This is a genomic window from Olsenella sp. KH3B4 (assembly GCA_900111695.1).
In the GTDB taxonomy this organism is placed as follows: Bacteria; Actinomycetota; Coriobacteriia; order Coriobacteriales; family Atopobiaceae; genus Tractidigestivibacter.
The window spans coordinates 1-56,022 of sequence record FOHD01000010.1 but is presented as its reverse complement, the minus strand read 5'-3'; the positions used below and the strand labels follow the sequence as shown (position 1 = coordinate 56,022).

General features: G+C 63.3%; 57 protein-coding genes and 2 tRNA genes (1 of these 59 only partly in view). 12 read left to right on the top strand and 47 right to left on the bottom strand.

Annotated elements, in window-relative coordinates:
- The 11 genes from gmk to BMX94_RS09200 form a co-directional block, all read right to left on the bottom strand.
- Positions 1-183, bottom strand: the 5' end (the start) of a protein-coding gene (gmk, locus tag BMX94_RS09250) for a guanylate kinase (protein WP_091005823.1). The gene continues 411 nt to the left of window position 1, outside the view; 183 of the gene's 594 nt are visible here — the first part of the coding sequence; it begins with the start codon at positions 181-183; the stop codon falls past the left edge of the window.
- Positions 183-491 carry an integration host factor, actinobacterial type gene (mihF, locus tag BMX94_RS09245; RefSeq protein WP_059054191.1) on the bottom strand — a complete coding sequence of 103 codons (309 nt, stop codon included), beginning with the start codon at positions 489-491 and terminating at the stop codon, positions 183-185. The genes gmk and mihF overlap by 1 nt, the downstream gene beginning before the upstream one ends.
- 221 nt (positions 492-712) lie before the next feature.
- Positions 713-1,435 (bottom strand): orotidine-5'-phosphate decarboxylase, encoded by a 723-nt coding sequence (gene pyrF / locus BMX94_RS09240; protein ID WP_091005822.1) that lies wholly within the window; start codon positions 1,433-1,435, stop codon positions 713-715.
- On the bottom strand, positions 1,429-2,355 hold the full coding sequence (locus BMX94_RS09235; protein ID WP_091005820.1) for a dihydroorotate dehydrogenase: 927 nt from the start codon (positions 2,353-2,355) through the stop codon (positions 1,429-1,431). The genes pyrF and BMX94_RS09235 overlap by 7 nt, the downstream gene beginning before the upstream one ends.
- Complete coding sequence (locus BMX94_RS09230; RefSeq protein WP_286160075.1) at positions 2,349-3,167, bottom strand: dihydroorotate dehydrogenase electron transfer subunit; 819 nt, start codon at positions 3,165-3,167, stop codon at positions 2,349-2,351. Before BMX94_RS09230 ends, BMX94_RS09235 begins: the two co-directional genes overlap by 7 nt.
- Complete coding sequence (locus BMX94_RS09225) at positions 3,168-4,460, bottom strand: dihydroorotase (protein WP_091005818.1); 1,293 nt, start codon at positions 4,458-4,460, stop codon at positions 3,168-3,170.
- Entirely contained in the window at positions 4,444-5,379 is a 936-nt protein-coding gene (locus BMX94_RS09220) for an aspartate carbamoyltransferase catalytic subunit (RefSeq protein ID WP_091005816.1), read from the bottom strand. Before BMX94_RS09220 ends, BMX94_RS09225 begins: the two co-directional genes overlap by 17 nt.
- On the bottom strand, positions 5,379-5,936 hold the full coding sequence (gene pyrR / locus BMX94_RS09215) for a bifunctional pyr operon transcriptional regulator/uracil phosphoribosyltransferase PyrR (RefSeq protein WP_091005814.1): 558 nt from the start codon (positions 5,934-5,936) through the stop codon (positions 5,379-5,381). The genes BMX94_RS09220 and pyrR overlap by 1 nt, the downstream gene beginning before the upstream one ends.
- Positions 5,937-6,178: 242 nt before the next feature.
- Positions 6,179-7,285 (bottom strand): ABC transporter ATP-binding protein, encoded by a 1,107-nt coding sequence (locus BMX94_RS10785; protein ID WP_286160074.1) that lies wholly within the window; start codon positions 7,283-7,285, stop codon positions 6,179-6,181.
- 65 nt (positions 7,286-7,350) lie between these two features.
- Positions 7,351-8,235, bottom strand: coding sequence for an ABC transporter permease (locus tag BMX94_RS09205; protein WP_286160073.1), 885 nt, complete (start codon positions 8,233-8,235; stop codon positions 7,351-7,353).
- A gap of 220 nt (positions 8,236-8,455) precedes the next feature.
- Positions 8,456-8,530, bottom strand: a tRNA-Asn gene (locus tag BMX94_RS09200).
- 265 nt (positions 8,531-8,795) lie between these two features.
- Here BMX94_RS09200 and folP point away from each other — a divergent pair.
- From folP to BMX94_RS09175, 5 genes are all read left to right on the top strand, one after another.
- Complete coding sequence (gene folP / locus BMX94_RS09195) at positions 8,796-9,983, top strand: dihydropteroate synthase (RefSeq protein ID WP_091005867.1); 1,188 nt, start codon at positions 8,796-8,798, stop codon at positions 9,981-9,983.
- A gap of 136 nt (positions 9,984-10,119) precedes the next feature.
- Positions 10,120-10,824, top strand: coding sequence for a hypothetical protein (locus BMX94_RS09190; RefSeq protein WP_286160072.1), 705 nt, complete (start codon positions 10,120-10,122; stop codon positions 10,822-10,824).
- Positions 10,825-10,833: 9 nt separating this feature from the next.
- On the top strand, positions 10,834-11,403 hold the full coding sequence (locus tag BMX94_RS09185; RefSeq protein ID WP_091005812.1) for a TetR/AcrR family transcriptional regulator: 570 nt from the start codon (positions 10,834-10,836) through the stop codon (positions 11,401-11,403).
- A 759-nt stretch (positions 11,404-12,162) separates the two neighbouring features.
- Positions 12,163-12,954: a DUF1295 domain-containing protein gene (locus tag BMX94_RS09180; protein WP_091005810.1), complete on the top strand. Its 792-nt coding sequence runs from the start codon at positions 12,163-12,165 to the stop codon at positions 12,952-12,954.
- The gene (locus BMX94_RS09175; RefSeq protein WP_091005808.1) at positions 12,939-13,454 is read left to right on the top strand and encodes a hypothetical protein; all 516 of its coding nucleotides are present in this window, start codon (positions 12,939-12,941) and stop codon (positions 13,452-13,454) included. Before BMX94_RS09180 ends, BMX94_RS09175 begins: the two co-directional genes overlap by 16 nt.
- 413 nt (positions 13,455-13,867) lie before the next feature.
- Here BMX94_RS09175 and BMX94_RS09170 read toward each other — a convergent pair whose 3' ends face one another.
- The 5 genes from BMX94_RS09170 to BMX94_RS09150 all read right to left on the bottom strand — a co-directional run bounded on the left by BMX94_RS09170 (position 13,868) and on the right by BMX94_RS09150 (position 17,924).
- Positions 13,868-14,680: a nitroreductase family protein gene (locus BMX94_RS09170; protein ID WP_091005807.1), complete on the bottom strand. Its 813-nt coding sequence runs from the start codon at positions 14,678-14,680 to the stop codon at positions 13,868-13,870.
- Between the two features lie 55 nt (positions 14,681-14,735).
- A complete protein-coding gene (locus tag BMX94_RS09165; protein ID WP_091005805.1) occupies positions 14,736-15,746 on the bottom strand; it encodes an NADP-dependent oxidoreductase in 1,011 nt (336 codons plus the stop codon).
- Complete coding sequence (locus BMX94_RS09160) at positions 15,743-16,204, bottom strand: RrF2 family transcriptional regulator (protein WP_091005804.1); 462 nt, start codon at positions 16,202-16,204, stop codon at positions 15,743-15,745. Before BMX94_RS09160 ends, BMX94_RS09165 begins: the two co-directional genes overlap by 4 nt.
- Before the next feature lie 145 nt (positions 16,205-16,349).
- On the bottom strand, positions 16,350-16,997 hold the full coding sequence (locus BMX94_RS09155; RefSeq protein ID WP_091005802.1) for a flavodoxin family protein: 648 nt from the start codon (positions 16,995-16,997) through the stop codon (positions 16,350-16,352).
- A 120-nt stretch (positions 16,998-17,117) separates the two neighbouring features.
- Positions 17,118-17,924, bottom strand: a complete 807-nt coding sequence (locus BMX94_RS09150; RefSeq protein ID WP_177171405.1) for an SDR family NAD(P)-dependent oxidoreductase — start codon at positions 17,922-17,924, stop codon at positions 17,118-17,120.
- 137 nt (positions 17,925-18,061) lie between these two features.
- On the opposite strand from BMX94_RS09150, the gene BMX94_RS09145 reads away from it, so the two are divergent.
- Complete coding sequence (locus tag BMX94_RS09145; protein WP_091005798.1) at positions 18,062-18,649, top strand: TetR/AcrR family transcriptional regulator C-terminal domain-containing protein; 588 nt, start codon at positions 18,062-18,064, stop codon at positions 18,647-18,649.
- A gap of 91 nt (positions 18,650-18,740) precedes the next feature.
- Here BMX94_RS09145 and BMX94_RS10650 read toward each other — a convergent pair whose 3' ends face one another.
- The 8 genes from BMX94_RS10650 to BMX94_RS09105 all read right to left on the bottom strand — a co-directional run bounded on the left by BMX94_RS10650 (position 18,741) and on the right by BMX94_RS09105 (position 22,981).
- On the bottom strand, positions 18,741-18,902 hold the full coding sequence (locus BMX94_RS10650; RefSeq protein WP_177171404.1) for a hypothetical protein: 162 nt from the start codon (positions 18,900-18,902) through the stop codon (positions 18,741-18,743).
- 25 nt (positions 18,903-18,927) lie between these two features.
- On the bottom strand, positions 18,928-19,179 hold the full coding sequence (locus BMX94_RS09140; RefSeq protein WP_091005796.1) for a hypothetical protein: 252 nt from the start codon (positions 19,177-19,179) through the stop codon (positions 18,928-18,930).
- 421 nt (positions 19,180-19,600) lie between these two features.
- Positions 19,601-19,963, bottom strand: a complete 363-nt coding sequence (locus BMX94_RS10645) for a cyclophilin-like fold protein (protein ID WP_091005795.1) — start codon at positions 19,961-19,963, stop codon at positions 19,601-19,603.
- Between the two features lie 211 nt (positions 19,964-20,174).
- Entirely contained in the window at positions 20,175-20,693 is a 519-nt protein-coding gene (locus BMX94_RS09125) for a flavodoxin family protein (protein ID WP_072355668.1), read from the bottom strand.
- Between the two features lies 1 nt (position 20,694).
- Positions 20,695-21,054, bottom strand: a complete 360-nt coding sequence (locus BMX94_RS09120; protein WP_091005793.1) for a cyclophilin-like fold protein — start codon at positions 21,052-21,054, stop codon at positions 20,695-20,697.
- Between the two features lie 115 nt (positions 21,055-21,169).
- Entirely contained in the window at positions 21,170-22,192 is a 1,023-nt protein-coding gene (locus BMX94_RS09115; RefSeq protein WP_177171403.1) for an aldo/keto reductase, read from the bottom strand.
- A 27-nt stretch (positions 22,193-22,219) separates the two neighbouring features.
- Positions 22,220-22,354, bottom strand: a complete 135-nt coding sequence (locus tag BMX94_RS10780) for a flavodoxin (RefSeq protein WP_083432434.1) — start codon at positions 22,352-22,354, stop codon at positions 22,220-22,222.
- 78 nt (positions 22,355-22,432) lie between these two features.
- Positions 22,433-22,981, bottom strand: a complete 549-nt coding sequence (locus BMX94_RS09105) for a flavin reductase family protein (RefSeq protein WP_091005791.1) — start codon at positions 22,979-22,981, stop codon at positions 22,433-22,435.
- 229 nt (positions 22,982-23,210) lie between these two features.
- Here BMX94_RS09105 and BMX94_RS09100 point away from each other — a divergent pair, with 229 nt between their 5' ends.
- The 3 genes from BMX94_RS09100 to BMX94_RS09085 all read left to right on the top strand — a co-directional run bounded on the left by BMX94_RS09100 (position 23,211) and on the right by BMX94_RS09085 (position 25,320).
- A complete protein-coding gene (locus BMX94_RS09100; RefSeq protein WP_091005789.1) occupies positions 23,211-23,669 on the top strand; it encodes a MerR family transcriptional regulator in 459 nt (152 codons plus the stop codon).
- Positions 23,670-23,891: 222 nt separating this feature from the next.
- Positions 23,892-24,185, top strand: coding sequence for a helix-turn-helix transcriptional regulator (locus BMX94_RS09095; RefSeq protein ID WP_286160071.1), 294 nt, complete (start codon positions 23,892-23,894; stop codon positions 24,183-24,185).
- 859 nt (positions 24,186-25,044) lie between these two features.
- Positions 25,045-25,320 carry a hypothetical protein gene (locus tag BMX94_RS09085; protein WP_091005784.1) on the top strand — a complete coding sequence of 92 codons (276 nt, stop codon included), beginning with the start codon at positions 25,045-25,047 and terminating at the stop codon, positions 25,318-25,320.
- 369 nt (positions 25,321-25,689) lie between these two features.
- Here BMX94_RS09085 and BMX94_RS09075 read toward each other — a convergent pair whose 3' ends face one another.
- Complete coding sequence (locus tag BMX94_RS09075) at positions 25,690-26,211, bottom strand: TetR/AcrR family transcriptional regulator (RefSeq protein ID WP_177171402.1); 522 nt, start codon at positions 26,209-26,211, stop codon at positions 25,690-25,692.
- Between the two features lie 108 nt (positions 26,212-26,319).
- Between BMX94_RS09075 and BMX94_RS09070 the strand changes: the two genes are divergently transcribed.
- A complete protein-coding gene (locus BMX94_RS09070) occupies positions 26,320-27,204 on the top strand; it encodes an SDR family oxidoreductase (protein WP_177171401.1) in 885 nt (294 codons plus the stop codon).
- A 135-nt stretch (positions 27,205-27,339) separates the two neighbouring features.
- On the opposite strand, the gene BMX94_RS09065 is transcribed toward BMX94_RS09070, so the two are convergent.
- From BMX94_RS09065 to BMX94_RS09035, 7 genes are all read right to left on the bottom strand, one after another.
- The gene (locus BMX94_RS09065) at positions 27,340-29,118 is read right to left on the bottom strand and encodes a GmrSD restriction endonuclease domain-containing protein (RefSeq protein ID WP_091005779.1); all 1,779 of its coding nucleotides are present in this window, start codon (positions 29,116-29,118) and stop codon (positions 27,340-27,342) included.
- Between the two features lie 2 nt (positions 29,119-29,120).
- Positions 29,121-32,312: a restriction endonuclease gene (locus BMX94_RS09060; protein ID WP_091005777.1), complete on the bottom strand. Its 3,192-nt coding sequence runs from the start codon at positions 32,310-32,312 to the stop codon at positions 29,121-29,123.
- A complete protein-coding gene (locus BMX94_RS09055) occupies positions 32,309-33,838 on the bottom strand; it encodes an RNA-binding domain-containing protein (protein WP_091005775.1) in 1,530 nt (509 codons plus the stop codon). Before BMX94_RS09055 ends, BMX94_RS09060 begins: the two co-directional genes overlap by 4 nt.
- 73 nt (positions 33,839-33,911) lie before the next feature.
- Positions 33,912-35,957 carry a site-specific DNA-methyltransferase gene (locus tag BMX94_RS09050; RefSeq protein WP_091005774.1) on the bottom strand — a complete coding sequence of 682 codons (2,046 nt, stop codon included), beginning with the start codon at positions 35,955-35,957 and terminating at the stop codon, positions 33,912-33,914.
- A complete protein-coding gene (locus BMX94_RS09045) occupies positions 35,958-36,578 on the bottom strand; it encodes a DUF4391 domain-containing protein (protein ID WP_091005772.1) in 621 nt (206 codons plus the stop codon). It lies immediately after the preceding gene.
- On the bottom strand, positions 36,572-39,811 hold the full coding sequence (locus BMX94_RS09040) for a helicase-related protein (RefSeq protein ID WP_091005770.1): 3,240 nt from the start codon (positions 39,809-39,811) through the stop codon (positions 36,572-36,574). Before BMX94_RS09040 ends, BMX94_RS09045 begins: the two co-directional genes overlap by 7 nt.
- Complete coding sequence (locus BMX94_RS09035) at positions 39,808-40,017, bottom strand: hypothetical protein (RefSeq protein WP_072355652.1); 210 nt, start codon at positions 40,015-40,017, stop codon at positions 39,808-39,810. Before BMX94_RS09035 ends, BMX94_RS09040 begins: the two co-directional genes overlap by 4 nt.
- Positions 40,018-40,446: 429 nt before the next feature.
- Between BMX94_RS09035 and BMX94_RS09030 the strand changes: the two genes are divergently transcribed.
- Positions 40,447-40,523 (top strand) — tRNA-Pro (locus tag BMX94_RS09030).
- An 885-nt stretch (positions 40,524-41,408) separates the two neighbouring features.
- On the opposite strand, the gene BMX94_RS09020 is transcribed toward BMX94_RS09030, so the two are convergent.
- The 3 genes from BMX94_RS09020 to BMX94_RS09010 form a co-directional block, all read right to left on the bottom strand.
- Entirely contained in the window at positions 41,409-42,620 is a 1,212-nt protein-coding gene (locus tag BMX94_RS09020) for an MFS transporter (RefSeq protein WP_177171400.1), read from the bottom strand.
- A 344-nt stretch (positions 42,621-42,964) separates the two neighbouring features.
- A complete protein-coding gene (locus BMX94_RS09015) occupies positions 42,965-43,273 on the bottom strand; it encodes an AzlD domain-containing protein (RefSeq protein WP_286160070.1) in 309 nt (102 codons plus the stop codon).
- Positions 43,263-44,132: an AzlC family ABC transporter permease gene (locus BMX94_RS09010; RefSeq protein ID WP_091005859.1), complete on the bottom strand. Its 870-nt coding sequence runs from the start codon at positions 44,130-44,132 to the stop codon at positions 43,263-43,265. The genes BMX94_RS09015 and BMX94_RS09010 overlap by 11 nt, the downstream gene beginning before the upstream one ends.
- A 159-nt stretch (positions 44,133-44,291) precedes the next feature.
- Here BMX94_RS09010 and BMX94_RS09005 point away from each other — a divergent pair, with 159 nt between their 5' ends.
- Entirely contained in the window at positions 44,292-45,188 is an 897-nt protein-coding gene (locus BMX94_RS09005) for a LysR family transcriptional regulator (RefSeq protein ID WP_091005767.1), read from the top strand.
- Between the two features lie 90 nt (positions 45,189-45,278).
- Here the strand turns inward: BMX94_RS09005 and BMX94_RS09000 are convergent, their stop codons facing one another.
- The 12 genes from BMX94_RS09000 to BMX94_RS08945 form a co-directional block, all read right to left on the bottom strand.
- A complete protein-coding gene (locus BMX94_RS09000; protein WP_091005765.1) occupies positions 45,279-46,151 on the bottom strand; it encodes a DegV family protein in 873 nt (290 codons plus the stop codon).
- On the bottom strand, positions 46,148-47,884 hold the full coding sequence (accD, locus tag BMX94_RS08995) for an acetyl-CoA carboxylase, carboxyltransferase subunit beta (RefSeq protein WP_091005763.1): 1,737 nt from the start codon (positions 47,882-47,884) through the stop codon (positions 46,148-46,150). Before accD ends, BMX94_RS09000 begins: the two co-directional genes overlap by 4 nt.
- Positions 47,877-49,214, bottom strand: a complete 1,338-nt coding sequence (locus BMX94_RS08990; RefSeq protein WP_091005761.1) for an acetyl-CoA carboxylase biotin carboxylase subunit — start codon at positions 49,212-49,214, stop codon at positions 47,877-47,879. Before BMX94_RS08990 ends, accD begins: the two co-directional genes overlap by 8 nt.
- A 6-nt stretch (positions 49,215-49,220) precedes the next feature.
- On the bottom strand, positions 49,221-49,646 hold the full coding sequence (gene fabZ / locus BMX94_RS08985) for a 3-hydroxyacyl-ACP dehydratase FabZ (protein WP_091005759.1): 426 nt from the start codon (positions 49,644-49,646) through the stop codon (positions 49,221-49,223).
- Positions 49,647-49,656: 10 nt separating this feature from the next.
- Entirely contained in the window at positions 49,657-50,214 is a 558-nt protein-coding gene (locus BMX94_RS08980; protein WP_091005757.1) for an acetyl-CoA carboxylase biotin carboxyl carrier protein, read from the bottom strand.
- 2 nt (positions 50,215-50,216) lie between these two features.
- Positions 50,217-51,464, bottom strand: a complete 1,248-nt coding sequence (gene fabF, locus BMX94_RS08975; protein WP_091005756.1) for a beta-ketoacyl-ACP synthase II — start codon at positions 51,462-51,464, stop codon at positions 50,217-50,219.
- 61 nt (positions 51,465-51,525) lie between these two features.
- Complete coding sequence (gene fabG / locus BMX94_RS08970) at positions 51,526-52,296, bottom strand: 3-oxoacyl-[acyl-carrier-protein] reductase (protein ID WP_091005754.1); 771 nt, start codon at positions 52,294-52,296, stop codon at positions 51,526-51,528.
- Positions 52,297-52,298: 2 nt separating this feature from the next.
- The gene (locus BMX94_RS08965) at positions 52,299-53,258 is read right to left on the bottom strand and encodes an ACP S-malonyltransferase (protein ID WP_091005752.1); all 960 of its coding nucleotides are present in this window, start codon (positions 53,256-53,258) and stop codon (positions 52,299-52,301) included.
- Positions 53,246-54,190: a nitronate monooxygenase gene (locus BMX94_RS08960; RefSeq protein ID WP_091005750.1), complete on the bottom strand. Its 945-nt coding sequence runs from the start codon at positions 54,188-54,190 to the stop codon at positions 53,246-53,248. Before BMX94_RS08960 ends, BMX94_RS08965 begins: the two co-directional genes overlap by 13 nt.
- 102 nt (positions 54,191-54,292) lie before the next feature.
- Positions 54,293-54,526: an acyl carrier protein gene (locus BMX94_RS08955; RefSeq protein WP_091005748.1), complete on the bottom strand. Its 234-nt coding sequence runs from the start codon at positions 54,524-54,526 to the stop codon at positions 54,293-54,295.
- A 121-nt stretch (positions 54,527-54,647) separates the two neighbouring features.
- Complete coding sequence (locus tag BMX94_RS08950) at positions 54,648-55,625, bottom strand: beta-ketoacyl-ACP synthase III (protein ID WP_091005746.1); 978 nt, start codon at positions 55,623-55,625, stop codon at positions 54,648-54,650.
- Positions 55,625-56,022, bottom strand: a 398-nt coding sequence (locus BMX94_RS08945) for a MarR family winged helix-turn-helix transcriptional regulator (RefSeq protein ID WP_091005744.1), incomplete at its 5' end; no start/stop codon positions are given. The genes BMX94_RS08945 and BMX94_RS08950, both read right to left, overlap by 1 nt.

Genomic DNA, 56,022 nt, shown 5'->3' with positions numbered 1-56,022 from the left:
GAACTCGGCGTCATCCATAAAGTAGTACGAGACGCCATCGGTCTCCCCGGGCCTGGGAGACCTTGTCGTAGCGGAAACCGTCAGGCCAAGCGAGGGACGGTCGCCGCGAACTTTCGCGACCAGCGTACCCTTGCCCACGCCTGACGGTCCAGAGACGACGAAGAGCCTAGCGGAGCGTCCCACTACTTGGAGAGCGCCTCGATGAGCTGCTCGCGCTGACGGGCACCAAGGCCCTTGACGCGACGGGTCGCGGAGATGCCAAGCTCGTCCATGATCTTGGCGGCCTTGGCCTTGCCGTAACCGGGGAGGGACTCGATGAGCGCGGAGACCTTCATGCGGTTGGCAATGGGGTCGTCGGAGTCAAGGACCTCCTCGAGGGTGACCTTGCCGCTCTTGATCTTCTCGCGAAGCTCGGCGCGCTCATGGCGAGCCTGGGCGGCCTTCTCGAGGGCTTCCTTGCGCTGCTCATCGGTAAGCTGGGGTAGAGCCATTGTTCCTCCAAACATCGAGACAAACTGTTGTGAGGGGCTGGGAGGGAACCTACGGGCCGCCCCAGCGACACAACTAGCTAGTTTGCCAATTCCTCGTACAGTTTACAAGCCCTTTGTGACTACTAGCAGCAGGAATGCAGCCTACACACAATCTGGGCGCCACAAAGAGCCGCTGAGACGACACAAACGGTGCTTTTTGCATCCAGCGGCTCGGATGCAGCCTACTGACGTAGCTCGTCGACAATGGCCTGCATGGCGGCGGCAGGATCGTCCGCCTGCGTGATGGGACGACCAACCACGAGCTTTGATGCCCCGGCAGCGATGGCAGCCGCTGGTGTGGCAACGCGGCGCTGGTCACCCACGGCAGCACCGGCGGGACGCACGCCCGGCGTCACGATGAGGGCGTCGGGACCGAGAAGCGCGCGCATCTCGGCTGCCTCCTGCGGAGAGCACACGATGCCGTCGGAGCCGGCGCCCACGGCAAGGCTCGCCAGGCGCGCGACCTCCTCCTTGAGCGGCTTCTCGATGCCAATCTCCTCGAGCGAGGACTGGTCCATGCTCGTGAGGACAGAGATCGAGACGAGCTGGGTGCGCTTGCCCCCACGCTCCTTGGCGGCAGCCTCGGCACCCTCGCGTGCGGCGGCGACCATGGCGGAGGAGCCGAGCGCATGGATGGAGAGGATGTCCGCCCCCGAGAGCGAGGCAGACTCGACGGCACCCCTCACCTGGAACGGGATGTCAAAGACCTTGAGGTCGAGAAAGACCGAGAGTCCGCGGTCCTGCATGGCGCGCACGATGGAGGGTCCCTCGCGGAAGAAGAGCGTCATGCCGACCTTGACCCACGAGGCGACGCCCGAGAGGGTGTCGGCAAGCTCGATGGCGCGGTCGCGGTCGCAGTCCAGCGCGACGATGACGGCGTCGCGCGCCTCGTTCTCGCTTAGCATTCGAAGGCTCCTATCAGCTCGTTGATGTCGGACACGCCCTGCTCGCCTGCCCATGCCTCGAGCTCGTCGAGGACACGGGACGCGGCGGTGGGATCGTAGAGGTTCGCGGTGCCAACCGAGACCGTTGTGGCACCCGCGAGAATCATCTCGGCGGCGTCCTCTCCCGAGGCCACGCCACCAATGCCGTTGATGGGGATGCCCACCGCCTGCGCGGCCTCCCACACCATGCGCACGGCGATGGGATGGATTGCCGGGCCGGAGAGGCCGCCGGTGGGACGAGAGAGCCTCGAGCGGCGAGTGTGGACGTCAATGGACATGGCGTTTACGGTGTTGACCAGCGAGAGTGCGTCGGCGCCAGAGGTCTCGCAGGCGCGGGCAACCTCGCCCACACGAGCCGGCGCAAGCTTCACGAGGAGGGGCTTTCTCGTGAGCGCTCTCACGGCAGAGACGACCTCTGCCGCATCCTCGGGCGTGCCCCCAAGCAGGCGGCCGCCGCGCGCAAGGTTGGGGCACGAGATGTTGACCTCGATGCCCGCGGCCCACGGCGCCACCTCGTCCAAGAGCTCGACAGAGCGGCGGCACTCGTCCACCGAGTGCCCCACAGCCTGAACGATGACCGCGCAGCCGCGAGACGCCAGCTCGGAGAGGTACGCACCGTACTGCTCGGCAAAGGCTCGGGCACCGGGGTTCTCGAGGCCCACGGAGTTCAGGATCCCCGAGGAGACCTCGCACACGCGGGGCGCAGGGTTCCCGGGCCAGGGCTCGGCAGCCACGCCCTTGCAGGTCACGGCCCCCAGGCGCGCCACGTCGTAGAAACCCTCGAACTGCCAGGCGTGCCCAAAGGTGCCAGAAGCGGTGTTCACGGGATTCTTCATGCGAATGCCGCCGAGGTCGACGGCCATGTTCACCTTGCTCACCACGCCACCTCCCCGGCATCGAAGACGGGCCCGTCCATGCAGCACGAGCGGCTCGTTCCGTCGCGCATGGCAACGTTGCAGCAGCTGCACGCGCCAAAGCCGCAGCCCATCATGCGCTCGAGGGACGCCTGGCAGCCAACTCCCGCGCCCTCGGCGAGGCGGGCGACGCCCGCCATCATGACGGTGGGGCCGCAGGTGAAGACCGTCTCGTAGGTGCGCTCGGCGAGAAGGTCGGCCATGGCGTCGGTAGTGAAGCCGGCACGCCCCAGGCTGCCGTCATCGGTGCACACGACCACGCAACACTCGGGGTCTGCCGAACCCGCCGCGCGAAGGAGATCGACGTCAACGCCCACCAGCTTGGAGCCACGCTGAGCACCCACCACGGCGTCGAATGGGCGCCCCGCCGCCGCCAGCATCTCCGCCGCAGCGAGCACGGGCGGAAGCCCAATGCCGCCCGCAACGAGAAGCGAGCGTCCTTCTCCGCCAGGGAGCCTCCACCCATGGCCGCAGGGCCCCACCAGCGTGGAAGCGTCCCCAGGACGCATGAGCGAGAGGCGACGCGTGCCGTCGCCCACGACGGAGTACTCGATGCGCACGGTGCCAGCCGCGGCATCGGCACGCGAGAACGAGAGCGGCACCCTCAGGACCTGGGAGGCGTCACACGGAACGGAGATCTCGACAAACTCGCCCGGGGCGAGGAGCGCCGCCACCTCGCTCCTGAAGACCATGCACCACGCCCCCTCGGCAACCTGGTCGTTCGAGACGACCTGGAAGCCGAGGAGACGGGCGCGGGCGCTGTCCCTTGTCGTCCTCACCTAGGCCACCACGCCGTTGGCCAGCGTGCGACGGCCGTCCACGAAGACGTCGGTCGCCTGGCCGGTGAGGCGCCAGCCCATGAAGGCGGAGTTCTTGGACTTGCCCACGAGGTAGTCGGGCGTAACCTCGAACTCGGACGTGGGGTCGATGAGCGTGAGGTCAGCGGCCGAGCCACGCTCGATGCGCACGGGGGCGAGGCGCAGGATCTGCCTGGGGTTCACGGCCATGACCTCGACCAGACGCTTCCAGCTCATGCGGCCCGTGTTGACGAGCTTGGTGAGCATGAGCGGCAGCGAGGTCTCGAGGCCAACGGTGCCGAAGAAGGCGATCTCCCACTCGCAGTCCTTCTCGTGCGGGGCGTGCGGCGCGTGGTCGGTAACCACGCAGTCGATCGAGCCATCGAGAATGCCCTCATCGAGCGCCGCCATGTCCTCGGGAGTGCGCAGGGGCGGGTTCATCTTGAGGTTGGTGTCGTATGCGGGGGTGATGTCGTCCTCGTTCAGGAACAGGTGGTGCGGGGTGACCTCGCAGGTCACGGGCAGTCCCTCGGCCTTTGCCTTGCGCACGAGGTCCAAGCCTTTGGCCGTGGAGATGTGGGCGATGTGCAGCGGGCAGCCAGTAAGGCGGCACAGCTCGATGTCACGGTAGATCTCGAGCTCCTCGCCAAGCGCGGGCCAGCCGAACATGCCGAGGCGCGTGGAGGCCTTGCCCTCGTTGATCACGCCGTGCGTGGTGAGCGTCTCGATCTCGCAGTGGGCAGAGACAACGCGGTCGAACTGCGATACGTACTCCATGCAGGTGCGCATCATGCCGGCGCTCTGGACGCCATGGCCGTCATCGGAGAAGGCGCAGGCGCCCTCCATGACCATGTCGCCGATCTCTGCGAGCTGCTCGCCCTTCTCGCCAGCAGTAAGCGCGCCGATGGGGCGAACGTGGCAGAGGCCAGCCTGGCGCGCATGGTCGAGCTGATAGCGAATCTCGGCACCAGTGTCGGTCACCGGGTCGGTGTTGGGCATGGTCGCCACGTCGGTGAAGCCGCCGTGCGTGGCCGCGCGGGCGCCGGTCTCGATGGTCTCCTTGTACTCGAAGCCGGGGTCGCGGAAGTGCACGTGCATGTCGACGAGGCCGGGCACCAGGTACTTGCCGCGGGCGTCGATGACCTCGCAGCCCTCGGGGGGCTCGAGGCCCTCCCCCACGGCAGCGACCTTGCCGTCGTCGATGAGCACGTCGCAGACGCTATCGAGGTCGACCTGCGGATCGACCGCGTGAGCGCCCCTAAGCAGAAAGGCCATTGTTCTCTCCTCCCAGAAGCAGGTACATCTCGGCCATGCGCGTGAGGACACCCGCGTTGACCTGGTTAAGGATGCGCGAGCGGGCGCAGTCGGCCACGTCGGCGTTGATTTCCATGCCGCGGTTCATGGGGCCGGGGTGGCAGATGATGGCGTCCGGCTTCATGCGGTTCACGCGGGTCATGTCGAGGCCGTAGAGGCGGTTGTACTCGCGGCGGGACGGGATTGCCGCGCCCTCCATGCGCTCGAGCTGGACGCGCAGCATGTAGACGACGTCCATGTCCTCGATCACGTCGTCGAGGCTCGCCGTCTGCGGGCAGCCAAACCAGTCCGGGTCGTCCACCTGGAAGGTTGGGGGGCCGACGAGCGTGACCTCGGCGCCCATGGTCTTGAGCGCGGGCGCGAGAGAACCGCACACGCGGCTGTGCGCCAGGTCGCCCACGATGGCGACCCTGAGGCCGTCGAGGTGCCCAAAGTTCTTGCGAATGGTGTAGAGGTCGAGCATGGCCTGCGTGGGGTGCTGGTGCTTGCCGTCGCCGGCGTTGATGACCACGGCGTCGGTGTTCTCGGTGATGCGCTGCGGGGTGCCTGCGAGCTTGGCGCGGCACACGAACATGTCCACGTTCATGGCGGAGATGGTCTGGATGGTGTCGGCGAGGCTCTCTCCCTTGACCACCGAGGAGGTGCTGCCGCCCATGGAGAGCGAGTCTGCCGAGAGGCGCTTCTCGGCCAGCTCGAAGGAGCTCTTGGTGCGCGTGGAGGGCTCCAGGAACAGGTTCACGATGGTGCGGCCGCGCAGCGCCGGCACCTTCTTGATGGCACGGTTGTTCACCGACTCGAACGACGCGGCGGTGTCCAGGATCTGGGTGATGTCGTCCGCCGTGAGGCTGTAGGTGTCAATGAGGTTCTTGACCGAGAGCATTACCTCTCCCCTCCCTCGATGCCCCAGATCTCGACGGCGTCGTGGTCGTCGAGCGGACGCGCGCACACGCGCACGTCCTCCTCGTGCGAGGAGGGGACGTTCTTTCCAACGTAATCCGCACGAATGGGCAGCTCGCGGTGGCCGCGATCGACCATCACGGCAAGCTGGACCGACTTGGGGCGGCCGTAGTCCATGAGGGCGTCGAGCGCCGAGCGCACGGTGCGGCCGGTGTAGAGGACGTCGTCGACCAGGACGATGTCCTTGGAGTCGATCTCAAAGGGAATGTTGGTGCCGTGGACAACGGGCTGGATGTGGCGCATGACGTCGTCGCGGTAGAAGCTGATGTCGAGCGAGCCCACCGGGGGGCGCGTGCCCTCGATCTTCTCGATCTCATTCGCGAGGCGGTTGGCAAGGGTCTCTCCGCGACGAATGATGCCAATCACCTGGATGTTCGCCGAGCCCTCGTTGTGCTCGATGATCTCGTGAGCGATGCGCGTTGTGGCGCGCTCCATGGCCTGCTCGTCCATGATGACGGCCTTGAGCCTTGGCTCTCCCATGGGACTCCCTTCAAGAAAAAAGATGTCCGAACCGACGTAAGCCGGCACGAGACATCCCATGATGGAAGGCCATGTGTCTGGGTGGACCACACACGGTAGCTGTGCGGACTTCCCTGAGCCTTGCGGGCATCTCGTGCGCGCTTAAAGGTCGAGGAAACTTTACCACGAACTGGCGGCACGAATGCCAACTTTGATGAAGGACGCGCGATTCACAGATGAGACAAAGGGAAACTCCCTTTGTCTCATCGCTGGAGGGAGCGGTACGCCTCGCAGACCTCGTCCGTCTCGCCAATCATGCGCATGTGGCCTTTCTCGATCCAGCACACGCGGTCGCAGATGCGCTCAACAAGGCTGATGTCGTGGCTCACGAGAAGAACGGTCACGTTGTCGGACTCAACGAGCTCCTTGATGCGACGCTCGCACTTCTGCTGGAAGAGGAAGTCGCCAACAGAGAGTGTCTCGTCGACGATGAGGATGTCGGGCTCGGTCACCGTGGCGATGGCGAAGGCGATGCGCGCGACCATGCCCGAGGAGTAGTTCTTGAGGGGCATGTCCATGAAGCCGTCCAGCTCGGCGAAGTCGACGATGTCTTGGAAGTGCTCGTCGATGAAGTCCTTGCGGTAGCCCAGGAGCGCGCCGTTGAGGTAGATGTTCTCCTTGGCCGTGAGCTCCATGTCGAAGCCCGCACCGAGCTCGATGAGCGGCGCGATGGTTCCGTGGACGTCGACCTTGCCCGCGGAGGGCTCGAGCACGCCCGCGATGATCTTGAGCATGGTCGACTTGCCGGACCCATTGGTGCCCACAAGGCCAAAGGCCTCCCCGCGCTTGACCTCGAAGGAGATGTGGTCCAGTGCGCGGAACTCCTTGAAGGTGAGCTCGTGCTTCGCGGCGGCGATGAAGTACTCCTTGAGGGAGTTGAACTGCTCGGACGCTATGTTGAAGATCATCGATACGTCGTCGGCGAGAACCGCCGTGGGAGCGTCCGCTGGCGGAACGGGCGGGCGCAGGAAGCCATACTTACCTGCAACGATGATCCAGCGCTCGACGTTGCCCTTGAAGCGCCCCTGCGAGTCCTCGATGTCGACAGCAATGCGGTAGCGCCCGGGCCTGTCGGGCACAAACTCCCAGCTGTACTGAGGGATGGTGTGACCAACGTGCTCGATGGTGGAGTCGAAGTCGCCCTTCTCCCAGCTGCCGTCGAGGTTCCAGACGTAATTGCAGAGGTAGTCTTCCTTCTCGACCCCACGGAAGTGCGGCGTAACCTGGAGCTTGTCGCCCACGCGAAGGGAGGTCGACGAGAGGCCGAGAAAGACGCTGCCGCCGTTGTCCAGATTGAGGGTGTCCTGCACGTGTGCCACCTGACCTTACGGTTTGGGCCGCAAGCGACCGCGCAGGGCGGCCAGCGGCCAAGATACTAGATGAAGAGGATGAAGCGGCGCTCGTGGGAGCGGAAGACCGCGTAGCCCAGGGCCAGCGAGACGAGCGCCCACACAACACAGCTCACGACCACCTCGACGGAGGGCATCGTCGCGTAGATGACGGTGTCGCGCATGAAGGTTACGTAGTTGTACATGGGATTGACGTACATGAGGATGCGGACAACGTGGAAGGGCACCTGCTCGATCATGGAGACGGGCCAGAAGAGCGGGGTGGCGTACATCCACGCCATGAGCAGGACGCTCCACAGGTGGACGAGGTCACGGAAGAAGACGGCGAGCGCCGAGAGGAGCAGGGAGAGGCCCGCGCAGAAGAGCATGAGCAGCACGATGCAGACGGGCGCGAGCAACATGAGAGGAGTTGGCGCCACGCCCTCCCAGATCATCACGATGAAGACGGCGATAAGCGAGAAGAGGAAGTTCACTAGCGAGAACAGGACCTTCTCGATGGGGAACACGGACTTCTTCACCCGAACCTTCTTGAGTAGCGGTGCGGCCTCGATGATCGACATCATGCCGGCGTTGGTGGAGTCGGAGAAGACCTGCCAGGTGATGTTGGCAACGATGAGGTAGAGCGGGTAGTGCTGGATGTCCGCGTAGCGGAGGAAGAACGAGAAGACAAAGGACATGACAATCATCATGAGGAGCGGGTTGAGCACGCTCCAGATGACACCCAGGACGCTGCGGCGATACTTGAGCTTGAAGTCCTTTGAGACAAGCTCGCGGAGGATGAAGAGGTCACGCTTGCCAGCGGGATACCACGCGTCGCGCGCCGAGGTTGTATGCGCGGGGGCTTGTGGGGCGGGCGCCTCCTCTGGGGCCGTGGCCATGTCCTTCTCAGCAGGCTCGATGTCTGAAGCCAAGGTTCCTCCCGTCAAAGGAGTTGTACGGGCAAGCGGCGCCCGTTCTTGTCGAATATCTTTCTGATGCTAGCACAGGCCCAGCCCTGTCACAGAAACGGGATTTAGTTCCCCGGCATTGGGATTCCATTGCCGGGGAGTGGGATTCCATTGCCGGGGAGAATAATCCCGCGAGATAGCAAACAGGCCAGACGGCAAATTGCCATCTGGCCTGCGAAATCTCTGGCTCCCCGGGCAGGGTTCGAACCTGCGACACGCTGATTAACAGTCAGCTGCGCTACCACTGCGCCACCGGGGAATTCTCAACGCGAGAAGTAATTATACGAATCGCTCCGAGGGATGCAACCCTCAAGTTGAACTTTTTTCTTTTCTCGCGGCCCGTCGCCGGTCGCCTATCGTCCGAGGCCGTCGCCAGGCCCGTCGGCGCGCCCGCGGCTCGCCGCTGGCCGTCACCGGCCTTCACGGGTATCATGAATCCCGCCGGGCCAACCGCGCCCGGCCGACGCAAATGCGCCGCACAGCAAGGCTCGGGGCGGTCCGGCCATGTACCCATGGAGACTGCCATGCCTATCGCGCCCACCTGGAACTGCTCAAACGTTGCCCTCGACCTCTCGCGCCCCCGCGTGATGGGCGTGCTCAACGTGACACCGGACTCCTTCTCCGACGGCGGCACGCACAACGCCCCGAAGGCGGCGATTGCCACGGCGTCCCAGATGCTGGCCGACGGCGCCGACCTCATCGACGTGGGCGGCGAGTCCACGCGCCCCGGCTTCACGCCGGTACAACCAGACGAGGAGTTCCAGCGCCTGGAACCCGTTGTGCGCTGGCTCGTGCGCGAGGGCGCACTCGTCTCAATAGACACGCGTCACCCGGAGGTCGCGCAGCGCTGCGTTGACCTAGGAGCCCAGATCATCAACGACGTCACCGGCTTCTCTGACCCGCGCATGGTCAAGGTAGCCGCAACGTCGGACTGCGGCTGCGTGGTCATGCACTCAGGTCCCGTATCCGGCACGGCAACCAAGAGCTCGGCGGTCATGGCGTCTGCCGAGAAGGACGACCTGTCTGCACTCATGAACGGCGCCTCTGCCGGAAACCGCGCGTGGGAGGCCGGCGGAGACAAACCCCTGTTGCCAGACTCCAGCCACGTGATGTCGCTTCTCGAGGACTACCTCCTCAATCGCGCGCGCGACCTCGAGGCGCGCGGCGTCGCCGCATCCCGCATCTGCCTTGATCCCGGCGTGGGCTTTGGCAAGAGCGCCGAGGACAACATCGTCATTCTCCGCGCCACGCAAGACCTTGCCAGCCTTGGCTATCCCCTCATGTGCGCGGTGTCGCGCAAGCGCTTCGTGGGTACCGTGAGCGGCGTCGCAAGCGCCCCCGCTCGCGACGACGCGACCATAGGCATCTCGCTTGCTGCGGTGGCGCGCGGTGCCCGTGTCCTGCGCGTCCACAACGTACCCGGCATGACGCAGGCACTTGACGGCTTCTGGGCAGCGTCAGAGCCATGGACCTCGCGGGTCACGCTCTTGCTCTCCCCCGCTGCCGAGAAGGACGCACAGCAGGCAGTCGAGGCAGTCGACGCCATGCCCCTCACGCGCGTGAGGGGCTCCAACGCGAACTTGCCTGGCGGGCAACTACAGCTTGAGGTAGAGACGGCGCTCGACCGCATCCCCTTCCAACATGAGCTTGACTCAGCACTCGACGCGGCGGCAACCAAAGTTGAGTTGTCGCAGACCGCCGCGCTCAAGTAGCAACAAGCTGTGACGGTCACATGCAGGCTGCAGTCTCCTACTTGACTGTCTCGGCTCCTCTCCTCAACATGAACGCTGTTCACGTTGACGTCACACATCCGGTGGGCAAGCCCGCCGATTGTTGGAGGGGACCGCAATGAGCAACTCGAAGGCAATTGCAAAACAAGAAGCCATGCCCCGCGGAATGCGCATCGGCGAGAGCGTCTTTGACATCGCGTACCTCATCTACGACCTTATCGCTGCCATCATCTTCTTCACTCAGGCCAACGGTCGGCTAGTCTTCGTCCTCTACGGAGCGCTCACCCTCTGCCTTGGCGGCGGAGACGCGTTCCACCTTCTTCCCAGAGTCCAGATGCACCTCTGTGGCGTCCAGGATGACACGCAGCGCAAACTGGGGATGGGCACCGCAATAACCTCGGTAACCATGACGGTGTTCTACGTGCTGCTCTACTTCATCTGGAGGCAGATCTTCCCGGAACTCGAGGTCTCCCCCGCCGTTCCCGCGCTGATCTTCCTCACCGCTGCCGTAAGGATCGTGATTTGCTTCTTTCCGCAGAACGATTGGTTCTCGAACAAGGAGAACCTACGTTGGTCCCTCTACAGAAACATCCCCTTTGCCATCACCGGAATCCTTGTAATAGCTCTATTCGCCATCTCGGGTAACGCCGGCGGGTACGGCCTCTGGCGCATGTGCATCGCCATCGCGCTCAGTTTTGGGTTCTACCTTCCCGTCACCTTCCTCGCCAAACGCAAGCCCGCAGTTGGGGCACTCATGCTTCCCAAGACGGTGATGTACATGTGGATTATCTGGATGGGCCTCTCACTTCTCAACGTACTTTAGGAGTCGGCAATGAACCCCAGGTCAACCTCGAGAGAGACCATTTTGGAGGCATGCCGTGCAATCGTTAGGGAGCGAGGGCTCGCTGGCGTCAATGTGCGTTCCGTTGCCTCTGCCTGCGGCGTGGCTCCCGGAACCCTTTACAACTACTTCCCGGGGAAAGATGCCCTGGTTCTAGCTGTCACGGCAGACGTTTGGTCGGACATTCTCAGCTCTGATGCAAAGAAGAACAAGGGCGACGAGAAGGACTTCGCCTCACACGTCGAGAGGGCCTTCCAAAGCGCACAAGCGGGCATGGCCCGGTATCCGGGGTTTCTCCCCGCCCACGCGCTTGGCCTTACCAAAGAGCGAGATCAACGCTCTGAGGGAAAAGAAATGATGCAAGCCTTCATTGGGCGGCTTGAGAGCAGCATGCTCTGCGCGCTTGAGTCAGACAGCGGAGTGCGAGAGGATGCGTTCGATGACGGCTTGACAAAGGAGGGTCTCGCTGAGCTTGTGACGCAGCAACTAATATCTCTCCTGGTCCTTGGCCGGGGCGACTGCAAGGCTCTTGTCGCCATGATTCGCAAGGTGCTGTACTAGGAGAACCAGCACAACGTGTGAGCGGTATGCAACTGCACTACACATCTACTCTAAGAAAAAATCCCGATGCAGTGCCAGACACGGCGTCTGCATCGGGATTTCCATGTACGCGTACTGTAAGAGACGCGGGAGCGAGGCTTGGGGCAGCGCTCGCAACAGCGCCGGTCGTGTTGGCGGCAGCAGCGCTACCCTGAGTCTCCCCGTTGGAGACAGAAGTGTCGGGTGAAGTGGAGTCCTGGGCACCTGTAGTGGTGGAATTGTCTGCCTTGTCCTGGTCATTGTCATTGTCAGAGCTCTCCACCACAGTGGATGGAGTGCCTCCGTCATCAGCGAACGTCCAGACCGTTCCCCCGGCATGCACGTGCTGAAGACAAGTAGCGCGCTCAAGAAATAGCAGAGTCTCTTTCTCATCTGCGGTTTCTTTCTGTTATCCCCCTACAAGCATTTTTCAGCTTTGAGACCGAGTAGTTAAAACTCCCTAATACGCAACACGTAAAAGAACAAGTATTGTGACGTGGCTATGCATTGAGAAGAGAGAAAACAAACAGACGTTTAAGCCCTCTGGCCAAAGCGAAACAGCTTAATAATGATGGCCTCCGGGGAGCCAATCGGGAATAGCGGAGCGGCATGAGATGCCGCACGACAGAAAAATGACCCTAGAATGGTGAGGGCACTTTCGCCTGCCGAGGTTTGCGTCTCTCGCACAGGCGACACCTGCCTGTCCTTCCAGTGTCGTTGTCCAAAACCCGAGGTACCAGCATGAACGTCTTTCTCATCCTTCTCGTCCTGGCACTTGTCGCCAGCTCCTGCGGATTCCACAAGTACGTGTGGTTCATCTCCATAGGCTATGGAGCGGCCATCGCCCTTATTGGCATTGGCCTCCTGGTGATGTTCGGCGGCTCCCTCACCGTGGGGCCCGCGCTCCAGTGCGCCCTGTTCGTTGTCTACGGGTGCCGACTTGCCGGATACCTTCTCTACCGAGAGGCGAAGACCGCCTACAACAGGCGAATGCAGGGCGAGGTCAAGTCCAACGAAGGCGTTCCCCTCGTGGGCAAGGTGGGGATCTGGATGTCTGCCTCGCTGCTCTACGTGCTCCAGACGTCGCCCGTCCTGTTCCGCCTGGCGGACGCCAGCGGCACCGACGTCTTTTGCATGGTTGGCCTGCTGGTCTCGGTGGCGGGACTTGCCCTCGAGACCACGGCCGACCTGCAAAAGAACCGAGCGAAGAAGGCTAACCCAAAGCGCTTCGTGGACACCGGTCTCTTCCGCCTTGTGCGATGCCCCAACTACTTTGGCGAGATGGTCTTCTGGACCGGCGTCTTTATCTCCGGGCTCTCCGTGTACGCCAACGCGGTCCAGTGGATCTGTGCACTCCTCGGCTACCTGGGCATCATTTACGTCATGTTCGGTGGGGCGCGCCGGCTGGAGATTCGGCAGGACAAGAACTACGGAGACAACCCGGAATACCAGAGGTACAAGTCCACGACGCCGATCATGATCCCGTTCGTCCCCCTCTATTCCGTGAAGGAGCACACGTGGCTGGTCGCATGAGTCCCCGCGAGGCTGTGCGGAGCGATTCCATCCCAGAGGGCTTCACGCTCTCGATGGCCCTCATGGACTGCCTGCCCGTGGCGTTCTTCTGCGTGGGGGCGGGCGTCCTGGCGACGCGGTTTGACAGCGCTCTGTTCCGCGTTGGGGTCGCGCTGGTCGTGCTTGCCGGCGCGCTCAAGGTGTGCTGGAAGCTCGTGCTTTCGCTGGCGAGAAGAGACGTGCGCTTCCTCAACCGGCAGCTGCGCTACCTCATGCCCGTGGGCTTTGCGCTTGCGCTCGCCTCGCTCGCGGTCGACCGCGCCAAATGGTCGCCCGCCTCTGTTCTGGCACACGCGACGGCCATGCCCTCGCTGGCGTTTCTCGTCGCGGGGCTGGCGGGGATGTCCCTCATGGGCTGGTTCGCCCGCAACCTGGACGGCCGCGACGCGAAGGCCAACTGGCGGGAGCAGGCGGTGAACGCCATCTCGCAGCTGTGCATCATGCTGGCGATCGTGCTCTGAGGCCAGGGGACGCCCCCTCTCCACGCCTCCCCTCGCCCTCGCTCCTCCCCCGAAATGGAAAACTGCGGCTTAATTGCAGTTCAAGGCGGGGTCTGCTGAGAAGAACCGCAGGTAGCGGGCTTGGGGCCCCGCCGAGAGGTGCAATTAAACCGCAGTTTTGGCGGCCGGACCGCCTGGGCCCCTCCGCCCAGCCGGCCTCACCATCTGCCACCCGCCAGAAGCAGCGCTGCACAAAATTTGCGGTTGACGGCCCATTTTGGGCGAATCGCCGAGTACGAAAGCTCTAACTTTTTGCGGAGCCGCAGGTAGCGAAATGGCACCCGCCGAGTGATACTAAGCTAAACCCCCGAAAAAGGCCGTCAACCGCAAATATTGTGCAACGCCCTTACACCGTGGCCCCAGACACGCGGGAACTAGCTTGAAATCACGAACGTGGTCACGTAGTCGGTAGCTTCTGGTGCCCTAATCCCCGGATCGGCCTTCGCGAACGTCCCCGCCAGCCCGGCGTCCTGCGCGGCAATCTGGAAGTGACAGGCCGCAATGCCCATATCAACCTTCTGAATGTCGCCGGTCGACTCCCGCGCGTACCCCTTGGTCTTGTGCTCGTAGAAGTGAACCTTCTCGCCGTCGACAACAAGGCGCCACGGCTGCTTGTTGGTTGCCGAGGGAGACCAGCGCACCGTCTGAAGCGGCTCCAAGAGGCCACCCGCTTCACCCTCGCCAAGGGGATGGTCGAAGTCTCCCTTGAAGAAGAGTGACTCGAACGGGGCCCGCTCGTCCGACCGCATGTTCTTACGCATGAGGGTCTCGCGCACGGACCTCTTGTCCGCAGCGTAGCCGAGAGGGGTCACTGCAGGCATGACCTCGTCGGCCCCCACGCCCAGGGCGCGTTCGAAGGCCTTGCGGTCGATCGTTGCGGCAAGCCACACCGTCCCCAGCCCCAGCGACGTGGCGAGAAGGACGAACCGTTCAAACAAGTAGCCAAAGCCCAGCTCCGCGTCCTCCTGCCTGTGGTACTTGGCCGCCACGTACGTGTTGGCCCCCACAATCACGGGGCTGGAGACCCCGTCCCGCTTGCGGTCGAGGAACTTGAACGTTATGGGCACGCCAAAGGGATTGGTGTCGTGTTTGGTGAAGTCCTCGAGCTTCGCTATTAGCTCGTCCGGGATTGGCCTGTCGTTGAAGGTCCGCACGCTCTTGCGCGCCTTGATGGTGCTGGAGTCCATGTGTTGTGTCCCCTGTTCTTCTCGCTACTGCGTTCTGCGTCTTGCCGGAGTGACCCTAGTCCTGCTCGACGTGCAGGAGCGTCTTGCCCTGGGAGTGACCGGACCTCACGCGCTCGAGCGCGTCATTGACCTGGTCGAGGCCGTAGGAGCCGTCGATGGAGACCTGCAGCGGACGCTCCGCCGGGAAGAGCTCCCTCACACGCTCGAGCTGCGCGCCGTTCTCGTGAACAAAGATGAAATCGTACGTCTGGTCCCTCTGCGTCGCCATCTTGTCGAACTTGCGGCCAGCGATGCCAAAGAGCGCGCGCTTAACAGGCGAGAGGCCCGCGCGCCTGGCAAAGCGGCCGTTGGGCAGTCCGCGCAGCGACACGAGGTGCCCGCCACGCTTGAGCACGCGGAACTCGTCCGGCAACTCGCGCTCGCCCAGGGTGTCGAGCACGCAGTCAACGTCGTGGAGCACGTCGATGTAGCGCTGCGCCTTGTAGTCGATGAAGGTGCTGGCACCAAGCTCGCAGACGCGCTCCTCGTTGCGGGCGCTGCCGTTGGTCGACACCACAAGCCCCATGCGCGCGGCAATGGGGATGGCCATGGCGCCGAGGCTGCCCGTTCCGCCCGAGATGAAGAGCGTCTGGCCCGTTTTCGCCTGCATGAGCTCGAGCGCCTGCATAGCGGTGAGCGCCGTGAGGGGTACGCACGCGGCCTCCTCCATCGAGAGGTAGTCCGGCACGGTGGCCAAGGCCGACTCGTCCACAGCAGCGTACTCGGCAAACGCGCCAATCTTCGCAAGCGGCATGCGTCCGTACACACGGTCGCCGGCTTTGAACTTTCCTGCCGCAGAGCCCGCCTTGACGACGGTGCCCGAGAACTCGTTGCCCATCACGAGCGGCGTGCGGTACGGCACGATGAGACGCACCTCTCCGCGAACGATCATGTTGTCCAGCGGGTTCACCGCCGCCGTGTGGATGCGCACGAGAACCTCGTGCGCCGCGGGCTCGGGGACGGGAATGTCGCGCACCGCGAGAGTCGCGCCGTTCTTGTCGTAGCCGTCCAGAATCGCTGCCTTCATTGCTTACCGCCTTCCCGCTGGTGAGAGCTTCTCTCGTCCTTCTCGATCCGTTCGCGCATGCGCGCCATGCAGTCCGCAAGCGTCGCGCCCGAAAGCTCGTCCTCCACCACCTGCTCCGCATGGCGGAACATCCCGCTGAGCACGGGGCGGATGTTCCTGCCCACAATGCACGCGTCGCTGGGGTTCTGGTGAATGTCGAACACGTGGACGTCATCCGTCTCCTCGACCGCACGGTACACGTCGAGAAGGGATATGTCCGCAGGTGCCTTGACCAGGGCAAATCCGCTCCTGCCACGCTGACCCTCGATGATTCCGGCACGGCTGAGACGCGCGGCTACCTTGCGGATGTAGCTGGCGTTTGTTCCCACGCTCGTCGCAATCTGCTCCGAGTTCATGGGCTGCTCCGCCTCGGAGACAAGAATCAACATGTGAATGGCCGTCGAGAACTTGGTGTCCATGCGCTCCCCTACTTCCTGCGTCTGTCGGGTTGTGATTGTATCACGTACTGATACATCTCTAGTGAGACCACACGGCATCGACCAGGGCACATAAACTCACCACTTGCGTCGCGACGAGAAGCGCGGGAGCGTCTCTACGTCAAGCTCACCTGCCGCTCTCGCGCACCAGCCTCTGCCCGATTGCGTAGGCGTTCTCCAGGTCCTTGGGGAAGTTCTTCTCGCGCGAGAGCTGCTTCTTCTCGGCGTCAAAGCCCGCCATGGAGTACTTGGAGTAATCCGCCACCTGCAGCGTGTCAAAGCACGGGTACAGGCAGACCTCGCCGTTGAGCATCTGGAGCTCCCGCGCGTACCCCTCGAACGCGTCCTTGTAGAGCCTGTCGTAGAACTCCTTCGACGCGTTCATGCTGACGAAGAGTCCCACGTTCACCTTCCCGGTGAAGTAGTTGCTGTAGTCGTCGTAGGACAGCGCGCAGAAATGCAGCCGCTCCATCACCTCGAAGTACCGGCTCGTCGGCCTGCCCAGGTAGATTGCCGTGCCAACGAGAAGAACGTCCGACCGGAAAACCTTGTCGATTATCGGGGACAGGTCGTCCTTCCAGTAGCAGTGGCACCTCTCGGCACCCTTCCTCTTGCAGAGCATGCAGCTCCTGCAACCGGTGAAGTTGAGGTCGTAGAGGTCTATGTACTCGGCCTCGGAGCCGGCGCTCCTGGCGCCCTCGGCCGCCGACTTCAAGAGCTTTGCCGTGTTCCACGCCTTGCGAGGGCTTGCGTTGAGCACCAGGGTCTTTGTCATAGGTCTCCTTACACTGAGAAATACAAGTAAACGCGCGCGTATCCAACGTGAGTCTAAACGCTCTCGCGACTCATATTCCACAAAAGCCGTGGCAACTCACCGCAGCCAAAAAACGCCGCGCTAGCTCCTGGGGTCGGGCTCTTTCCAGGGAACCTCGATAAAGTTACCGGACGACATGGCGGCGTCCACGGGAATCACGGCTCCCGTGACATAGCTTGCGAGGTCGCTCGCCAGGAAGAGGGCAACGTTGGCAATCTCTTCCGGACGTCCAAAGCGTCCGTTGGGAATCATGGACTGGGTCAGTTCGCGTTGCTCGGGCGAGATGGTTGCATAGATCTCCGTGTCAATGGCGCCCGGGCAGATGCAATTTACCCTGATCCCATGGCGGGCATAGTCCATCCCGGCAGTCTGGGTAAGGCTGATAACGGCACGCTTAGCGGCACTGTACGGCGCAAAGTTGGCCGTCGCCTTGATGCCCTCTGCGGACGAGACGTTGATGATCGAGCAGTTCGTCGACTTCGAGGTGAGCATGGCAGAGACGGCATACTTCATGCACAGGAACACGCCAACGTAGTCGATGTTGGTGACGCGACGGAAGTCGTCAGCGTCGTACTCGTGAATCGGCTTCATGAGGCAACTCGCGCCTGCGTTGTTGACGAGAACATCCAGGGAACCGTATGCATCAAGGGCGGTCTGCATGAGATGCGCCACATCGTCTTCGGAAGTTACGTCCGTCTTGCAGAACAGGGCCTCGCCTCCCTTTTGGCGTATCTCTTCGGCGATGGCCTCTCCCCTGTCGGCTCTACGTCCAGCAAGCACGACCTTCATGCCTTGCGCAGCAAAGACCTTTGCAGTCGATTCGCCAATACCCGAGGTTGCGCCGGTAACTACGGCCGTGCGGCCCTTGACACTTGAGAAGTCAGCCATCTTTACACACCTTTCGACGAAGTCATACCCCCAACAAGTTTGTGACGGCTTGGAGCACAGTAATTTGGACATTTATCGGTTTTGCCGGGTTCTACTACAATTTTGAGTAATGTCTGAAGAGTCCAAGAGGTGGAGCCATGGGTGCCTCCGATAGAACAAAGCAGCTGCTTGCCGATAAGCTCATCGAGATGAGCAAGACGATGCCAATCCAGGCAATTCGCGTGAAGGACCTCTGCGCGGCGAGCAGGACGGACCGCTCCACCTTCTACTATCACTTCAAGGACAAATACGATCTTGTCGCATGGATCTTCATGCAGCTCTTCAAGAAGGAGCGCTCTCGAAGCCCCATCGAGAATAGCAGGGAGATGATCGAGGGCATGCTCCGCGGATTCTGGAGCGAGCGGGCCTTCTTCAGGAATGCTCTCAGCGATCGCTCCCAGAACAGCCTCGACACCTACCTACTTGATTTCTATGTAAAGAGCGAGCGAGAAGCCATCTGCCGGTATCAGGGTGTAGCGACGCTGGACGAAGAGACAGAGTACGTGATTCGCCAGTACTCCTATGGATGCCTTGGCATCACGATTGAATGGATCCTAGGGAAGAATGGCCTGAGCGTCGAGAGCATGGCACGGTACCAGTACCTCTGCATGCCCGAGATACTCAAGCGCGCATGGATGGCCGATGCCGGCGGCACGAAGGACCCCACGGGCCACACAAAATCATAGTGGGCGGGACGACGACCTTAATAGAAAGAATGCAACCAGGTTGCAACGCCATGCCGTTCCCGGATGCAGGGTGAGACCTACGTTTGAACTCCTACTCCTGCGTCTTGAGGGCCAGTGCGAGGTGGGTGGCAAAGGTACGGTCCAGCGCCACCTCGTCGTCGCTCTGGGGCGCCCTCCCCTCGTAGTAGCTGGGGGTGTCCACCTCGGTCCTGTCCACGTAGAGCCGGACGGTAGCCTCGGTGTTGCCGAGCATCGTCGTGGCTTCGCGACTCCAGTTGTCATAGACCGTGACGCCATCGTCCTCGACGGCCGCACGCGCATGGTCGTCTATCGGCTCTGAGGTCTCGAAGCGCGTCCTCGACGGAGTTCTTCTCGTCCATGTTTTCCAGAATGGCCTGCACGGAGGAGATGGTGATGAGACAGCCAGACACCACCGAGATCGTGGCCACGAGCAGCGCAAAGATGCCGAGGTGCCTGCCCGCGTTGTGGAGCAGCTGGCGCCCAAAGCGCCTGTGAAGGGGGTTGTGCATTGCAGCTTCCTACCACTCGAGGTTGCGCGCGGGGATGGGAGAGGGATTGACCTCGTCTTCCACGATCTGACCCTCTCTTAGGCGCAGACGCCTGGTTGCCATCTCTCCAATAGCGGCGTTGTGGGTAACGATCACGGTGGTGCATCCGTGCTCGTGACAGACCCTCTCGATAAGGGCAAGGATCTCCTTGGAGGTCTGGTAGTCGAGGGCTCCGGTGGGCTCGTCACAGAGGAGGAGCCGAGGCTTTTTTCACCAGCGCGCGACCAATTGAGCAGCGCTGCGAACTGCATCATGTGCCCATAGCCCAACCCACTTGTAGGCTCGTCGAACGCGACGACCTGCCTGCCCGACGCCACGGCGCACGCAATGGCCACGCGCTGCTTTTCGTTGCACTTGCTCTGAGGATTCGCCTTACATTTGCTTACGCGGCAGCGAAGCTTGCGCTGATGGAGCCGCTTCCCACCACGTCCGCCAAATCCGACGCATCCGCTATCTTGCCGATGCGCGTATAGGCATAAGAGGTGGCGTGGGATTCGTAGAAGACCACCAGGCAGTTGTTCCCATAGAGCATCACATCCCCTGCCTCGATGGTACCGGGGTTGGACGCGTTGGTCGGGAGCGAGCCGTCCAGATAGACGTACTTCTCGTTCCCGTTGAGCTCGCTCATCTCCGTCTGCAGCGGGAGCATCGCCGCAAAGGCTGCTGCTGTCTCCTTATCATCCAGGTCGATGGCGAACTGGTGTCCCTCAACCGAGAGCGTGACCGTTGAAATGGACGGGTTCATAGAGGACTCCTCCCCTTGGTTGGTAGAAGATGCCGTTGCATCCTGGTTCGCAGGATCGATCTCTTGAGGTGCGCTCGCATTCGCACTGGATGCATTCACGCCATTCTTATCGCTGGATTGCTCCTGAGCGCATCCCCCAAGGAAGGAGATGCAGAGCACGGACGCTAAGGCAGCTGTCAACAGGATTCTCTTCACGGGGGTCCCTTCCTCCTCACAAGCTCCGGCCGAACTGGCGAACCTCTTCCAGGCTCTGGGGAGAGGACGCGGCTGCGCCAGGATATTCGAAGATGCCACAGTCCTCCGCGCCGTACCAGCCTTGCAGGAACCCATGGTAGATGCGCTCGGCCGCGGCATACACGCCCGAAGATCCGGAATCCAGGATCATGGCCATCTTCTTGCATGCCTTCGGGATCTCAAGGGCATAGGTCCGATGGATGGCGCAGTGCAGCTGCCCCGTGAACGAGCCGTAGTAGATCGGGCTTGCCAGCACGATCATGTCAGCGCTGGCGTAATGGGGGTAGATCTGCTGCATGTCATCCTTTTGGATGCATTCGCCGTTCCCTTGGGTGTGGCACCACTCGCACCCGATGCACCCATGGATGTCCATGGAGGCAACGTCGAACACGGTCACTTCATGGCCCGCTTCGCGCGCTCCCTCGGCGAACGCCTGGGCCAACGCGGTCGTATGCCCATTCTTGCGGGCGCTTCCCTGCAGGACGAGTATCTTCATGCTATGCCTTCCTGATCGTGATGTCATAGGATCCCTTCAGCCCGCGTAAGGTCTCGATGGCTCCATCGTCCAAGCGGCCCATGTTCAGCTGGTCCCCATAGGACCCTGAAGCGTCTTCGCCATCGAAGAAGACGGCGAACCAACCGCCGCCGGGGTTGTAGTTGATGTCACCGTTCGACCATCCATACCCGACTTGTGCCGCGTCATAGGGAAAGCTCTGCTCTATCTGGCCACAGAAATCCATTCCCGACGACCCCACATGAATGGAGATGGGGAGCGCTTCGAAGAACGCTTTCGCGGTTTCCGTATCGTTCAGGGTTCCCGAGACGATGGTTCCGTCAAAGTCCATCTCAATGTGCATTTCTGACCTCCTGCATCTTTACGATAGATTGTGGCCAAGCTCATAGGCATCCTGTAAGAAAGATATGGCTGAGGCAACTACACGTACTGCGACGGCATCGGGCGGGCGCGCACATCTATTTCGTCGGGTCGGTCGTGCCTGCAAGGGGTCTCTCCCCCGGACGCGCGAGGGGGCCAACGAGCTCGTGGGGGCGGTATGGATCCTCGAGGAAGCCCACCTCTTCATCAGAAAGACTCAAGTCCAGCGCCCTCACGGCATCGTCCACGCGGTCGGGCCTGGAGCAGCCCACGATGGGCGCGGTAACCCCACGAGCCCAATGCCACGCGAGCGCGATGTCGGCCATGGGCACGCCCCGCCTTTGCGCTAGCTCGGCAACGCGCGCGACCACCGGCATATCCAGCTCCTGGTCGTGGTCGTACTTCTCGCGCATGGTGGAGTCGGTCCTGGAGCGTCTGCTTTCGGAGTCCCACGTCGGACGCGTGAGGTGGCCGCTCGCGAGCGGGCTGTACGGGGTGAGCGACACGCCGTACTGCCGGCACACGGGAATCATCTCGCGCTCGTCCTCGCGGTACAGCAGGTTGTAGTGGCACTGCATGGTGCTGAACGGGGCCCAACCGTTTTCTTGCGCCGTGACCTGCATGTTGTGGAACTGGTAGCCGTACATCGCGCTCGCGCCCAGTGCCCGCACCTTGCCTGCGCGCACGAGACTGTCCAGCGCCTCCATGGTCTCCTCGATGGGTGTGTCGTAGTCGAAGCGGTGGATGATGTAGAGGTCCAGGTAGTCGGTGCCAAGGCGCCGTAGGGTGCCATCGATTTCATGCTCTATCGCGGCCTTGGTAAGGTGCCCGAGGCTCCCCTCGTTGAAGAACACCTTGCTCGCCAGCACAACGTCCTCGCGCCTCATCCCGAGGTTCTTCAGAGAAGTACCTATGAACTCCTCGCTCGTACCGTGCGCGTAGCAATTCGCCGTGTCGATGAAGTTTACGCCGAGCTCGAGGGCACGTTTGAGGACGGCTTGCGTTGCCGGCTGGTCGATGACCCACTGGTGAAAGTCGGGAAACACCTTGCCAAAACTCATGCCGCCGATGCACACGCGCGATACCTTGATGTCGGTCTTGCCAAGAGTTGCGTACTCCACGATTGCCTCCTTTCGGCAGAAAGCCAGCTATATCCCAAGCCTCGTGTAGCGCTCTGTGGGCTCAATCCGGTAGAGCTCGGCGTGACCTGCCTTTGCAAGGGCCTCCGCCGCCATCTCCGTCGTGCCGGTAGCGCTGAAGAACGTGACGATCGTTCTTGTCATAGTGAATACTCCCTCATTTGGATTGGCGCCGTCCGGATGTCGCGGAATCCGAGCCCACCGTTCACGCCAGGCACGAGACTACTCCCTGTCAAGACGCAGGCATCCCCCGACGCGCTCGCCAAGACTCCAGTACGAGTAGGTGGGGAACTCGAAGAGGACCGGCGCCACCCTGCCGTAGTCTATCTTTCCCTTCTCGTCCAGGCATGCCTCGTCCACGTACGTGCCGTCGATCGCGAGCACAAAGGTCTCGAAGCCGTCCGTCTCGTACACATCCTCGACGGAGCAGGCAAGCGAGAGGGGCGACTCGTCGATGAGCGGCGCGCCGTCCTCGGCCGCGCTCCACGCAAAGGCGCAGGACTTGTCCTCCTTGGTGCCGCTCACGCTGCCCACGTGGTCTGCCGCGCGAAGGAGCTTCTCATCGATCAGGTTAACCGAGCAGGTGCCGTTCTTGCGGATCCACTGGTTGGTGTAGTGCTGCTTGGCGCAGCTGATGGTCACCCTGTCGTGCCCTATGATGCCGATGTGCGCGACGAGAAGCCAGTTGGGACCCTTGTCCGTCATGGCGCCCACGACCGTCACGGGCGTGGGGTACAGCGCGAGCTTCGATCCAAGGTTCTTCTTTGCCATTGTCTCTCCTAGTCCATCTTCTTTTCCCAGGCCCAGGCGCCCAGCACAATCTTGGGGTCCTTCTCGTCGTTCATTCCTGTCTCCCATCGTCCGAGTTGTGTCTTCCTCAAGTCGCTGGGACGATTCTCAGACTTAGACCATGGTTTAAGTCAATATACTTTCTCTAAATTATGAAAGCGGCTTCACATCCCGTGACGGGGTGCGGGGCGACACCAGGAGGGGAAGCGTTTTGGAGAAGGTCTACACCATTGGGGAGGCGGCGGCCGTGCTGGGGATGCCGGCGTCGACCATCCGCTACTACGACAAGAACGGTCTGTTCCCGGACATGGCACGAAGCCAGGGCGGCATCCGCGTGTTCACCGAGGACGACCTGGAGTGGGCGCGCTTCATAGAGCGGCTCAAGGTGTCTGGCATGCCCATCCGCGAGATCAAACGCTACATAGACCTCTATCGCAAGGGAGACTCCACCATCGAGGAGCGCCGGCGCATCGTGAACGAGCGGCGTGAGGCCATCCTGAGGCAGATGGAGGACCTCAGGCTCTCGCTCGACTTCATTACCTACAAGTGCTGGTATTACGACGTGGCGGCAAGGTCGGGCACCTGCGACACGCCCAAGAACATGCCCGCCGAGGAACTTCCGGAAGACATCCGCCGCATCAAGGCAGAGTGCCGAATCAACAGGTACTAGGTTGCCGGAAAGCGTCGCGCGCGGAGGGCTCCGTGGCGGTCCTTGCGTATACGCTTTTGATGTCATGCACGAGCCGTTGCCACCGCAATCCAGACGAATCCTTGGTCCCGCGTCACCGCAGGGCCCTGCAAACTGGATTGATTCATCGATTACGTATACTATATTATACGTAATTGTACTTTACGTATTATATTTATGACAGGTAGTAATATGAAGCGACCTATGTCAGCCAAAACGAAACTAGCGGCCAAGAGCATCGGCGAGAACATAGCCACATGGCGCAGGCTATACGGCCTGACCTCGCAGGAGCTTGCCGACAAGGCCAATGTCTCACGTGCGACCATCTCGCGCCTGGAGAACGGCGACCCCTCCGTTAGCCTCGAGACGTTCCTTAACGCATGTCGGGCGCTGCAGACCCTCAACGCCGTAGTTGAGGCAACGGACCCCTATCAGACGGACTTGGGGCGCGCAAGGGCCGACCAAGCGCTTCCACAACGTGTGAGGAGCAGGCAGTGATCCCCGCGGTGCAGGTATTTACTTCGGGTCCCAAAGGCGACACTCTCGTGGGAGTCTGCCACTTCAGCCTGCGTCGGGGGTCCATCAGCTCATCCTTCGTCTACGACCAGGGGTACCTTGCATCGGCGGGGGCCTATGCAATTGACCCGTCGCTCCCCCTGAGGAACGCGGCAGGCATCGGCAACGGACGAGGATTCCCTATTTGAGCTCCATGGAACTTGGGCCTCCTTCGAAAAGGAGAAAGCTGGGTTCTCTCCCCCGTATTTGACGTCAACATCAATCCCGACCCAGGGAAACAGCGCGTCACGTCGGTCTTTGGCGAGACGGGCAGGTCCGAGATCGACGGACTGCGGGAGCTGGCAAAAGTATGTGGCCTCACAGCCGAGAAGAGCGCGACTGCGGTCGCGAGGGTGGTAGGCGCGGCACATTCGTGGAGAAGCCTTGCAAGGCGAAACGGTTGCAAGGAGGCGGAGGCCGAACTGATGGGCCGTGTGGTGGATGAGCGCGTCCAGGCGTTAAACGAGGCGTTCAGCTAAGTCGCGCGAATGGGAACCCCGCAAGCGGGGAATCCCTACGGTCCACCTTGGGACATGTCGGCGTCTCTGCGTTCGCTCTGGCCGGCATCGTGATCGCAAAACTACGAGACCAGCGCTTCTAATGTGGCTGGTGCCTGATCGGGGCACCTGCTCGTGATGCCTGTGCTCAAAAGACGCCTTAGGGCATAGCTCTGAGAGTCCTTCTGCCAAGCCTTCCCGACTCCGTGGACATGCTGTGCATATCGCATGTCGCCGCGGCAGGCAGCATTCAGGATACCTAAGATACATTGTGCACAATGTATCTACCGAGGAGAGGAAGACGCATGGCCGAGAAGGAGACGGGGCCGATTGGCTCTTCGAGCAGCGAGGCCGCCAACAGGAAGATCCTGGAGCTGGTGGATGACGCCAAGGTGAAGCGCATACCGTTCTTCGTGCGCAAGCATGCATTGAGCAAGACCTTCGAGAAGATCGAGCACGAGTACCCCGAGCTCTATGCCGTGGCAGCGCAGGAAGGTCCGCTTCCTGACGAGGCGCGCTCACAGCTCAGCGACATCGTGAATGCGATCTTCGACCAGAAGCTCAAGAAGCACAGCCTGTAGAGCGCGTGGCAGTCGAGCCGCACGCCGTGCGGGGGGATAACGAGACTGCGCGACTGCGAGGACGCGTCAAACGTGGCCAGAGGACGGCGAGAAAACCGTCCTCTGGCGATTACGCCACCCAAGGACTTGCTCGAGGCGCAGAACGCCATCAAGGTCTACGAAGACATCGACTTGTCCAACCCGCTATCGGTGAGTCTGGCTACGATGTCGGTATAAATGACGGTATAAATGTCGGTATAACGAATGCGGCTGCGGCAACGCGTGAGCGACTGCTCTCGCTCGTGCGTGACAATTCGAGCATGACGGTCAAGCAGATGGCATCTGAGTCTCTGCGGATGTTCCGAACAGCAATGACCTCCCTTCTGAGAGCTATTGGTCCTGGGAGCTGTGCACATCCATGTAGCCATGGAGAAGCTCGATGAAGATGTCAGTAATTTCCTCAGGGCTTTCCTTCATGCCTCCCCTAGTCCAGCACGAAAGCAACCCCATCGAGGCGCCCGCAAAGTAATAGATTTGATAATTGCTATGCAGAACGTCGAGCCGTCGGATCTGGTACAGGGTCGCGTCGTACATGGCACGGGCCACCTCATGGTCCAGCCCCTGCCGAGCCAGACACCTGAGGGTGTCTCTCTCCCCATACAGCACAGTAAAGGCATGCAGAATTGCCTCGCGGCCGTTGGGTTCCCATGAATCCTGGTCGGTTACCACCTTTCGGCATAGTTCTCGGAGCCAACGCCGAACGATGTCTTCGGGCGAGGAGAAGTGCCGGTACAGCGTTGCGCGCGAGACGCCTGCTTCCTGCGCAATCTCGCGCATGGTGACGTCTGGCAGAGCCTTCTTGTCCATGATGGTGAACAGGGCATGCATGATAGACATCTCGCTCGAATACATGAGACACATCCTCCCCACCTGTCTCAGGCCCACGTCTCCGCATGCTTTGTCCAACAGCCGTGCCAGTACACTCAGCCACAGCACACTATATCGAAGGAGGAGACGGCGATGATTGACGAACTCTTGGGATACGAGGGGAAGAAGTGCGTTGTTACCGGCGCATCAAGCGGCATGGGACTTGCGACCACTAAGATCCTGGCAGAGCTTGGCGCAGAGGTTTACTCGCTTGACATGCGCGAGTGCCCTGTCGAGGGGATCAAGGAGTACATAATGGTCAACCTGTCCGACCAGGCAGCAATTGACCAGGCATTCCTCAAGATCCCTGACCACATCGACTGCTACTTCGGAATAGCCGGGCTCAGCGGTCTGAAAACCGACTACGCCACCACGTTCAACTGCGATTACACGGCAAACTGGTACATTACCGAGCAGTACTTGAAGACACGCATGAGCGCTGGCGGAGCAATCATGTACGTATCGTCCACCGCCGGACTCAACTGGATGAAGTACCGGAAAGAGGAGGAGAAGGTTATATCCTCCTCGTCCTGGGATGCGGTCCAGGAGGCCATCGCGCACCTTGAGAAGTCTTCTCCTTCGACCTTCGCCTACATCTTTGCAAAGAGATGCATCAGCTACTATGCAGCGCGCCTCTCAACTGAGCTTGGCAAGAAGGGCATCCGCGTGAACACGGTGCTGCCTGGAAGTACCGATACCGGTATGAAGAGCGAGTTCCAAAAGATGGCAGGCGGCGAGCAAGCACTGCTCAAGGAGGCCGGAGCCGCGGGTCGTCTGGCCACATCACTCGAGATGGCATGGCCTATCGTATTCGTGAACTCTGCCGGGGCCAGCTTCGTGTCTGGCCTTGAGCTGAATGTCGATTATGCGGACACGCAGATGAAGGCGCTGAAGCTCAAAAAGGATATCGAGGACATTCCGGTAACAAACCCGCTGGTGCTTGCAGCCGCAAAAAGAGCCATGAGCCGGAAAGCATAACGACGCATCCACGTGGCACATGTGCAGGGGCACTGGGAAAGGGCCACGGGAACTGTGTTTGATAGCGTCTTGTTTGCTGTCGAAAACAGGCTTGCTTAAACACAGGAATCTCCGTACTCCCGCAGGCAGATGCCCTCACTCGCAGAGCCTCTTGTACGCCTTCTTGACGATGCCCGCCATGAGCACCCTCCTCTTGGCGAGGAAAACGGGGTACTCAAGGCTCTCGAAGCCGAGGGGAAGCGCGTTGTCATCGCAGGTCCTGGCATACCCCTCCTCGCCGAGCCTCTCCCTGAAGGCAGCGACGTATTCGGAAGGGGCCTGGTCGCCGATTTCGATGTTCGTATTGTAGTCGAGGTACGTGAAGTTGGCGATCTGGTTCCGGTCGCGGTCGTTGTCGTAGCCGATCTTCGTCAGGTAGCTCTTCGGGAAGATGTGGTGCTTGTCTATGGCGCCCTTCTTCCCGCTCGCCCCTATGGCGAAGTACTGGGCGAGCGGCGACGTGCTGAACAGCATGGGCGTGCCAAGGACGATGAGCGAGGCGACGTAGCCGAACCACGACGGCGAGCTGGCAGACGAACCCTCGAGGCTGCTCGGAAGGCTGTAGGTGAAGAAGTCGTCGGTGAACCTGGTCTCGATGGCAGACTCGAGATATGCCACGAAGCCGTCCGCCGTCGTGACGCCTCTCAGGTCGGCGAACTGCTTCTCGACCTCGGACTCGGTCGACCCGGTGTAGAAGCCGGTGATGGTGGACATGAAGATCCACTTGGTTATGACCTTGTTGAGCTCGAACGGCGGCACCTTGTAGTCGTACTTGCCGATGAGATAGAGGACGTAGCTGAAGACCACCGCGTTGGTGGAGGCAACGATGCTCCCCTTGAGGTATCCCGCCTTGCCGAACAGGTTGAGGAACGCATGCCAGTTGTTGAGGTTGAGCGCGAGGTCAAGCGACCTCTTGAACTTCTCGAGGTTCTCCTCGCGCGTCTTGCTCGAGGTGATGCCGGTCTTGAGATCCTTCCCCCGGAGAAGCATGTAGGCGTACTTTAGCCGGGCGCGCCTGAATCCGACTCCGACCGCAACCCGGATGAGATGCGACGGGTCGACCTCTATGATCTGGTTGTATGCGGTCCCGTTCTTGGGGACGCGTGACTCCGCGCAGAAACTGTCTATGAGCGAGTGAACCTCGTTGTCGAACACCGCGAGCAAGGTCTCGATGAAGTTCTTCTCCGTGAGTTTGGTCCCGCCCGAGTTCACGCGCACGAAGATCTCCGCCACGTCCTCCTCGTCTGCCTTCGAGTTGATCTTGAGTGTCGGCAGGGTGTATATGCCGAGGTTGAGAAGGTCGTTGAGGTTCTCCTCTACCAGATCCTCCTCCTCGTCGGTCAGTTCGGGCCGGTCGTTCCTCCTCCGGCCCTCGTTGGCCTGCCTGATGAAGGACTTGCGGAACTTGGACACGGAGTGGTTCCGGTCGGCTTCGAACACCGAGCTCACGGAGCTAATCCACTCCGTGTTCCTCTCGTATGCCTGCGTCCAGACCGCGAACTCCCTCGTGAGCGGGTTGAACGAAATTTTGATTGTCCTGTCCCTGTAGTTCTTGTCCCTTACCCGCGTCCCGTACAACGCCGCCAGCAGCGCCGTAAGCCTTTGCTGGCCGTCGATGACAAGGTCGTCCGGCTCCTTGTAAGTCTTCTCGTTGTCGCCAATATGCTTGACGTTCTCGTACTCTTCCGGCGACGACCAGAGCATGATGTAGCCGACGGGGTAGCCCTTGAGCATTGAGTCGAGGAGGTCTCTGACCTTGCTGTCGGGCCAGACGAACGGCCTCTGTAGGTCGGGCAGGCCGATCTTTCCCAGCTTCACGTCGTGGAGGAGGTCCTCGACCTTGCTGGGGATGTTATCGAACAGTTCTTTTCCCATGGCTACTCCAGCCTCCCGACCCACTGGAGTAGGTCGTCGTAGTCAGCCACCTGATGGTAGCGCACGTCGGATGTGCTCGCCTCGTCGAAGAGCCTCTCCGCACAAGCGATCTTGGCCTTCTCGACACCGGAAATCTCCATCGTGTCCATGGTGCCCTTGGTCTCAGCCACAAAGAACACGTGGCGCACGCTGCCCTTCCTGAAGGCTATCGCCCAGTCCGGCGCGTAGTTGCCTACCGGGGTGGGTATCTGGAACGCCCTTGGGAGCTTGGCGTAGACCACGACCTCGCTGGCTGCGTCCAGGTCCTCGGCGAACCTGCGCTCGCCCTGGCTGTCCGGGAACACGAAGCGCTGGACGTTCTTGCTCGCCTCGTAGGCCTTGCTCGCGTCGTCCGGCATGCGCGAGGTGAAGATGGCTGTGTCGTAGATGCGGTCCGTCTCGTGGTACTCCACGTGCTCCACGACCATCGCGGCCTTCTCGGAGAGGATGAGCCCTCCGGCACGCTTGATGAACTCCTCGGGATTCACCCGGTAGAGCGAGAAGACCTGGGGCGATATGGCGGAGAGAATCCTCGCGGCGCTCGCCCGGGTGACCTGGGCCGCTGCGGCGACCTCGCCCACCAGGTCGTAGGTGACCGCAACCGGAGCGGTTGCCTCGTCCACATCGTGGGTCTCGCTCCTCTGAGCGACGAAGGACCTCCCGCTCGCGAGCTCCTCGCGTCTCCCCTCGTCCCGCTGGGAGCCAGCGGTCATGGTGTACTGTAGCCGGCTCACCGCGAGGTCCCTGTCAATCCTCGCCACGGCCTTGCGCTCGAGCTCCGCGTCGTCGAAGGAGACGGTGTAGCTGTGCTTCCGGCTGATGCGGTCCCACAGTTCCTTGAACTCGGTCCGTCCGAAGTTCTCCTGAACGATCGCGTTCTCGGTGACCTTCTCCTGGGCGCGCTGCACCATGCCATCGAGCGCGTGCGGGTCGTAGACCCCGCGGAGGAGCGCCTCGATTGCCTTGGCGTGCGCCTCGTCGTCGAGGCCCTCGGGCAGCTCGTGCATGGCATTGGCCTGGAACTTCCCCTCCCCCACCATGGCCCGGAAGTCGTCGGAGGGGCGGTCGGCGTCGTCGAGGAAGTCGTTCTTGATGAGGTACTTGTAGATGGCCTTGGATTCCGCCGCGGAGAAGCTCACCTCCTCGCCTTCGACCTCGAGCGTCCTTCCGGTGAAGAAGTCGACCTCGACCTTCTGCGGCCTCTCGCGCAGCGTTCCCCTGATGTCGCTCTGCAGGTCCCGCACGAAGGTCTCGTAGCTCTCCGACGCGATGACCGTGAGCACGTTCACGCGCTGGACCTCGTCGGGCCCGAGGAGCTGGGCGTCCTGGCGCACGCCGTCCTGGTCAACGCAGAGGCGCATTCCGCGGCCGACCTCCTGGCGCTTGGAGGTCTCCGACCCCGACTCCTTGAGCGTGCAGATCTGGAAGATGTTGGGGTTGTCCCAGCCCTCGCGCAGGGCCGAGTGGCTGAAGACGAACCGCACGGGCTCGTCGAGCGAGAGCAGCCGCTCCTTGTCCTTGAGGATGAGGTCGTAGCCGCGCCGGGCGTCGTCGTCGTTGATGCCGATGCCCTCCGCCGCCTCGGCCTTCTTCTCGCGCTTGGACTCGACCGCGTGGCCCTTCTTGTCGATGGAGAAGTACCCGTCGTGGACCTGGTGCGCCGTGTCGCGCCTCAGGTACTCCAGGTAGCTCCGGTCCGCGAGGTCGTCCGTCGTGGGGTGCGCGAGCCTGTCCGCAACGGCGGCGGCGTACTCCTCCTCGAAGACCTTCCCGTAGCCGACGGCCGCGCCGTTGCCGGTCACGTCGCGGTACTTCGCGACCTCGTCGATGAAGAAGAGCGAGAGGCACTTGATGCCGCGGCGGAAGAGCGCCTGCTCCTTCTCGAGGTGGCTCCGGATGGTCTCGCGTATCTGCACGCGCTGCATGTCCTCGAGGGCGGAGTCGTTGTAGACGGTGCCCTCCTCGATCTCAACGCCGTTGAGGAAGCGGACGTGTCCGGGGCGGCCGTCCACGCCGGGGACGACGCCGTCGTTGCCGCCGGCGATCTGGTAGCCACGATATGCCTCGAGCCTCGTCGAGCCAGAGACGTCGTAGATGCTGTCTCCCTCCTCGAAGCGGCCCGTGGCCTTGCCTACCCTGCCTGAAGCCGACATCCTCTTGTACTCTATAACCGCCACGGGCGGCCTGTTCTTGGTAACCAGGATCTGCCGGAGGAAGAGGTAAGCGTCGGTGCCGCGCATGTTCTTGAGCTTGAAGCCCTTGACCTCGATGCGCTTCACGAGACGCTGGTTGTAGGCGTCGAGCGCGTCGAGGGAGTAGACGAGGTCGTGCCTCTCCCGGTGCGTGGCGGAGTAGCCCAGCACGAAGAGGGGCTTGAAGAGCGCGATGCCCTTCTGGGTGGCAGATCCCCTCTTTCCCATCTTCTGCGGCTCGTCCAGGATCACGATGGGGCGCATTGCGGCTATCACGTCGATGGGGCGCCTGCTCCCGAAGTCGTCGCGCTCGTCGAAGATGATGCGGGACGCCTTGTTGTTCGAGCCCTCCTTCATGGAGGTGTTGAAGGCCTGCATGTTGATGATCATGCAGGAGACGTCCGAGGACTGCGCGAAGGAGTCCAGCTCGTTCAGCCGGTCAGAGTCATAGATGAAGGCGTTGACACGCTTGCCATACTGCTCGAAGAAGTGCTGCTCGGTGGACTCGAGCGACTTCTTCACACCCTCGCGAATGGCGACGGAGGGCACGACCACAATGAACTTGCACCAACCGTAGCGCCGGTTGAGCTCCAGCATCGTCTTGGTGTAGACGTAGGTCTTGCCGGTGCCCGTCTCCATCTCCACGTCTAGGTGGCAGGCGATTCCCGCCATGTCGCGGCAGGTGGTCTCGGACTCGTCAAGCTGGTTGCGACGCTCCACGCGGCGAATGTTGGAGAGGAGCTCGGATTCCGTGAGCCTCACGGGCGCGTTGGCATAGCCTTCCTCCATGCCCTGCTGTAGGTCGCCGGCATTGAACAGTGCTCCCATGCCCCCGCGAACGGGAAGCGTACCGATATCTCGCAGGTACGCCGCCGCGCCCTGGTTGGGCTGCCCCTCGAAGACGTCGCACACGGCATCCGTCGCGTCCGTCTGGTACTGCTGCACCTTGAACTTGAGCCTCATCGTCCACCACCATCTACGACGACCACCCAGGTGCCGGCCTTTCGCGATCCCTCGCGCCTCACCAAGCCCGCCTGCTGGAGGCGTGCGAGCATGAGTGCAACGGTGCTTCTCGACAGTCCGAGCAGCTCCGCCATCCTCGCCTGAGTGATGGAAGGGTCCTCCCTGATCAGCGCAAGTAGGGCTTCCTCCTCCGAGGTGACATCCTGCCTGCCGTCCAACTTATTGTCCGATTTATTGTCTTTAATGTCTTTATTGTCCGATTTATTGTCTTTATTGTCCGAATAATTGTCCGGCGCCAGACCGCTCGAATCCGTGACGGCCCATCCATGGAGGAAGGCGGCGAACTGCTCAGCCGTCGGCCGCCACATATTCACACGTAGCATGCCGTCGATGTCCTGGAACTCGGGAGCACGCAGCCCCCTCTCCTCGAACTCGTGCATAATCCTGGGAATGCCGCTCCCCCAGCCCTCGATGAGCCCCATGTAGAGGAATGCCTGCGCCAGCGCCTCGTTGCGGGGTCGCGACTGGCCTGACAGAGCCCTGTCGAGCGAGAAGCCCCTCACGATGCCTCCCGGAGAGCTCACCTCGAGGCGATCATCGTAGAGGGCGACCTGCACCGACGAGCGCTCCACGTACGAGCGGTGCACCACCGCGTTGGTGATGGCCTCACGGACGGACCACTCCGGCAGCTCGAAGACGTCCCTTCGAACCACGCTGCCAAGGTCCGCTCCCATGTTCATCTTCTCCAGCACAAACTGGTAGGCGCCCTCCACCTGCGACATCACGTCGCCTGCAATGTCCCTCCGATCGAGAAACGTCGCACGGGAGCTGCCTTTGAACAGGGCGCACTGCAGGGGTGCCACAAGTTCCCGGTCACCCTCGAGGATAAGGAAGGCATTGGTGGGCAAGACCTCCCCGTCGCGCTCCTTCAGGATGCCCCAGGTAAGAAGCTGGCTCACCGTAGGCTTGCGGAGGGTTCCGCTCCGATTGGTGTCGGCGTGCGAGCGGGCGACTTCGTACATGCGCTCGCAGAGCGTCTCGATCCTCTCATCCGTGATTGCGAAGCCTCTGCGCACCAGGCGGTCAAATCCTTCCGGGGCGCACTCCTGCGTAAGCTCGCGTACCCAGTCAAGATCGGCATGCCGAGAGGTGGCGCCAACGCGCACGTACGTCCCGTTCTCAATTCCATCTGTCTTGATGAAGTACGGGCACTGCCTTCCGGCAGGCACATCAACGAGGATGAGACTTTTTCCGTCGACGGTCCGGAGGGTAATCTCGGGCAGCATCTGTGGCTCGATGGAGTCCATGATAGCGTTCGCGATAGCGTCCATTTCAGTGAACACCTCGTCCGCGGGTATGCCCACGACCTCACGTGTCTTGTCGTCCACCCCAAAGACCAGCGTGCCGCCACGCGCGTTGGCAAAGGCGACCACGCTCTTGAGATAGCCCTTCGCATTGGAGGATCGCCTGACCTTGTACTCGACCGTCTGGGACTCGCCCGACAGCAGTTCATCCAGACTTGCCATTACCCCACCTCATATACAATCCGACAGAGAAGACGCCAACCGCAACAGGCGGCAACGCAAGCACACGCCGACGCTATATGACCCGCCGCACGGTGTCAGGGCTGTAGGTCTTGAACAGCTCCTCGAAGTTCGCCTGCGTCGCGTCGTCCCTCATCGAGGCGTCGCGCATCACTGCGTAGTCGGGCTCCAGCTTTGCCATTTCCTCGATGGTCTCCGTCCCTACCTCCGTGTCGAAGCAGGCGACGAGGCGGTTGCCGTCGACGAGGAAGCACTCCCTGCCGCCGAGCTCCCTCTTCTCAATCCTCGCCGAGTACGGGATGCGGAACTTAGGCAGCACCTCGAAGAGCAGGTCCTCCGGGGTCCTATCGAGCTTCACGTTGTCCGCAAGCGAGAGCAGGTCCATCTGGTCCGTCTCGCCGGGTGTGCGGTAGGTGTCCTCCATGTTGGAGGAGTCTATGCGCAGCACGCGGAAGCCGATGTCTGGGACGGGCTTGGGCTCCTCCCCGAGCTTGAGCTGGCGGTTTGCCTCCTCGACCTCGGCGGCAATCTTCTTGCCGGCCCGGCGGATGCGCTCCTCGCCCACGTTGCAGAGGTTCCCCCAGCCCCCAGAGACCTCCTCGGGAAGCTGGACGAGGACGAAGCGGCGTGTACCGCCATCCTTGGCGTTCTTGCGCATGACGGCCTCCGCGGTGGTGGCGGACCCGGAGAAGAAGTCGAGGACAAGAGAATCCTCATCGCTTGCAATGGTCAGGATGCGATCGAGGAGACGAACCGGTTTTGGGGTATCGAAGGGTGCAGAGCCATCGAAAAGCTGCTTGAGATGTTTCTTCGCCTCGTCGGTATGGCCAACTTCCTCGTGAAGCCACAGATTGTCCGCGACACGGCCCCGGGATTCGTCGAGATAGCGCTTGCGACGCATTCCACCTGTTCCCCCTCCTGTAAAATACAGAAGCGGCCATGACCCTTTGTCATATCTTTCCTTTGCAAGGGTCCGCGCTTTCTCAAGTGGGGCCGACAACATCACCGCTTTCACACCAGGTCTGACCTCAGTGGTTCCAATGCCACAGACTGCGGCGCGTTTCTCTGCGTCATCGATATCACGAAGCTCGTATGGGGCCCATTCGTTGAGGATGGACAAGAGGCCGGGTTGTCCGACCCGCCAATGGGTTCCCATTGGCGGGTAAAATACATGCCCAGTAAACGGGTGCTGAATGCCATAAACCATCCCTTGATGGCTTGCCCCTCCAGCAGCGGCCGGGTTGTCCGATGCCCACAGCATGCTGTCGCCATCGGGCGACCCATAGCCTGCATTCATAGCCTCTGTCCTGGGCAAACGTTGCGGAATCCAGTTTGCAAGCTTAGAATAGACAAGGATGTGCTCGGCTACAGTTGGGATTCCTTTCGAGTCGTTCCTCGGCGAATACGTCTTCTGCCAGATGACGTCTCCAACGAAGCATCCCGCACCGAACACCTCGTCGCAAATCTTGCGGAGGTTGGCGCTCTCGTTGTCGTCGATGCTGATGAAGATGGCGCCGTTGGCGGAGAGCAGGTCGCGCGCCAGCACGAGCCTGGGGTAGATCATCGAGCACCAGTCGGAGTGGAAGCGGCCGTTTGACTCGAGGTTGGCCACGAGCCTGCCGCCCTCCTCGTCGAAGTCGGCGCTCCCCGCGTCATACTCCTCGTGGGTCTGCCTGTAGTCGTCGTCGTAGACGAAGTCGTGTCCCGTGTTGTAGGGTGGGTCGATGTAGATGAGCTTCACCTGGCCGGCGTAGGTCTCCTTGAGGAGCTTGAGCGCGTCCAGGTTGTCGCCCTCGATGTAGAGGTTCTTCGTCGTGTCCCAGTCCACGGACTTCACGGGCTCTGGCCGCATGGTCTTCCAGATGGGCTTTCTGGCTTCCGCCTTCGCGGCTGCCTTGCCTGGCCAGGTGAACTGGTAGCGCTCGCGCTGCCCCTCGGCCACGTCGCCCAGGAGGTCGCGCAGCGCATCGAAGTCCACGACGTGCTCGAGGTTGCCGTCTGCACCCTCGACCTCGGTCACCACCTCGGGGAAGAACTCCGCTATGCGCTCGACGTTCTCCTCGGTGCCGTCCGGAGTGCCGGGCTTGATCCTCTCAACCATCTATCTGCCTTCCTCGAGCTGCCTGATCTCTTCCTGCAGCGCCTTTACCTCGTCAAAGAGCCGGTTCCTGCGCGCGAACTGCTTCTCTTTCCTGTGCCTTGTCTCTACCTTGGCAAGCTGCTCCTTGAGACGCTCGATCTTCTCGTCCGTAGCATGGCGCTCCTCCACGGTCTCGCCCGCACGTCCCTCATCGCCGTAGGCCACCTGCGATGCCATGCGGTCCCAGGTCTGGTCCATGCCGATGGGGTCGAGCCCGAGTGCGAGCTTGCCGGCGTCCTGCCACTGTCCCACGACGAGGTTCCCGAGCAGCACCGCGAGGCAAGCCTTTCCGTCCCAGGTGCATGCGAACAGCAGCCTGTGCGGGTTCGAGCGGGCGATTGCCGCAAGGGCAGCCTTCGGCACCGTCGCCCCCTTGAGCGCCACCTCGAGGACGAGCACCTCCTGGACGGCATCCCCCGCGGGGATGCCGGTCGTCGAGGGCTTAATCGAGTTCCTCACGGTGAGGGACTCGATGTCGTCCACGAACGATCGCCTGGTCGCGGGGTCAAGCTGGAGGTGCTCGTAGAACGCCCTCTTCGGCAGGACCCTGTCGACCTCCGTCGTGCTCGGCAGTCCTAGCATCTTGGCCTCACCACCAGGAAGCACACGAGCTCGAAGTCGTCGAGGCCCGCCACGTCGTTCTCCAGGAAGCCGGTCGTGCCGCCGCCGAAGAAGCTGTCCACGTCCGACTCCTCCTTGGCGCCCATGATGGAGCTCACGGCGGCATTAAGGAGTCCCATTGCCCAGCGCATGTCGCGGCCGTTCTTGGTCTCTCTGTTGAAGGGCTTGTAGAGCCGCGGGTCCGGCTTGCCTCTCCCCTTGCAGAGTAGCCTCATCTCGTCAAGGACCGCCTTGGGCTCCAGGTGTGAGTGGACCACCGTCCCGTCCGAGGCGACCTGCACCACATAGAAGGGGTGGATGCGGTTCCTGCCGTCGGGGTTCACCGCCTCGTTCACGTTGCGAAGGACGAAGACGATGTCGGGCGTGTCGCCCTCGCAGACCGCCTCGATCCCGGAGGGGAGCCGGTCTATCTCGGGATTCTCCTTGTAGTAGGCAAGCAGGTCCATGCGGAACTCGTTGAGCCCCAGGTCCGTGATCGAGACCCCGCCGGAGACGTCCTCGAGGTCGACGACCTCGTGGCGCATCTGCTCGAGCTGCTGCCTGCGGTACTCGAGGTCGCCCCTCTCGTCCGGGTTCACGTAGTCGTCGTCCCCCGTTGACGCGAGCACGGTGGCCCTCATCCGCGCCTCGACCCGTTCCTTGAGGTTGATGTACTCGTCCAGCTCGACGTTGGGCCAGTAGTTGACGAGCTGGATGCAGGCGTTCCTGGAGCCGATGCGGTCGATTCGCCCGAAGCGCTGCACGATGCGCACGGGGTTCCAGTGTATGTCGTAGTTCACGAGGTAGTCGCAGTCCTGCAGGTTCTGGCCCTCGGAGATGCAGTCCGTGGCTATGAGGACGTCTATGTCGTGGCCCTCGAGCGCAGGCGAGAGCACGGCGCGCTCCTTGGAGGCGGGGCTGAAGCACTCGAGCACCTCGGCCATCCGCGCGGGGACGCCGGGGCAGTTGGTCCTGCAGCCCTGGCCCGTGACGACGGCGGTATTCAGGCCGAGCTCATTCTTCGCGAACTCGGAGACGTACTCGTAGAGGTAGCGCGCCGTGTCCGAGAACGCGGTGAAGACGATCACCTTCCTGTTGCCGGGGTTGATGGGATGCTCGGCCTTCGCCCGTATGTCCTCGCAGAGCTGCAGGAGCTTCGCGTCGTGGGCGGGATCGATGTCGTCGATCATGGAGAGCAGAAGGCGCACCGTGTCCGCGTCGCGCTCTATCTCCCCCTCCCAGCGCATCCAGTCCATGTCCTCGAGGAGGATCCCCGTGCCGCCACCGGCATCCACCACCTCCGCGTCGTCGGGGTCGAGGTCGAGCCCGACGACCGCCCCGACGTCCGAGACCGAGGCGTTCCCCTCTCTGCACTGCTTGTAGTGCTCGATGGTCCTGAGCGTCTGCTCCATGTAGGAGAGCACGCGCTCAAGCGTGAGCCGGAAGGAGCTCACGGAGCTCTCGAGCCGCTTGAGGAGGTTCGTCGTCATGAGGCGCCTGATGCCCGCCTCGCGGCCCGCGGCGGAGAGGTTGCCGCTCTCGGGGTCCTCGTACTTCCCCACCTTGCTCGGCTGCAGGAAGGCGCTTGGCATGTAGACCGAGAGCGTGAGGGAGTCCAGCTCCGCGTAGATCTCGCGGTAGTTGATGGCGCCAGGCAGCGTCGAGAGGCTGGGGTCGCGCGGGATGGGCGGGAGGCGCTTCGGGAACGGCCCGAGCGCCGCCGTGTCGTAGTACTGCTGTATGTGCCGCCTGCTGCGGGCGATCGTAACCTGGTCCAGCACCTCGAAGAAGTCGAAGTCGAGCATGTCCTGGAGCCTGGCGGTGGTCCTCTGGCCGACGGGCAGCTTGGACCACGCGGTGTAGGCACTCTGCGCATTCCTGAAGACCGTCTCCACGTCGCACGAGAGCCCGAGGCGTGCCGACCACGCCTCTGGGTCTCCCTGGTAGGCAAGCGCGAGCTGGTTCCTGAGGTCGCGGAAGCGGTTGTTGACCGGGGTGGCGGAGAGCATGAGCACCTTGGTCCTCACGCCCTGCTTGACCACCTTCTCCATGAGAGTCTGGTATCGGTTGAGCCTGTCGTCGGTGGCCGAGTCTCCGCCGTTCCTGAAGTTGTGGCTCTCGTCTATTACGACGAGGTCGTAGTTGCCCCAGTTGACGCGGGAAAGGTCGACCCCCATGGTCTCGGACATGCCGCGCTCGCGCGAGAGGTCCGTGTGGTAGAGCACGTCGTAGCGGAGCCTGTCCGAGGCGATGGGATTGTTCACGACGTTGCGGTTGTATGTTGTCCAGTTGTCCCGGAGCTTCTTGGGGCACAGCACGAGCACGTTCCTGTTGCGGGACTCGTAGTACTTTATGACCGCGAGCGCGGTGAACGTCTTTCCCAGGCCGACGGAGTCAGCGAGGATGCAGCCGTTGAAGGTCTCCAGCTTGTTGATGATCGCGATGGCGGCGTCTTTCTGGAAATCGTATAGCTTGCCCCAGATGGCGCTCTCGCGGAAGCCGGTTCCCTCCTTTGGGAGCACGTCCTCGGACACGTCGTCGAGGAACTCGCTGAAGATGCGGTAGAGGGCCATGTAGTAGACGAGCTCGGGAGGGTTCTCCTTGTACATGGCCGTGATGGAGTCAACCACCGCATCCGTCACGTCGTCGAGCCGGCCGGAGTCCCAGGCCTCATCGAAGATGTCGAGGAGGGCCCTCGACGTGGACGCGCCCGGCCTCATTACGAGCGCCTGCCTGCCCGAGGAGTTGTCCACGCCCAGCTCCGCCGTGGTCAGCCCGGAGAACGGCGTGTAGGCGGCGGTCCCCTCCGGGCCGTCCACCACGAGGAAGGTGTTGTCCATCCCCCTGTCCACGCCGAAGGAGCGGAACTTGGCCTTCCGGCGGATCCAGCGGGCGCACTCGGAGGCGACCGACTTCTGCGTCAGCTCGTTGCGGAGGCGGATTTCCAGCTGCGTCCCGCAGAGCCCCTTCTCCCGGGCGAGACGGGGGATGTAAAACTCCCGCTCCTGCTTGGGGGGCCGGCTCTTGGTGAACGCCTGCGACGTGAAGATGAAGCGGAACTCGTCGAGGCCGTCGAGCTGCTCCCTGAGCTCCTGGTAGGCGTACATCGAGAAGACCTCGGCTGCGACCGACACGCGGTCTCCGGACCTGATGGTCGAGACCAGGTCGTCCTTCACGATGCTCGCCTTGTTGTCGAAGAAGGGGGGATGCGTCATTCTTTGCTTCCCTCCGAGAGCCTCTCTATGAGGCACACCTTCACGTACGTTGTAAGGCTCATGCCCTTCAGCTCCGCCGCCTCCTTCGCCGCGTCGCGCAGGTTCCGCGGGATCCGCATGGTGACCGGGACGTTCTCCGAGCCCACGAGGAACGCCTGAATCTCGGTGGGGGTGGCGCCGGAGTCGACGAGCTCTGAGTACTTCATAGGGGCTCTCCTCGAATGCCGCATGCAGTACAAGTGCAGTCCATTCTAGCAGAGGGCTTGCAGGCTTCTAGCCCATCCCGTACACCTACGGTGGCCAGGATGGTCGGGGCGAAGGGCTCGGACAAGATGGCCAGGGATGCGGCCCCGATGGCGCAGACTTGAGTCTGTGCCACGGAACCGCCTACGCGGCCGTGACGTCCGACCGTTCTTTCTCCATACGGGGGATGTCCCGCGTGCTCATCTTGTTGAACTCTGTAGAACAAGGCCAACCCTTAAGTTGGTTCTTCTCGTCAATCCCAAAGGGATGCTCATTGGACCTAGCAGATTCTTCAGAGTCTCCGAACAAATCCTTGTTTCCGAAATTTGTGGTTGAAGCCTCGACGACTCCGTGTTAAAGTTCTTACTTGCGCGGACGGTGGTTCGCACAAACGGGTGGTGGCGCAGCTTGGTAGCGCACTTGACTGGGGGTCAAGGGGTCGCTGGTTCGAATCCAGTCCACCCGACCAATAATGAGCAGGCCGCACGGGGTATTTTCCCGTGCGGCCTTTTCTGTTGGTAGGTCTCTCCGCCAGTCATTTACACTTGTCTCCAGTAAACCCGCCGGCCTCTCGCAGAAGCTCAACTGGCGGGTCTTTGTTTTCAATGCGCCACGCGACTGCACTTCGGTAACTTCGAGAGGCCACAAGATGATTTGTCGCAACGACTACGGCTAACTCCTGCGTCCTTCCCTACCCGATGATGCGCAAAACTACGCACGGCTCTTCGACTAGGTCGATTCCGAAGTTGCTCGACTTACGGGTAGCGCTCTGCACTACGATTGCGACGAGGTTGTCTCGTTCTTTCTCGCCAACATCGACGACGAAACCAGACGTGACTTTCTGCTTTTTGACCCCACGTCCCGCATCATCGGCGAATCCGTCATCAACGAAATCGATTCCAAGCTCCGCTCCGCCAATTTCCGTATCGCGATATTTTACCCAGGTTCACTTGGATGCGGAATCGGTTCGTGGGCAATCGAGCAGACCGCGGTTTGCCTTCAGCGAGATTGGCCTACACCAGCTTTCCCTTGACGTCTTCAGCTTCAATCCTCGCGCAAATCGTGCGTATGAGAAAGCGGGGTTCGTTCGTGAAGGCGCATTGAGGGACGCCGTCATTGACTCAGCGACTGGCAGCTACGGCGACGACATCCTGATGTCAATCCTGGAGAGCGAGTGGAGAGAGCATCGCTGAGCCTTGCTAGGCCGGCGCTCCTCTCGTAGCCGAATTACGCACGACTGCGATTAAGGTTTGTGGATTGCTGGGCTTTTGTCGTTCTCGCCTTCAACCGTGCGTAATTCCGCCGAGAAGTACGTCGCCAAACGGCGCAGCAAGTGCCACCACGCACGCATCGCCTACGCGCGCAGGCCCGCACGCCGCATGAGCGCAAACATCACGCCAACTGTGACCACGGTCCCCACGGCCGCAAACGCGCCGCCCACAAGGCCAACGGCACCCACGCCAAGCTGCGTGACCGTGACGCCACCAATGGCCGACCCCGCGCCAATTCCGAGGTTGAAGAGCCCAGAGTAGATTGACATCGCCACCGACGCCTGGTCCTTCTCGGTAATGTGGATGAGAATCGATTGGAACGCAACGCAGAAGCCCATCTCGGCGGCACCCCACACCACCAGCACGGCCACGGTAACACCCAGGCTCGAGGCCGCAGGCAGAAGCGCCAGCAGCGCGAGCGTCTCCCCCACCAGCGTTGCGGCAATGAATCCCTTCTTGTGGCCGTCATAAAAGCGCGAGAAGAGATAGCTCCCTAGAAGGCCCGCGCAGCCAATGACCACGAGCGCCGCGGTAACCTCGGAGGCACCCAGCGCAACCGTCTGCGCGAGGAACGGCTCTACGTAGCTGTAGGCAACGTACTGGCCAGTGGCGATGAACACAATCGCCACGTACAGCGCGACCAGCGGGCCGTTACGGAAGAGCTCCGGAAGTTTGTCCAGCGTGAACTTCTCGCCCGCGCTCATCGGCGGGAAGACCACGGCGAGATACACCAGGGTCACAAGCGCCACAACCCCCACCACAACGAAGGTCATGCGCCACCCAACCATGAGCCCAATGGCGCGTCCCATGGGCATGCCAAAGATCTGCGCGATGGAGCTTCCCGTGGCCACGATGCCCATCGCCGTCGAGGAGTGGCGCGGGCTCACCACGCGCGCAGCGACAACCATGACGACAGACCAAAAGACCGCATGCGCCGTGGCAACCACGAGCCTCGAGCAAACGAGCAGCAGGTAGGTGGGTGCAATGGCCGAGAGGAACTGACCCGTTGTAAAGATGGCGATAAGTCCCAGCAGCAGTCGGCGAAAGTCAAAGCGCGACGCAAAGACCATGAGCGGCAGCGAGAGAACCATGACGCCCCACGCGTAGACAGAAATCATGATGCCCGTCTGCGCCTCGGTGAGCGAGAAGGTCTGTCCGATGTCACTGAGAAGGCCAATGGGGATGAACTCGGAGGTGTTGAAGATAAAAGCAGAAACCGCCAGGCCGGCAAGCGCAAGCCATTGGCCACGTGTGATCTTGTCGGTTGTCTCCTGCGCCTTGCTGCGTGAACCCACGGTACTACCAGCCCTTCGAGCCTTGAGGCCGCCCTTGGTTTTCTTGTTTGCAAGTCCCCTAGTATGGGGGATTGCGCGGGTTAGCGCGGCGTTGGCTGTCGGCTGAGCAAAACGGCCACATGTGCTCGAGGTTGGGAGCCGGGCAGGTGGGCAGTGAAGCCGGGCGGGCCAGCCGGGCCGGGCGGCTGGTGCTAACGAGAACAATTTCGACAGAAATCAGCCGGCGAGGGCGGGAAAATGTCGAATTTGTTCTCAGCAGCAACAGCGGGCAGCTGGGACCGCCGGCGGGCCAGCGGGCCAGCACCGGCGGGGCCGTCGCCTGGACCAAACCCCGGACGCGCCCCCTACGCGAGCAGCAGTTCCAGCGCAAACACCACGCCGCAGCATCCAGCCGCAACGTGCGGGAGGCTCGCCCCAAACCACGCGGCCACAACGCCTACGACCAGCGCCGCCGCACCGGCAAGCGGTGAATCCGTCGCAGAGAGGATCGCCGGGAAGGTCATTACGGCAAGCGTCACGTACGGCACGTAGTAGAGAAACGACCGCAGGAACCGGTTGGAGATCGGCCGCCGGATGAGCGTGAGCGGCAAGATCCTGGTCCCCAGCGTGACCGCCGACATCACCACAAGGTAGGCAACGATGCTAGGCCGCACGGCAGGCATCCCCCTCTGGAGCAGGAACCGCAATCGCGGGGTCCGCGGCGCCCGCGTTCTCGCTGCCGCCGTCCCGCTCGTCCACCGGGAAGAGCGCCGCCGCAAGCGCCGAGAGCGCCACGGTGAGGATGATGGTGCGCGTGCCCTCGGAGACTCCCGGGAGCAGCGGTGCCCAGGCAAACAAAGCGCTGGTAGCAAAGCCGGCCAGCACCAGTCCCGCAATCACGCGACTCTTGCGCGCCGGCGGAATGATGATGGCAAGGAACATCCCAAAGAGCGCAACGGAAAGCGCACTCGCGATGCGCTCGGGCAGCACGCTGCCGGCAATCACGCCCGCCATGCCGCCAAACGCCCATCCGGGAAGCGCCACCACCATGGCGCCATAGCTGTAGTACGGGTCGGCCACGCCCGGCCGCGCAATCGCGATGCCAAAGAGCTCGTCGGTGAGGTCAAAACCCACAAGCACGCGATGGATGAGCGGCGTCTTGGGCGAGAAGCGCTGTGCCATCGAGCAGCTCATAAGCAGATAGCGCGCATTAGCTACAAGCATCACCACGGCCATCTCGAGGAGCGACCCGCCTGCGCCAATCACGGCAAAGCCGGCGTACTCCCCTGCCGACGCGTTGTTGAAGAGACTCGCAAAGAAGCCCTGAACCGCATCGAGCCCCACCTTGCGGGCGGCGATTCCTAGCGAGAACGAGACGGCCAGGTATCCCAGGGCAATGGGGACGCCGTCGCGAACACCCTCGCGCAGCGCCTCGCCATGGCGGGCGAGAAGCCCCGCCCCACGGTGAGCCCGACGCTCGCCACTCGCAAGCGCGCCCGTGGCAAACGCGTTTCTCGTCTCTGCAAACTCCACAAGAATCACCCGCCAAACCTGCTCGAACTTCTCCGCTCAAAGCGTTCTGAGCACATTAAGCAACAGATTTAGTTATTAGTAAAACGAATGATTCTAATTAGTTGAGTAGCTATACTAATAGCCAGAAACCCGAGGAAGCAACTGAAGAAAGGGCCGCACATGCCTCAGCAGCCGGACGCACAGGCACGCTACTCTCGCTACTCAGTCTTTGTCGACGTTGTCGAGGAGGGCAGCTTCACCAAGGTCGCCAACCGCATTGGCTACACGCAGAGCGCCGTCTCGCAGACGGTCAAGGCCCTGGAGCGCGAGCTTGGGTGCACGCTTGTGGAGCGCAGCCGCGACGGCGTCACCCTCACCAAGGACGGGCAGCAGTTCATGCCCTACCTGCAGGCGGTTGCTCGCGACGAGCGGGCGCTTGCCGAGAAGCAGCGCGAGGTCCAGGGCCTGGGGCGCGCCTCCATCACGATTGGCACCTTCACCAGCGTGAGCAGGAACCTTCTCCCCCGCCCCATGCTCGACTTCAGGCGCCTGTACCCCTCCGTCCGCTTCAACCTGCGCCAGAGCGAGTACACCTCGATTGCGGAGTGGGTGCGCAATGGGGAGTGCGACCTGGGCTTCACCAACCTTGCGGACGCCGAGTCCGCGGGTCTGGAGTCCCACTCGTTTGGCCCCGACCGCATGATGGCCGTGGTGCCTCCCGAAAACCCGCTTGCCGAGAAGGACGAGCTCACGCTTGCCGACCTCGCCACACAGCCGTTCATCCTCCTGGACGAGGGCCGCGAGTCAGTGACGCTCCACGCGTTTGAGCAGGAGGGTCTCTCGCCACGCGTGTGCTACGAGGTCACGGACGACTACTCGATCCTTGCCATGGTGCGCCAGGGGCTGGGCGTCACGATTCTCTACGAGATGATGCTCGTGGGCTTTGAGTCCGGCGTGGTGGTGCGGCCCATCCGCGAGGAGCCGCGGCGCACCATCACGCTGGGCTGGCGCAACTCTGCCACGCTGCCGCTGGCGGCGCGACGCTTTGCGGAGTACCTCATCCGCGAGCTGGGGTAGCCGCGCCGCGGGCTGGGGTGGGGCCGGCAAGCACGCCCCCTGGCGCCCGCGCGTTCGTTGTTACCGGCCCGGCTTTGCTCGCGAGCGTCCCTACTCCCCCGGCACGTCCCAGGCAAGGCTCACGGAGCCCACGCCCAGGTGCAGCGAGACAACCGGCCCGCCGTCGCGCACCGAGACCTCCGCCTGCGGAAGCCTGCGCCGAATGCAGTCGACAACGGCGCCCGTGGTCTCGGAGGTGCCGTATCCCGTCACGATGAGAAGCCCGTCGCGCGCGCCCTCGGGCACCTGCTTCACCAGCGACCTCGCCACGGCCGTGGTGCCGTGCGCCACGTCGACGTCGCGAATGCCGCCCTGGTCAAGCGTCATGATGAGGTAGCGGTCAAGCTTGCCGGCAACGGCGCGCCGTGTGGCGCCCAGACGCCCGGAGCGCTTGAGCACGTCGAGGCGGGGAACGGTGAAGACGATCCCCTGGCGCGCGCGGGCGCCCTCGAGCTGCGAGACAGTCTCCTCGAGCGTCGCGCCGCCCACAATGAGCCGCCGCGCCCGCTGGATGAGAAAGTCCAACCCGCCCGAGGTGGTCCACGAGTCGAGCAGCGCTATTCTCTCGCCATCGAACCCCTCGGCAACAAGCTGTGAGCGCGCCTCCTTGGCGCTCCGGTACGTGCCCGAGAGCCTCGACGACATGGTGATGCACAGCACGTCGGAGCCGCCCTCGAGGAGGCGCCGGAAGGCCTTGGCCCACGCGGACTGGAAGACCGCCTCGGTGCCCAGAATCTTGGCATTGCGGTAGAGCGTGTCGTAGTCGTCGTTCTCGCCCTCGTAAACCTCAGCGCGGCGGACGCCATCCACCTGGTAGTGCATCGAGACGAGCGTGCATCCAACCGCCGCGGCCTCGGCCCGCTTGAGCGGGGCAGAGCTGTCGCACACGATACCTATGGGTCTAACGGGCGTATCCTCACTCATGCGTCGAACCTCCCCATCCGACGGAACCTCTCATAGCGCGCCTCGACAAGCTCCCGGGCGTCCTTGCCCTCGAGCTGGGCAAGCTCCTCGCGAACCCTGGCGGCAAGGCGGGCGGCAAACTCGGGCGTTCCCAGGCCGGCCGCGTCGATCTCCCCGTCGACAATACCAAGCCGCTCCAGCGTAGGCGCCGTGATGCCCAGCGCCTCGGCGGCCTCGCCCGCGCGCTTGGGCGTCTTCCAGAGGATGGAGGCACAGGCCTCGGGGCTCACCACGGAGTACACGGCATCCGAGAGCATGAGCACGCGGTCGGCCGTTGCCAGCGCAATCGCCCCGCCAGAGCCGCCCTCGCCCATGATGACACTTACCTCGGGCACGCGCAGCCCGCTCATGGCCATGATGTCGTCGGCGATGGCGGCGCCCTGGCCGCGCTCCTCGGCCTCCATGCCAGGATAGGCCCCCGACGTGTCCACCAGACACACCACGGGCCGGCCGAACTTCTCGGCCTGCCTCATGAGGCGCAGCGCCTTGCGGTAGCCCTCGGGCTCCGGCGAGCCAAAGTTTCTGGCCACGCGCTCCTTGGTGGTGCGACCACGGTCCGTGCAGATGACGGTCACAGGACGCCTGCCGAGAAGGGCTATGCCTCCCACAACGGCGGGGTCCTCGCCAAAGAGGTGGTCGCCGTGGAGCTCGACAAAGCCAGAGAAGGCCTGCTCGGCCACAGTGGGAACGCTCGCGCGGTTGGTGTCGCGCACGCGGCGCACAAGGTCGTAGGGCGTGACGGAGGAAGCGTCGATGGCGGCCTGGGGGTGACGGGGCGCCGGCCAGCGGGGCTCGTCCGGAAACGCCGCCAGGCAGCGCGGCGCCTCGTGCGAAGCGTCTGCCAGCGCCGCACGGTCGTGAAGAAAGAGCAGGTAGGCCAGGGTTGACGGCAGCTCGGCGCGCTTGACGACCATGTCCACAAAGCCGTGGTCGAGAAGGAACTCGGCCCTCTGGAACCCGGCGGGCAGGCGCTTGTGCGTGGTCTGCTCGACCACGCGCGGGCCGGCAAAGGCAACAAGGGCGTCGGGCTCCGCCAGGCAGATGTCAGCCTCCATGGCAAAGCTCGCCGTGACGCCGCCGGTGGTGGGGTCGGTGAGCACGGCAATGTAGAGCAGGCCGGCATTGCCGTGGCGGCGCACGGCATTGGTGACCTTGGCCATCTGCATGAGCGAGGTCACGCCCTCCTGCATGCGCGCGCCCCCGGAGACCGTGAAGCCAACGACGGGCAGTCCCGCCTTGGTGGCCCGCTCGAAGCAGCGTGTGATCTTCTCGCCCACGGCGCTTCCCATGGACCCCATCATGAAGGCCGAGTTCATCACAAAGAGTGCGCAGCGCTCGCCGCCGATGGTAGCCTCGCCGCACACCACGGCCTCGCGCTCGTGCGAGGCTGCCTCGGCGGCAGAGAGCTTCTCCTGGTAGCCGGGGAAGTCAAGCACGTCGCGGGGCGCCAACTCGGCGTCCCACTCCACAAAGCTCCCCGCGTCCACGGAAAGCTTGATGCGCCGCCTTGCCGAGAGGCGCATGTGGTGCCCACAGCGCGGGCACACGTCTAGGTTGTGCGAGAGCTCCTCTGCCTCCACCACGTGGCGGCAGTGCGGGCAGCGCACCAGCACCATGCGGGCGGGCACGTCTATGGGGACCTCGGTGACCGGGCCCTCGAGCTCGTTTTCGCTCTTGTCGCGCGTGCTACTCATAGAGGTGCTCCATCAGGTTGGTGTGGTAGTTCCCGGAGAGGAACTCCTCGTTGGAGAGGATGTCCAGCTGGAGGTCGGCGTTGCACTCAACGCCGTCGATCACGAGCTCGCCCAGGGCCGAGCGCATCTTGCGAATGGCCTCCTCGCGCGTGGGGCTGTACACCACGAGCTTGCCGAGAAGCGAGTCGTAGTAGGGCGGCACGACGCACCCCACGTAGAGCGCGGAGTCAAAGCGCACCCACGGTCCGTTGGGGACGTGGAGCATCGTGATGCCGCCGCACGACGGCATGAAGTCGGCCGTCTCAGCGTTGATGCGGCACTCGATGGCGTGCCCGGTCACACGCACGTCCTCCTGCGTGGAGTCAAGCGGCACGCCCGCCGCCACGCGGAGCTGCCACTTGACCAGGTCCCTGCCCGTCACGAACTCCGTGACGGGGTGCTCTACCTGCAGACGGGTGTTCATCTCCATGAACCAGAAGTTTCCACTGTCATCGAGCAGGAACTCTATTGTGCCGAGGCCCTCGTAGCCAACGGAACGGGCAAGATCGCGGGCGCAGGCCTCCATGTGCAGGCGCACGTCCTCCGTGAGGGCCGGGCACGGGCTGGGGCTCTCTTCCAGGAGCTTCTGGTTCCTGCGCTGCACCGAGCACTCGCGCTCGCCGAGCGAGAGCACGTTGCCAAACTTGTCGCCAATGACCTGCACCTCGACGTGGTGTGCGGGAGAGACGAACTTCTCCATGTAGCACTTGCCATCGCCAAAGGCGGCCTCGGCCTCGGCGCTTGCCGTCTCGAACGCGGCAGGTGCGTCCTCGGGGCGCTCGACCTTGCGGATGCCGCGACCGCCGCCGCCCGCGCGCGCCTTCACCAGCACGGGGCAGCCGATCCTCTCGGCCTCCTCGCGTGCCTGGTCGGCGGACTCAAGAAGGTCGCAGCCGGGCACCACGGGCACGCCCGCGGCCCTGGCGGTGCGGCGCGCCTCGTCCTTGTCGCCCATGCGCCGCATGACCTCGGGCGAGGGGCCGACAAACACCAGGCCGTGGTCGTTGCACTCCTGCGCGAACTCCACGTTCTCGGAGAGGAAGCCATAGCCGGGGTGGATCGCGGAGGCGCCCGACGCAAGCGCCACCGTGAGGATGGCATCAGTGTTGAGGTAGGACTCGCTGGCGCGTGGGCCGCCAATGCAGTAGGCCTCGTCGGCAAGCGTGGCGTGCAGGGCCTCGCTGTCGGCCGTTGAGTACACGGCAACGGTCTTGACGCCCATCTCCTTGCAGGCGCGGATCACGCGGACGGCGACTTCTCCCCTGTTTGCGATGAGGACCTTCTGGAACATGGGCCATCAGTCCTTCTCGGGAACCAGCGCGAACGACATGTCGGCGACGCAGCAGACGGTCTGGCCGACCTTCGCCACCCCATGGGCAAAGTGGAACATGCCGTGGGAGCGCGTGATCTGGCAGGTAAGCTCGACGGTGTCGCCGGGGCGCACGGGGTGCTTGAAGCGCACCTTGTCGAGGCTCGTGTAGTAGGGCGTGGCATTCTTGGACGCGCCGCCCTGGGCGAGAAGCACGCAGCAGTTCTGGGCGAGCATCTCGCAGAGGATCACGCCCGGCACCACGGGGTTGCCGGGAAAGTGCCCCTGCACGAAGAACTCCTCGCCCGTCACGTGGGTGTGGCCCACGGCATAGCCGTCAACCAGCTCGCAGTCGTCGATGAGCAGCATGGGCGGGCGGTGCGGGAGAATGCCCTCGATCTCTTCCCTGTTCATCTCGTGCCTCCTAGTAGATCTTCATGAGGACGCAGTTGTACTCGACGAGCTCGCCGTCGCTCACGCAGATGTCAACAACCTCGCCGTCTGCCTCGGCGGTCACCTCGTTCATGGCCTTCATGGCCTCGATCACGCAAAGCGTGTCGCCCTTCTTGACCTTGGAGCCAACGCGCACGAAGGGCTCGGCACCCGGCGCGGAAGCCGCGTAGAAGACGCCCACCATGGGCGCGCGCACGGCGATGACCTTGGTCATGTCGAGGGGCTTCTCGGCGTCTGCGGCGCCGGTATCTGTGGTGCTGGCGTCTGCGGGGGCGTCCGCAGGGGCGTCTGCGGGCGCGGGCGCAACGACCTCGCCCGCCTCCTCGGCAGGCGCCGGGACGGCAGGCGCGGCAGGTGCCAGCGCAGGTGCCGCCAGCGGTACCGGGGCGGCCGTTGCCACGGGGACCGGGAACGCCTCGGGGCGCTCCATCTCGATGGAGGAGTCGCCCTCCTCGATGCGAATGCGTGCCAGTCCGCGCTGCTGCATCACCTGCGCGAGCGCGTCCACGCGAGAACTGCTGGTATCCATCCCTACTCCCCCTCGTAGCGGCGAAGCACGACCACGGCGTTGTGACCGCCAAAGCCCAGCGACGTGGACATGGCCCACCTGCCGTCGAACGGAACGGAGTGGCCCGGCGTGTAGTCGAGGTCGCAGTCGGCGTCGGGCTCCGCAAGGCCGATGGTTGGCGGGATAACCGAGTCGCGCAGCGCGCAGGCGCAGGCCATGGCCTCGACGGCGCCAGTTGCGCCCAGCATGTGGCCGGTCATCGACTTTGTGGACGAGACGTGCGCGGCATGCGCGGCCTTCTCGCCCAGCGCCCGCTTGATGCCCATGGTCTCGGTCTTGTCGTTGAGCTTGGTTGAGGTGCCGTGCGCGTTGATGTAGAGGCCCTCGGCCGGGTCCATGCCGGACTCGGCAACGGCCTGCTTGATGGCGCGCGTGATGCCGCCGGCTGTGGGGTCGGGGCTGGTGATGTGGTACGCGTCGGCGGTGTTGCCGTAGCCGCAGACCTCGGCCACGATGTTTGCGCCGCGCGCGAGGGCGTGCTCCAGCTCCTCGAGCACCAGGATGCAGGCGCCCTCGCCCATCACAAAGCCGTCGCGGTTGGCGTCGAAGGGACGGCAGGCCGTTGCGGGGTCGGGATTGGTAGTGAGGGCGCGGCAGTTGGTGAAGCCGGCGATGGAGACCGGCACGATGGCCGCCTCGGTGCCGCCGGCGAGAATGGCGTCGGCATAGCCAAAGCGGATGGCTCGGTACGCCTCGCCGATGGCGTTGGTGCTGGTGGCGCATGCCGTGACAACGGGAAGCGTGGGACCAAGGGCGTGGTGGCGAATGGACACCTGCCCGGCCGCCATGTTCGCGATCATCATGGGCACGAAGAACGGCGAGACCTTGCGTGCGCCGGCGTCGTTGTAGCGCGTGACCTGCGCCTCGGTGGTGCCAATGCCGCCAACGCCAGAGCCCACGTAGACGCCCAGGCGCTCGGGGTCGATGGCACCCTCGGCGTCGAGCGCCGAGGACTTCATGGCCTCGTCCGAGGCGACGAGCGCAAACTGGACGTTGCGGTCGTTGTGGAGCGTGTCGGGCTTGCCGAGCGCCGCGACCGGGTCGAAGTCCTTGACCTCGGCCGCCACGGTCACGCGGAAGCCGGTGGTGTCGAAGGCCGTGATGGTGCCGATGCCGTTCTTGCCCGCAACGAGGGCGTCCCAGCTCTCCTCGGCCGTATTGCCCACGGGGGTGATGGCCCCCATGCCTGTGATGACTACCCTGCGATCCATCTTTCCCCCTTCTGGCGTGCGGCCCCGCCGCAGCCCAAGCCAAGCGAGCAGCAGGCAAAGCCTACATGCAGAGCCCGCCGTCAATGCGAATGACCTCGCCCGTCACGTAGCTTGCGGCGTCGGAGACGAGAAACGCCACCACGCCGGCGACCTCCTCGGCGGAGCCGAGCCTGCCCAGCGGGATGCGGGCGGCATAGGCATCGCGCGCCTCCTGGGGGAGCTTCTCCGTCATGTCCGTCTCGATGAAGCCGGGTGCCACGGCGTTCGCGGTGACGCCGCGGCCGGCGAGTTCCTGGGCGACCGACTTGGTGAGACCTACCACGCCTGCCTTGGAGGCGGCATAGTTTACCTGGCCCGCATTGCCGTGCAGGCCCACGACCGAGCTCACGTTCACAATGCGTCCGCCGCGCTGGCGCACGAAGTTTCGCGCGAGGGCGCGCACCATGTTGAAGGTGCCCTTGAGGTTCACGTCGAGCACGCGGTCGAAGTCCTCGTCGCGCATGCGGGCGAAGAGCCCGTCGCGCGTGATGCCGGCGCTGTTCACGAGCGCCCACACGGGACCAAAGTCCTTGGTGACCTGTGCCACCGTTGCCTTGACGGCATCCGCGTCCGCAACGTCGCAGCGGTAGGCCGCGGCACGCGCGCCCAGCCCCTCGAGAGCGTGCACGCAGCTCTCGGCGGCCTCCTGGTTGCCCGCGTAGATGATGGCCACGTCAAAGCCGTCGCGCGCGAGCCTCTCGGCGCAGGCGTGTCCGATGCCGCGCGAGCCTCCGGTGACAAGCGCGACGCGGCGGGCGGCCTCCTCGCCGGTTCCTGCGGTCTTCTCAGCCATGACTACGCCTCCTCAAGGGCTCGAACAACGTCTTCGAGCTGGTCGGGGTTCTCGACGTTGTAGGTGGTCACGCCCTCGAGCGTGCGCTTCACGAGGCCCGTGAGCGTGTGGCCGGGCCCAACCTCCACGAAGGTGTCGATGCCTGCGGCCTGCATGCCGAGAAGCTCGTCCACCCAGCGGACAGGGTGGGAGACCTGCGCCGAGAGGGTCCGGGCAACCTCTGCGGGCACGTCCCCGTAGGGCGCACCGGTGAGGTTCGCCCAGGTGGGAAGCACCGGTACCTGCGGCGGGTTTGCCGTTAGGTAGGCGGCGAGGCCGTCCGTTGCCGCAGCCATGTACGGGCTGTGGAATGCGCCGGAGACAGCGACCGCCATAGAGCGGCCGTGTGCCTCGCGCACCAGGGCGTCGAGCTTCTCGCACGCCTCGGGCGAGCCTGCGACCACGGTCTGCAGCGGGCTGTTGTAGTTCACCGGCCAGGCCTCGCCGGCCTTGGCGGCCAGCTCCTCCACGGTTGCCGCGTCGAGCTTGAGCACGGCGCGCATGGCGCCGGGGTGATCCTCGCAGCAGGCGGTCATGAGGCGGGCGCGCTCCGAGACCAGGCGCGTTGCCGCAACCGTGTCGAACGCCCCCGCAAACGCCAGCGCGGCGACCTCGCCGAGCGAGTGGCCCGCAACGGCCGCCGGAACAACGCCGCGCTCGCGCAGCGCGCAGGCGCACGCAAGGTCGACGGCAAAGACGCAGGGCTGCGTGTTTATGGTGAGCGAGAGCTCCTCTTTGGTGCCCGAGAAGCACTGCTCGCGCGTGCCGGGGCGGACCTCCTCCACCGCGTCAAAGACGGCGCGGGCAGCGGGGCTTGCCTCGTAAAGCGCCTGCCCCATGCCGGGCTTCTGCGAGCCCTGGCCGGCGAAGAGGAAGGCTACGTTGGTGCGCGCTGCCGCGCCTGCGGTGTCTACGCGATCCATCTGGTTGCCTCCCCCAGGCACTTCTCGGCACCACTCATGAGGTCGTCGACAATCTCTTGCGCCGTCTGCTCCTCGTGGACCATCGCGGCCACCTCGCCGGCCATGAAGGAGCCCTCCTCGTAGTTGCCGTCCTTGGTAGCCTTGCGGAGAGACCCGGCGCCAAACTTGCCCAGCTCCTCCGGGGTCGCGCCGGCGCGCTCGCGGCGGGCGAACTCCTGCGAGAAGGGCGTCTTGAGGCAGCGCACGGCACCATTCATGCTGCGGCCGGTCACGATGGTCGAGAGGTCCTTGGCCTTGATGATGCGGTCCTTGTACTCCTGGCTCACGGTGCACTCGCGCGCCACCAGGAAGCGAGTCCCCACCTGCACGCCAAGCGCACCCAGCATGAAGGCCGCGGCAACCTGGCGACCGTCGGCAATGCCGCCGGCGGCGAGGACCGGCACCTTGACGGCGTCGACCACCTGCGGGACGAGGACCATCGTCGAGAGATCACCAATGTGGCCGCCGGACTCGCCGCCCTCGGCCACAAGCGCATCGGCGCCGGCACGCTCGAGCAGGCGGGCGAGCGCCACGGAGGAGACCACGGGGATAACCTTCACGCCCGCGGCCTTCCAATCGGCCATGTACTTGCTGGGGTTGCCGGCGCCCGTCGCCACGACGGGAACGCGCTCCTCGGCCACGACCTTGGCGACGTCCGCCGCGAAGGGGCTCTGGAGCATCACGTTGACGCCGAAGGGCTTCTCCGTGCGCTCGCGGCACTCGCGGATCTGGTCGCGGACCCAGTCGGGACCGGCATTCATCGCCGAGATGATGCCGAGGCCGCCGGCCTCGGAGACGGCGGCGGCGAGACTTGCGTCTGCGATCCACGCCATGCCGCCCTGGAAGATGGGCTTCTCGATGCCCACCAGGTCGCAGAGGGGTGTCTTGATCATGTGAGGTTGGTCCTTAGTCTTGGCGCCGGCTGCTCCCGGCTCTCGTCTTGGCGCCGGCTGGCTCCGGCGGCCCTGCGTTCCTCCCGCGCTTTCGCGGCCGTGCTACTTGTCGAGAAGGCCATCGACGAGGTCGACAAACTCGCCGACGGTCTTGGGGTTGGCCTCGGGGTCGATCTCGATGCCAAACTCGTCCTCGCAGGCCATGACGGCCTCGACGGTGGCCATGGAGTCAAGGCCGACCTCAGCGAGGTTGGTGTCGCGGGTGAGCTCGACGTCGTCCAGACCCTCCTGGTCCTTGAGAATGGCGACAACGCGATCGAAAGTGGACTCTGCCATGGTTCTTCTCCTTCTTCTGGCGCCGGGTCCCGGCGCGGACGAGGGCGCCTGGCGACGCCCGGGATACCTTGGGTGGCCGTCGCGCGACATGCGGCGGCGCTGGCAATGCTGGCGAGAAAGGCTAGCTTGGGCCCGCCTCCCAGCGCACGAGGGTCGAGGCAACGTCGAGGCCGGCGCCAAAGCCAACGAGGGCCACGAGCTCGCCGGGGGCAAGCTCGCCTGCGCGGCTCATGACGTCGAGCGCAAGCGGGATGCAGGCGCTCGAGACGTTGCCGGTGGTGGCGATGTTCACGGCCACGCGAGAGCGGTCGAGGCCAAGGTGAGTGCAGACGGCCTCGATGATGCGCTCGTTTGCCTGGTGGAGCACGAAGTGGTCGATGTCCGAGAGGGCGACGCCCGTCTCGGCAGCCATGTCGCGAAGCTCGCGGGAGACCTCGGTGACGGCAAAGCGGTAGACGCTCCGGCCCTTCATCGAGAGCGCGCTGGGCTTGGCGGCGTCACGCGTGAGGTCGAAGGGGCTCGTCCCCACGACGCCGGGCACGTCCAGCGCGGCGACGTTGGGGATGGTGCGCAGGCGCGTCCAGAGCGGGCTTGCGCCGCCCGCCTCGACAACCACGGCTGCAGCAGCGTCTCCAAAGAGCACGCAGGTAGAGCGGTCGGTCCAGTCCATGATGCGCGAGCACTTCTCGGCAGAGAGCACAAGCGCGCGCCTGGCGCGGCCGCGCTCGAGGTAGCCGTCGGCGACGTCGAGCGCGAAGACAAAGCCCGAGCACGCGGCTGAGACGTCGAACGCGGGGCAGCTGGCGCCCAGGCGCTCGGCGACGGCGCAGGCCTCGGCGGGCATGAGGTGGTCGGCCGTTGTGGTGGAGCAGACAATGAGGTCAAGGTCGCCGGCCTCGATCCCGGCGGACGCGAGGGCGCGAAGGGAGGCCTGCTCGGCGAGGTCGTCGAGCGACTCGGTGGTGCAGACGCGGCGCTCGCGGATGCCGGTGCGCGTGCGAATCCACTCGTCGCTGGTATCCAGGAAGGCGGAGAGCTCGTCGTTGGTGACGCTGCGCGCAGGCAGGGCAGAGCCCGTGCCGATGATGGTGTAGGACACTAGGCAACGCCGCCCTTCTCGGCCATGATCTTCTCGAGCTCCTCGCGCTGGGCCTGCTGCGCCTCGGCGTAGAAGCGCTCGAGGCGGCGGATGCCGTCGAGAAGCACCTGGCGCTCGGGGATCGTAAGGCCGAGCGAGACCTCCTCGGACATGTGACGGTTGAAGACCGCGTGGAGCCTGAAGACGCGCTCGCCGCGGCGGGTGAGGCTCACGTTGACGCAGCGTGCGTCCTTGGGGTCGCGCACCTTCATCACGTAGCCCTTGCGCACGAGCCTGTTCACGGCGGTTGTGGCCGAGGGAACCTTGATGTCGAGCGCGCGGGCGATATCCGAGACGGTTATGGTCTTCTCGGTGTGGAAGGTCGTGCGGCCCACGACCTCGACGAGGTTGAGCTCGG

Excerpts from the sequence above, each read along its gene's own strand:
- mihF (WP_059054191.1), bottom strand. The coding sequence starts at position 491 with ATGGCTCTACCCCAGCTTACCGATGAGCAGCGCAAGGAAGCCCTCGAG.
- pyrF (WP_091005822.1), bottom strand. The coding sequence starts at position 1,435 with ATGCTAAGCGAGAACGAGGCGCGCGACGCCGTCATCGTCGCGCTGGAC.
- BMX94_RS09225 (WP_091005818.1), bottom strand. The coding sequence starts at position 4,460 with ATGGCCTTTCTGCTTAGGGGCGCTCACGCGGTCGATCCGCAGGTCGAC.
- BMX94_RS09220 (WP_091005816.1), bottom strand. The coding sequence starts at position 5,379 with ATGCTCTCGGTCAAGAACCTCATTGACACCTACAGCCTCACGGCGGAC.
- pyrR (WP_091005814.1), bottom strand. The coding sequence starts at position 5,936 with ATGGGAGAGCCAAGGCTCAAGGCCGTCATCATGGACGAGCAGGCCATG.
- folP (WP_091005867.1), top strand. The coding sequence starts at position 8,796 with ATGCCTATCGCGCCCACCTGGAACTGCTCAAACGTTGCCCTCGACCTC.
- BMX94_RS09190 (WP_286160072.1), top strand. The coding sequence starts at position 10,120 with ATGAGCAACTCGAAGGCAATTGCAAAACAAGAAGCCATGCCCCGCGGA.
- BMX94_RS09185 (WP_091005812.1), top strand. The coding sequence starts at position 10,834 with ATGAACCCCAGGTCAACCTCGAGAGAGACCATTTTGGAGGCATGCCGT.
- BMX94_RS09180 (WP_091005810.1), top strand. The coding sequence starts at position 12,163 with ATGAACGTCTTTCTCATCCTTCTCGTCCTGGCACTTGTCGCCAGCTCC.
- BMX94_RS09170 (WP_091005807.1), bottom strand. The coding sequence starts at position 14,680 with ATGGACTCCAGCACCATCAAGGCGCGCAAGAGCGTGCGGACCTTCAAC.
- BMX94_RS09165 (WP_091005805.1), bottom strand. The coding sequence starts at position 15,746 with ATGAAGGCAGCGATTCTGGACGGCTACGACAAGAACGGCGCGACTCTC.
- BMX94_RS09160 (WP_091005804.1), bottom strand. The coding sequence starts at position 16,204 with ATGGACACCAAGTTCTCGACGGCCATTCACATGTTGATTCTTGTCTCC.
- BMX94_RS09155 (WP_091005802.1), bottom strand. The coding sequence starts at position 16,997 with ATGACAAAGACCCTGGTGCTCAACGCAAGCCCTCGCAAGGCGTGGAAC.
- BMX94_RS09150 (WP_177171405.1), bottom strand. The coding sequence starts at position 17,924 with ATGGCTGACTTCTCAAGTGTCAAGGGCCGCACGGCCGTAGTTACCGGC.
- BMX94_RS09145 (WP_091005798.1), top strand. The coding sequence starts at position 18,062 with ATGGGTGCCTCCGATAGAACAAAGCAGCTGCTTGCCGATAAGCTCATC.
- BMX94_RS10650 (WP_177171404.1), bottom strand. The coding sequence starts at position 18,902 with ATGCTCGGCAACACCGAGGCTACCGTCCGGCTCTACGTGGACAGGACC.
- BMX94_RS09140 (WP_091005796.1), bottom strand. The coding sequence starts at position 19,179 with ATGCACAACCCCCTTCACAGGCGCTTTGGGCGCCAGCTGCTCCACAAC.
- BMX94_RS10645 (WP_091005795.1), bottom strand. The coding sequence starts at position 19,963 with ATGAACCCGTCCATTTCAACGGTCACGCTCTCGGTTGAGGGACACCAG.
- BMX94_RS09125 (WP_072355668.1), bottom strand. The coding sequence starts at position 20,693 with ATGAAGATACTCGTCCTGCAGGGAAGCGCCCGCAAGAATGGGCATACG.
- BMX94_RS09120 (WP_091005793.1), bottom strand. The coding sequence starts at position 21,054 with ATGCACATTGAGATGGACTTTGACGGAACCATCGTCTCGGGAACCCTG.
- BMX94_RS10780 (WP_083432434.1), bottom strand. The coding sequence starts at position 22,354 with ATGACAAGAACGATCGTCACGTTCTTCAGCGCTACCGGCACGACGGAG.
- BMX94_RS09105 (WP_091005791.1), bottom strand. The coding sequence starts at position 22,981 with ATGGCAAAGAAGAACCTTGGATCGAAGCTCGCGCTGTACCCCACGCCC.
- BMX94_RS09095 (WP_286160071.1), top strand. The coding sequence starts at position 23,892 with ATGTCAGCCAAAACGAAACTAGCGGCCAAGAGCATCGGCGAGAACATA.
- BMX94_RS09085 (WP_091005784.1), top strand. The coding sequence starts at position 25,045 with ATGGCCGAGAAGGAGACGGGGCCGATTGGCTCTTCGAGCAGCGAGGCC.
- BMX94_RS09075 (WP_177171402.1), bottom strand. The coding sequence starts at position 26,211 with ATGTATTCGAGCGAGATGTCTATCATGCATGCCCTGTTCACCATCATG.
- BMX94_RS09070 (WP_177171401.1), top strand. The coding sequence starts at position 26,320 with ATGATTGACGAACTCTTGGGATACGAGGGGAAGAAGTGCGTTGTTACC.
- BMX94_RS09065 (WP_091005779.1), bottom strand. The coding sequence starts at position 29,118 with ATGGGAAAAGAACTGTTCGATAACATCCCCAGCAAGGTCGAGGACCTC.
- BMX94_RS09060 (WP_091005777.1), bottom strand. The coding sequence starts at position 32,312 with ATGAGGCTCAAGTTCAAGGTGCAGCAGTACCAGACGGACGCGACGGAT.
- BMX94_RS09055 (WP_091005775.1), bottom strand. The coding sequence starts at position 33,838 with ATGGCAAGTCTGGATGAACTGCTGTCGGGCGAGTCCCAGACGGTCGAG.
- BMX94_RS09050 (WP_091005774.1), bottom strand. The coding sequence starts at position 35,957 with ATGGTTGAGAGGATCAAGCCCGGCACTCCGGACGGCACCGAGGAGAAC.
- BMX94_RS09045 (WP_091005772.1), bottom strand. The coding sequence starts at position 36,578 with ATGCTAGGACTGCCGAGCACGACGGAGGTCGACAGGGTCCTGCCGAAG.
- BMX94_RS09040 (WP_091005770.1), bottom strand. The coding sequence starts at position 39,811 with ATGACGCATCCCCCCTTCTTCGACAACAAGGCGAGCATCGTGAAGGAC.
- BMX94_RS09035 (WP_072355652.1), bottom strand. The coding sequence starts at position 40,017 with ATGAAGTACTCAGAGCTCGTCGACTCCGGCGCCACCCCCACCGAGATT.
- BMX94_RS09005 (WP_091005767.1), top strand. The coding sequence starts at position 44,292 with ATGCCTCAGCAGCCGGACGCACAGGCACGCTACTCTCGCTACTCAGTC.
- BMX94_RS09000 (WP_091005765.1), bottom strand. The coding sequence starts at position 46,151 with ATGAGTGAGGATACGCCCGTTAGACCCATAGGTATCGTGTGCGACAGC.
- accD (WP_091005763.1), bottom strand. The coding sequence starts at position 47,884 with ATGAGTAGCACGCGCGACAAGAGCGAAAACGAGCTCGAGGGCCCGGTC.
- BMX94_RS08990 (WP_091005761.1), bottom strand. The coding sequence starts at position 49,214 with ATGTTCCAGAAGGTCCTCATCGCAAACAGGGGAGAAGTCGCCGTCCGC.
- fabZ (WP_091005759.1), bottom strand. The coding sequence starts at position 49,646 with ATGAACAGGGAAGAGATCGAGGGCATTCTCCCGCACCGCCCGCCCATG.
- BMX94_RS08980 (WP_091005757.1), bottom strand. The coding sequence starts at position 50,214 with ATGGATACCAGCAGTTCTCGCGTGGACGCGCTCGCGCAGGTGATGCAG.
- fabF (WP_091005756.1), bottom strand. The coding sequence starts at position 51,464 with ATGGATCGCAGGGTAGTCATCACAGGCATGGGGGCCATCACCCCCGTG.
- fabG (WP_091005754.1), bottom strand. The coding sequence starts at position 52,296 with ATGGCTGAGAAGACCGCAGGAACCGGCGAGGAGGCCGCCCGCCGCGTC.
- BMX94_RS08965 (WP_091005752.1), bottom strand. The coding sequence starts at position 53,258 with ATGGATCGCGTAGACACCGCAGGCGCGGCAGCGCGCACCAACGTAGCC.
- BMX94_RS08960 (WP_091005750.1), bottom strand. The coding sequence starts at position 54,190 with ATGATCAAGACACCCCTCTGCGACCTGGTGGGCATCGAGAAGCCCATC.
- BMX94_RS08955 (WP_091005748.1), bottom strand. The coding sequence starts at position 54,526 with ATGGCAGAGTCCACTTTCGATCGCGTTGTCGCCATTCTCAAGGACCAG.